This is a genomic window from Paraburkholderia sediminicola, assembly GCF_046026675.1.
Taxonomy (GTDB): domain Bacteria; phylum Pseudomonadota; class Gammaproteobacteria; order Burkholderiales; family Burkholderiaceae; genus Paraburkholderia; species Paraburkholderia sediminicola_F.
In genome coordinates this window covers 455,534-513,056 of the sequence record NZ_JAQQEY010000002.1, presented here as the reverse complement: position 1 = coordinate 513,056, position 57,523 = coordinate 455,534, and the positions used below count along the sequence as shown (strand labels likewise).

Annotated in this window: 52 protein-coding genes and 1 pseudogene (1 of these 53 only partly in view); 17 read left to right on the top strand and 36 right to left on the bottom strand. The window is 60.8% G+C overall.

The features are described 5' to 3' along the window. The first annotated feature begins 333 nt into the window (after positions 1–333). The gene (locus PQQ86_RS22190) at positions 334–498 is read left to right on the top strand and encodes a hypothetical protein (RefSeq protein WP_408271658.1); all 165 of its coding nucleotides are present in this window, start codon (positions 334–336) and stop codon (positions 496–498) included. Between the two features lie 31 nt (positions 499–529). On the opposite strand, the gene PQQ86_RS22185 is transcribed toward PQQ86_RS22190, so the two are convergent. The 5 genes from PQQ86_RS22185 to PQQ86_RS22165 all read right to left on the bottom strand — a co-directional run bounded on the left by PQQ86_RS22185 (position 530) and on the right by PQQ86_RS22165 (position 5,870). Then, positions 530–1,957 carry a purine-cytosine permease family protein gene (locus PQQ86_RS22185; protein WP_408271655.1) on the bottom strand — a complete coding sequence of 476 codons (1,428 nt, stop codon included), beginning with the start codon at positions 1,955–1,957 and terminating at the stop codon, positions 530–532. A 201-nt stretch (positions 1,958–2,158) separates the two neighbouring features. Beyond that, positions 2,159–3,340, bottom strand: coding sequence for an acetylornithine deacetylase (gene argE / locus PQQ86_RS22180; RefSeq protein ID WP_408271654.1), 1,182 nt, complete (start codon positions 3,338–3,340; stop codon positions 2,159–2,161). Beyond that, positions 3,333–4,010 carry a DUF1028 domain-containing protein gene (locus PQQ86_RS22175; RefSeq protein WP_408271652.1) on the bottom strand — a complete coding sequence of 226 codons (678 nt, stop codon included), beginning with the start codon at positions 4,008–4,010 and terminating at the stop codon, positions 3,333–3,335. Before PQQ86_RS22175 ends, argE begins: the two co-directional genes overlap by 8 nt. Before the next feature lie 10 nt (positions 4,011–4,020). Next, a complete protein-coding gene (locus PQQ86_RS22170) occupies positions 4,021–4,458 on the bottom strand; it encodes a RidA family protein (RefSeq protein WP_408271649.1) in 438 nt (145 codons plus the stop codon). A gap of 53 nt (positions 4,459–4,511) precedes the next feature. Then, positions 4,512–5,870, bottom strand: a complete 1,359-nt coding sequence (locus tag PQQ86_RS22165) for a flavin-containing monooxygenase (RefSeq protein ID WP_408271646.1) — start codon at positions 5,868–5,870, stop codon at positions 4,512–4,514. 271 nt (positions 5,871–6,141) lie between these two features. Here PQQ86_RS22165 and PQQ86_RS22160 point away from each other — a divergent pair, with 271 nt between their 5' ends. The 6 genes from PQQ86_RS22160 to PQQ86_RS22135 all read left to right on the top strand — a co-directional run bounded on the left by PQQ86_RS22160 (position 6,142) and on the right by PQQ86_RS22135 (position 12,832). Beyond that, a complete protein-coding gene (locus PQQ86_RS22160; protein ID WP_408271644.1) occupies positions 6,142–7,068 on the top strand; it encodes a LysR family transcriptional regulator in 927 nt (308 codons plus the stop codon). Positions 7,069–7,249: 181 nt separating this feature from the next. Next, positions 7,250–8,413 carry an SRPBCC family protein gene (locus tag PQQ86_RS22155; RefSeq protein WP_408271641.1) on the top strand — a complete coding sequence of 388 codons (1,164 nt, stop codon included), beginning with the start codon at positions 7,250–7,252 and terminating at the stop codon, positions 8,411–8,413. A 32-nt stretch (positions 8,414–8,445) separates the two neighbouring features. Next, positions 8,446–9,627, top strand: a complete 1,182-nt coding sequence (locus PQQ86_RS22150; protein WP_408271638.1) for an ABC transporter ATP-binding protein — start codon at positions 8,446–8,448, stop codon at positions 9,625–9,627. A 1-nt stretch (position 9,628) separates the two neighbouring features. Continuing rightward, complete coding sequence (locus tag PQQ86_RS22145) at positions 9,629–10,675, top strand: ABC transporter substrate-binding protein (RefSeq protein ID WP_408271635.1); 1,047 nt, start codon at positions 9,629–9,631, stop codon at positions 10,673–10,675. A 37-nt stretch (positions 10,676–10,712) separates the two neighbouring features. Further along, positions 10,713–11,966, top strand: a complete 1,254-nt coding sequence (locus tag PQQ86_RS22140; RefSeq protein WP_408279299.1) for an ABC transporter permease — start codon at positions 10,713–10,715, stop codon at positions 11,964–11,966. 38 nt (positions 11,967–12,004) lie between these two features. Beyond that, positions 12,005–12,832: an ABC transporter permease gene (locus PQQ86_RS22135; protein WP_408271632.1), complete on the top strand. Its 828-nt coding sequence runs from the start codon at positions 12,005–12,007 to the stop codon at positions 12,830–12,832. Between the two features lie 26 nt (positions 12,833–12,858). Here PQQ86_RS22135 and PQQ86_RS22130 read toward each other — a convergent pair whose 3' ends face one another. Continuing rightward, positions 12,859–13,599: a transporter substrate-binding domain-containing protein gene (locus PQQ86_RS22130; protein WP_408271629.1), complete on the bottom strand. Its 741-nt coding sequence runs from the start codon at positions 13,597–13,599 to the stop codon at positions 12,859–12,861. Positions 13,600–13,670: 71 nt separating this feature from the next. Here PQQ86_RS22130 and PQQ86_RS22125 point away from each other — a divergent pair, with 71 nt between their 5' ends. Further along, the gene (locus PQQ86_RS22125) at positions 13,671–14,090 is read left to right on the top strand and encodes a hypothetical protein (protein WP_408271625.1); all 420 of its coding nucleotides are present in this window, start codon (positions 13,671–13,673) and stop codon (positions 14,088–14,090) included. A gap of 56 nt (positions 14,091–14,146) precedes the next feature. Here PQQ86_RS22125 and PQQ86_RS22120 read toward each other — a convergent pair whose 3' ends face one another. From PQQ86_RS22120 to PQQ86_RS22080, 9 genes and pseudogenes are all read right to left on the bottom strand, one after another. Next, positions 14,147–14,530, bottom strand: a complete 384-nt coding sequence (locus PQQ86_RS22120) for a nuclear transport factor 2 family protein (protein ID WP_408271622.1) — start codon at positions 14,528–14,530, stop codon at positions 14,147–14,149. 29 nt (positions 14,531–14,559) lie between these two features. Beyond that, positions 14,560–15,134 (bottom strand): annotated as a pseudogene (locus tag PQQ86_RS22115) (aldo/keto reductase); the annotation flags it as partial. 127 nt (positions 15,135–15,261) lie between these two features. Continuing rightward, positions 15,262–16,266 carry a helix-turn-helix domain-containing protein gene (locus PQQ86_RS22110; protein ID WP_408271619.1) on the bottom strand — a complete coding sequence of 335 codons (1,005 nt, stop codon included), beginning with the start codon at positions 16,264–16,266 and terminating at the stop codon, positions 15,262–15,264. A 94-nt stretch (positions 16,267–16,360) separates the two neighbouring features. Next, a complete protein-coding gene (locus PQQ86_RS22105) occupies positions 16,361–17,131 on the bottom strand; it encodes an aldolase (RefSeq protein WP_408271616.1) in 771 nt (256 codons plus the stop codon). A 28-nt stretch (positions 17,132–17,159) separates the two neighbouring features. Beyond that, positions 17,160–18,479 (bottom strand): MFS transporter, encoded by a 1,320-nt coding sequence (locus PQQ86_RS22100; RefSeq protein ID WP_408271613.1) that lies wholly within the window; start codon positions 18,477–18,479, stop codon positions 17,160–17,162. 174 nt (positions 18,480–18,653) lie between these two features. After that, positions 18,654–19,685: an alpha/beta fold hydrolase gene (locus PQQ86_RS22095; RefSeq protein ID WP_408271610.1), complete on the bottom strand. Its 1,032-nt coding sequence runs from the start codon at positions 19,683–19,685 to the stop codon at positions 18,654–18,656. 245 nt (positions 19,686–19,930) lie between these two features. Further along, positions 19,931–21,247 carry a sensor histidine kinase gene (locus tag PQQ86_RS22090; protein ID WP_408271608.1) on the bottom strand — a complete coding sequence of 439 codons (1,317 nt, stop codon included), beginning with the start codon at positions 21,245–21,247 and terminating at the stop codon, positions 19,931–19,933. Continuing rightward, a complete protein-coding gene (locus PQQ86_RS22085) occupies positions 21,244–21,984 on the bottom strand; it encodes a response regulator (protein WP_408271605.1) in 741 nt (246 codons plus the stop codon). The genes PQQ86_RS22090 and PQQ86_RS22085 overlap by 4 nt, the downstream gene beginning before the upstream one ends. 126 nt (positions 21,985–22,110) lie before the next feature. Then, on the bottom strand, positions 22,111–22,482 hold the full coding sequence (locus PQQ86_RS22080) for a GFA family protein (protein WP_408271603.1): 372 nt from the start codon (positions 22,480–22,482) through the stop codon (positions 22,111–22,113). Between the two features lie 237 nt (positions 22,483–22,719). Here PQQ86_RS22080 and PQQ86_RS22075 point away from each other — a divergent pair, with 237 nt between their 5' ends. After that, a complete protein-coding gene (locus PQQ86_RS22075) occupies positions 22,720–23,301 on the top strand; it encodes a thioredoxin family protein (protein ID WP_408271600.1) in 582 nt (193 codons plus the stop codon). Positions 23,302–23,510: 209 nt separating this feature from the next. Further along, positions 23,511–23,747, top strand: coding sequence for a DUF4148 domain-containing protein (locus PQQ86_RS22070; protein WP_408271597.1), 237 nt, complete (start codon positions 23,511–23,513; stop codon positions 23,745–23,747). Between the two features lie 124 nt (positions 23,748–23,871). Here PQQ86_RS22070 and PQQ86_RS22065 read toward each other — a convergent pair whose 3' ends face one another. Next, on the bottom strand, positions 23,872–24,954 hold the full coding sequence (locus tag PQQ86_RS22065; RefSeq protein ID WP_408271594.1) for an aldo/keto reductase: 1,083 nt from the start codon (positions 24,952–24,954) through the stop codon (positions 23,872–23,874). Positions 24,955–25,120: 166 nt separating this feature from the next. Between PQQ86_RS22065 and PQQ86_RS22060 the strand changes: the two genes are divergently transcribed. The 4 genes from PQQ86_RS22060 (at position 25,121) to cuyB (ending at position 29,974) form a co-directional block, all read left to right on the top strand. Beyond that, positions 25,121–26,035 (top strand): AraC family transcriptional regulator, encoded by a 915-nt coding sequence (locus tag PQQ86_RS22060; RefSeq protein WP_408271591.1) that lies wholly within the window; start codon positions 25,121–25,123, stop codon positions 26,033–26,035. Between the two features lie 78 nt (positions 26,036–26,113). Then, on the top strand, positions 26,114–27,028 hold the full coding sequence (locus PQQ86_RS22055) for a LysR substrate-binding domain-containing protein (RefSeq protein WP_408271588.1): 915 nt from the start codon (positions 26,114–26,116) through the stop codon (positions 27,026–27,028). A gap of 181 nt (positions 27,029–27,209) precedes the next feature. Next, entirely contained in the window at positions 27,210–28,499 is a 1,290-nt protein-coding gene (locus PQQ86_RS22050; protein ID WP_408271586.1) for a dicarboxylate/amino acid:cation symporter, read from the top strand. Next, positions 28,496–29,974, top strand: a complete 1,479-nt coding sequence (gene cuyB / locus PQQ86_RS22045; RefSeq protein WP_408271584.1) for a cysteate racemase — start codon at positions 28,496–28,498, stop codon at positions 29,972–29,974. Before PQQ86_RS22050 ends, cuyB begins: the two co-directional genes overlap by 4 nt. A gap of 102 nt (positions 29,975–30,076) precedes the next feature. Here the strand turns inward: cuyB and betA are convergent, their stop codons facing one another. The 3 genes from betA to PQQ86_RS22030 form a co-directional block, all read right to left on the bottom strand. Beyond that, a complete protein-coding gene (gene betA / locus PQQ86_RS22040; RefSeq protein ID WP_408271581.1) occupies positions 30,077–31,768 on the bottom strand; it encodes a choline dehydrogenase in 1,692 nt (563 codons plus the stop codon). 44 nt (positions 31,769–31,812) lie between these two features. After that, positions 31,813–33,339: a purine-cytosine permease family protein gene (locus PQQ86_RS22035; protein ID WP_408271578.1), complete on the bottom strand. Its 1,527-nt coding sequence runs from the start codon at positions 33,337–33,339 to the stop codon at positions 31,813–31,815. A gap of 104 nt (positions 33,340–33,443) precedes the next feature. After that, entirely contained in the window at positions 33,444–34,952 is a 1,509-nt protein-coding gene (locus tag PQQ86_RS22030; protein ID WP_408271575.1) for an aldehyde dehydrogenase family protein, read from the bottom strand. Positions 34,953–35,232: 280 nt separating this feature from the next. Here PQQ86_RS22030 and PQQ86_RS22025 point away from each other — a divergent pair, with 280 nt between their 5' ends. Then, the gene (locus tag PQQ86_RS22025) at positions 35,233–36,159 is read left to right on the top strand and encodes a LysR family transcriptional regulator (protein WP_408271573.1); all 927 of its coding nucleotides are present in this window, start codon (positions 35,233–35,235) and stop codon (positions 36,157–36,159) included. A gap of 54 nt (positions 36,160–36,213) precedes the next feature. On the opposite strand, the gene PQQ86_RS22020 is transcribed toward PQQ86_RS22025, so the two are convergent. Further along, on the bottom strand, positions 36,214–37,356 hold the full coding sequence (locus PQQ86_RS22020; protein ID WP_408271570.1) for a branched-chain amino acid ABC transporter substrate-binding protein: 1,143 nt from the start codon (positions 37,354–37,356) through the stop codon (positions 36,214–36,216). A gap of 225 nt (positions 37,357–37,581) precedes the next feature. On the opposite strand from PQQ86_RS22020, the gene PQQ86_RS22015 reads away from it, so the two are divergent. Further along, positions 37,582–38,505, top strand: a complete 924-nt coding sequence (locus PQQ86_RS22015) for a LysR family transcriptional regulator (protein ID WP_408271566.1) — start codon at positions 37,582–37,584, stop codon at positions 38,503–38,505. Between the two features lie 78 nt (positions 38,506–38,583). Here the strand turns inward: PQQ86_RS22015 and speB are convergent, their stop codons facing one another. Beyond that, a complete protein-coding gene (gene speB, locus PQQ86_RS22010; protein ID WP_172310263.1) occupies positions 38,584–39,561 on the bottom strand; it encodes an agmatinase in 978 nt (325 codons plus the stop codon). 260 nt (positions 39,562–39,821) lie between these two features. Then, positions 39,822–43,139 carry an adenylate/guanylate cyclase domain-containing protein gene (locus tag PQQ86_RS22005; protein ID WP_408271563.1) on the bottom strand — a complete coding sequence of 1,106 codons (3,318 nt, stop codon included), beginning with the start codon at positions 43,137–43,139 and terminating at the stop codon, positions 39,822–39,824. Between the two features lie 234 nt (positions 43,140–43,373). Between PQQ86_RS22005 and PQQ86_RS22000 the strand changes: the two genes are divergently transcribed. Next, on the top strand, positions 43,374–45,605 hold the full coding sequence (locus PQQ86_RS22000; RefSeq protein WP_408271560.1) for a SulP family inorganic anion transporter: 2,232 nt from the start codon (positions 43,374–43,376) through the stop codon (positions 45,603–45,605). An 88-nt stretch (positions 45,606–45,693) separates the two neighbouring features. Here PQQ86_RS22000 and PQQ86_RS21995 read toward each other — a convergent pair whose 3' ends face one another. From PQQ86_RS21995 to accB, 14 genes are all read right to left on the bottom strand, one after another. Continuing rightward, positions 45,694–46,449, bottom strand: a complete 756-nt coding sequence (locus tag PQQ86_RS21995; RefSeq protein WP_408279297.1) for a glucose 1-dehydrogenase — start codon at positions 46,447–46,449, stop codon at positions 45,694–45,696. Between the two features lie 19 nt (positions 46,450–46,468). Next, a complete protein-coding gene (locus PQQ86_RS21990; protein ID WP_408271557.1) occupies positions 46,469–47,065 on the bottom strand; it encodes a gluconokinase in 597 nt (198 codons plus the stop codon). A 56-nt stretch (positions 47,066–47,121) separates the two neighbouring features. Then, positions 47,122–47,970 carry a transporter substrate-binding domain-containing protein gene (locus PQQ86_RS21985; protein ID WP_408271554.1) on the bottom strand — a complete coding sequence of 283 codons (849 nt, stop codon included), beginning with the start codon at positions 47,968–47,970 and terminating at the stop codon, positions 47,122–47,124. Between the two features lie 121 nt (positions 47,971–48,091). Further along, positions 48,092–48,820, bottom strand: coding sequence for an amino acid ABC transporter ATP-binding protein (locus PQQ86_RS21980; RefSeq protein WP_408271552.1), 729 nt, complete (start codon positions 48,818–48,820; stop codon positions 48,092–48,094). Between the two features lie 27 nt (positions 48,821–48,847). Further along, positions 48,848–49,597 carry an amino acid ABC transporter permease gene (locus PQQ86_RS21975; RefSeq protein ID WP_131240328.1) on the bottom strand — a complete coding sequence of 250 codons (750 nt, stop codon included), beginning with the start codon at positions 49,595–49,597 and terminating at the stop codon, positions 48,848–48,850. Between the two features lies 1 nt (position 49,598). Next, on the bottom strand, positions 49,599–50,300 hold the full coding sequence (locus tag PQQ86_RS21970; RefSeq protein WP_408271549.1) for an amino acid ABC transporter permease: 702 nt from the start codon (positions 50,298–50,300) through the stop codon (positions 49,599–49,601). 348 nt (positions 50,301–50,648) lie between these two features. After that, positions 50,649–51,659, bottom strand: coding sequence for a 2-hydroxyacid dehydrogenase (locus PQQ86_RS21965; protein WP_408271546.1), 1,011 nt, complete (start codon positions 51,657–51,659; stop codon positions 50,649–50,651). Between the two features lie 32 nt (positions 51,660–51,691). Continuing rightward, the gene (locus tag PQQ86_RS21960; protein WP_408271544.1) at positions 51,692–52,450 is read right to left on the bottom strand and encodes an SDR family oxidoreductase; all 759 of its coding nucleotides are present in this window, start codon (positions 52,448–52,450) and stop codon (positions 51,692–51,694) included. A 172-nt stretch (positions 52,451–52,622) separates the two neighbouring features. Continuing rightward, entirely contained in the window at positions 52,623–53,390 is a 768-nt protein-coding gene (locus PQQ86_RS21955) for a LamB/YcsF family protein (RefSeq protein WP_408271541.1), read from the bottom strand. Between the two features lie 67 nt (positions 53,391–53,457). Further along, positions 53,458–53,940 (bottom strand): acetyl-CoA carboxylase biotin carboxyl carrier protein, encoded by a 483-nt coding sequence (locus PQQ86_RS21950; protein ID WP_408271536.1) that lies wholly within the window; start codon positions 53,938–53,940, stop codon positions 53,458–53,460. A 3-nt stretch (positions 53,941–53,943) separates the two neighbouring features. Beyond that, positions 53,944–54,951: a 5-oxoprolinase subunit C family protein gene (locus PQQ86_RS21945; protein WP_408271534.1), complete on the bottom strand. Its 1,008-nt coding sequence runs from the start codon at positions 54,949–54,951 to the stop codon at positions 53,944–53,946. After that, positions 54,948–55,619 carry a 5-oxoprolinase subunit PxpB gene (gene pxpB / locus PQQ86_RS21940; RefSeq protein ID WP_408279295.1) on the bottom strand — a complete coding sequence of 224 codons (672 nt, stop codon included), beginning with the start codon at positions 55,617–55,619 and terminating at the stop codon, positions 54,948–54,950. The genes PQQ86_RS21945 and pxpB overlap by 4 nt, the downstream gene beginning before the upstream one ends. Positions 55,620–55,702: 83 nt before the next feature. Then, positions 55,703–57,055 carry an acetyl-CoA carboxylase biotin carboxylase subunit gene (gene accC / locus PQQ86_RS21935; RefSeq protein WP_408271531.1) on the bottom strand — a complete coding sequence of 451 codons (1,353 nt, stop codon included), beginning with the start codon at positions 57,053–57,055 and terminating at the stop codon, positions 55,703–55,705. Between the two features lie 6 nt (positions 57,056–57,061). Further along, a protein-coding gene (gene accB / locus PQQ86_RS21930; RefSeq protein ID WP_408271528.1) for an acetyl-CoA carboxylase biotin carboxyl carrier protein crosses the window boundary here: on the bottom strand, positions 57,062–57,523 show its 3' portion. The gene runs 36 nt beyond the window's last position; 462 of the gene's 498 nt are visible here — the last part of the coding sequence; its start codon lies beyond the right edge, outside the window; the stop codon is at positions 57,062–57,064.

The following is a 57,523-nucleotide window of genomic DNA, read 5'->3' as shown; positions in this document are numbered from 1 at the left end:
CTCGATGCATCGTCGCGTGACATAAACGCGTGCAACAAACTCGCCCTTTTGCAGGAGGAACGGACAATCCATCTGGACGCTCTGCAATGGTCAGGAGAACCATCGGCAAGACTTGGACGATAGGGCAAAAAACATCGACGCACGGGCAGGACGGCAAGAGGTTGCGAGCGGCAAAGTTCATCGCAGGACGGGACGTGACGGATCAGCGTCATCCGTACTTCGCAGCCAAACCTTCCACAGATTCCGGAAGCCTGGCACGCCACGAAACTTGCGCAGATCGGCTCACGCACAGTGACTTACCGGTTCGGGCAAACGAAACCGTGTGAGATGCCGATGAAACGCCTGATAAGTCGCGCGATGTACCACCCGCTCGTAGCGCTATCCATGTTCTATTTGATCGACCTGATGTTCAACGTCGACTACAGCGTCTCCGGCGCGCTGCTCGTTCTGGCAGCGAAATCTATGTCCCGTGTCGTGAGCCTGTTCAACAAGGGGTAGTGGCGTGCGTCGGTAGCCAGAACCCCAGCCGTCACGACTGTCTCGCCGGGCGACGTGTGACACTGGCGCCTGATTGTCTGCGCCGATAGTCGGTGTCCCGCGACGCGAGCCAGTAATACAGCGGCGAGGTCAGAAGCAGCCCGATAATCCACGAGAGATCCGCGCCGTCGAGATACTTCGGCACGGGACCCGTATACATCGGCGTGCTCATGAACGGAATCTGCACCAGGATGCCGATCCCATAGGCAATCAGCGCCTGTGGATTGAAGCGACCGTAGATTCCTCCATTCACCTGGAAGATCGACTGGATGTCGTATTTCCCCTTGTGGATCACATAGAAGTCGATCAGGTTGATCGCGGTCCACGGCACCAGCACGACCAGCAGCGCGAGCACGAGATCGACCAGATTGCCGACGAAATTCGTCGAAGCGCCGATCGCGCCGTAGCAGGATGCGAGGAGAATCGCAGCCGACAGCACGGCACGCGCCTTCGCCGTGGGAATCCAGCGATAGGCGAATGTCTGCAGCGAGGTGATGGCCGCGAGCACCGCGCCGTACAGATTCAACGCGTTGTGGCTGATCACGCTCAGCAGGAAGAGGACGAGCATCGGCAGCCCGAGCGGTCCGGTGGCCTGCTTGACGGCGTCCATCGCGTCGGCGCCGGGAGGCACCGCGAGCACGGCTACCGCGCCGAAGACGAACGCGAGCGTCGAGCCAATCGTGCAGCCGAGGTAGGTCGCCCAGAACGTCGACGCGACGCGCACGTTCTGCGGGAGATAGCGCGAATAGTCGGAAACGTACGGGGCGAAAGCAATTTGCCAGAGCGCCGACAGCGAAACGGTTGCGAGCCAGCCGGCGAAGTTGAATCCGCCGCGCGTCAGGAAATCGCCCGTGGAAATATGCGTGAGGATATAGCCGAAACCGATGAAAATGCCGATTCCGAGCACCCAGGTTCCGATGCGATTCAGAATATGAATGAGCCGGTAACCGATGACCCCGATCAGCCCTGATCCCATCGCACCAATCACGATGCCGACAGGAACCGGGATGCCATGTTCGATGCCATGCAGAGATTTGCCGGCAAGCACGATATTGGACGCGAAGAAGCCCACGTACATTACGCCTGCGATCACGGTGACGAGCAGCGCGCCCCATGAACCGAATTGCGCGCGGCTCTGAATCATTTGCGGAATGCCCATCTGCGGGCCCTGCGCTGAATGCAACGCCATCAGCACGCCGCCGACGGCTTGACCGACGATAATTGCCACGATGCCCCACAGCAAGTTCAAGTGGAAGATCTGCACGCCGAGAGCGCCTGTGACGATGGGCAATGGAGCGATGTTGCCGCCGAACCATAGCGTGAACAGGTCGCGCACCTTGCCATGGCGATCTTCTGGCGGCACATAACCGATGGTGTGTTTTTCGATCAACGCCGAGGCGTTGCTTTCGGAAGTATTCAAGTTCGTCTCCAGTGTCGACAGGAGTTAGCGCTTTAGCACGTTACTCTGATCCCATGCAAAGCTCTTACTCCTGTCCCATGCTCTGCGCCCATGCGTAATCAGGCGTGTTCGGTCTACCGAATCGCCATGCCTGGCATTCGAAAGTATTTGAGTTGCGTGGTCTTGCAGATCGTCTAACTTTGACGCGAGACAGTGGCCTCGCTATTTGACGCATACGTCTCGCGACGCGGCCGAAATGTAATCTCCCAGGCGAGCCAGCATCGCATCGCAATTGCGCAATTGCTCGACGGTGATGAATTCGTCCGGCTTATGCCCTTGGTCCATGCTGCCGGGTCCGCAGACCACCGTTGGAATACCCGCCTGGTCGAACAGCCCGCCCTCGGTGCCGAATGCGACCGTGCCGAACTCAATGGAACCGCTGAGCAGCGCCAAAAGACGCGCCGCTTCGCTGTCGGGCGAGGTGGCTAATCCCGGATAGGCGGAGAGCGGCTGAAGGCGGATGTCGGTGTCTGACTGCACGGCGCGCATTTTCGGCAGCAGCTCAGCTTCGGCGTAGGTCAGCAACTCGTCGGCAACCTGGTTTGCGTCAAAGCCAGGCAGCGCGCGCACTTCGAAGTCGAATTCGCATTCGGCCGGCACGATGTTGAGCGCACGGCCACCTTTGATCACGCCCGTCTGCACGGTCGAGAACGGCGGATCGAATCGCTCGTCGTGATGCTCGGGCTGCGCCAACTGCTCGCCGATCTCTTCCAGGCGGCCGATCATCCGCGCCGCGTATTGAATGGCGTTGACGCCATACGGCGCATAGGCCGAATGGCAAGGCGCGCCTTTCACCTGGCAGCGCATCGCCAGCTTGCCCTTATGGCCCAGCACCGGCTTAAGCTCGGTCGGCTCGCCGATCAGGCACAGGGCCGGCTTGTGCGCACGCCGCTCCAGTTGCGCCAGCATCGGCCGCACGCCGAGGCAGCCGACTTCCTCGTCGTACGAAAAAGCGAGGTGCACCGGCTGCTTCAACTCGCGTTCGAGAAACCCCGGCACCGCCGCCAGCGCCGAAGCGATGAAGCCCTTCATGTCCGCCGTGCCGCGGCCATACAGCCGCCCGTTGCGTTCGGTGAGACGGAATGGATCGACGGTCCACGCCTGGCCATCGACAGGCACCACGTCGGTATGGCCGGACAGCACGATGCCGCCGTGCTCACGCGGACCGATGGTCGCGAACAGATTCGCCTTGGTGCGCTCGGCGTTGTAGAACAGCTCGCTTTCGACACCGAGTTCCTCCAGGTAAGCCTGAATGAATTCGATCATGTCCAGATTGGAGTCCCGGCTGACCGTGGCGAAGCCGATCAGCCGTTCGAGCAGCGCACGGCTGGATCTGTCATTCATTGCCGGGCACTCCGTAGCTGGGCGCGGCGGTCGGATTCAAGGCCCGGGTCAAGTAGTCCTGCATCTGCGGCCGATACGCCTGCCAAAGTCCGTCGAGATGGCCAATGGGGTCGTCATCAATCCAATCGACCCGCAGATCGACGATCGGCCAGCTCACATCGCCCACAATCTTGAGCGCCGCCGAATGCACAGGCCCAGCTTCGCCGCCGGCAGCCATCGCGGCATGCATGGCCGCGAGCAGGCGATCAGCCAGCGTGCCGGATGCCTGCTCGAACGCCGGCAGCATTGCCTCGATCACTTCGATGCCGGCGAGCATGTTGCCTGCGGCTACGCACTGCTTGCCGGCGACAGCGTGATACGTGCCGAGCGCTTCCTTGCCGCTGAAGAACGCCGTGCGCCCCTGACCATCGATCACCGTCACCTGGCGGTACTCGCTCCACTCGCTCGCGCCGAGCACACGGTCCAATGCAGAGGCGGGGTCGAGTTGCCCGTTCTCCAGAAGATCGATAATCTGCGGGCCGAGCGCGGGCAGCGTGACGTTTTGCGTCGCCACCGCGCCCACGCCTGCGCGCAACCATGGGCATCGAGCGCCCACCGCGATGCTGGACGAACTGATTGCGATTCCAAGCTGTCCGGATTCCGGACAACGTCCGACAATTGAGAATGTCATGTCCCGCTCCTTAGGCCTTCGGCGGCGTCCATCCATCCGGAATGACCGCGATAACGTCGATTTCCATCAACCACTGCGGCTGACCCAACGCGACCACCACCAGCCCGGTCGAAATAGGAAACACGCCCTTCAACCACTTGCCGACTTCCTGATAGACCGGCTCGCGATAGCGGATGTCAGTCAGGAACGTTGTGGTCTTGACGATGTGAGACAGGTCGCTGCCGGCTTCTTCGAGCAACTGCTTGACGTTCTTCATCGCTTGCTCGGCCTGGGCGCGCGGGTCCCCGATGCCGATCATGCGGCCTTCGAAGTCCGTCCCCACCTGGCCGCGTACATAGACCGTGTTACCAGCGCGCACGGCCTGGCAAAGATCGTTGTCGAGCGTCTGGTTCGGATACGTATCCTTCGTGTTGAACATGCGGATACGGGTATGCGTAGGTTGGCTCATCAATGCACCTTAATGTAGGAAGAAATGGATCGCGGATTAAAGAGGCATACGCATCAATTCACGCCCATCTCGCTGACTTTGTGGATGCGTGAACCGGCGGAGGTGTTTTCAACGCCTTCAACGCTTTCCTCGCCGCGACTCTGTGTCTGGTTTTGCGAGTCGTCGTAGTAAGCCAGATATTTGCGCTGCGTGACGATGTGATCGGCAATGTGCTTCGCGTCGTGCCACACGCCCCAGATGAATGCGGAGCCTCGGCGCGACAGCCAGGGCAAACCGATGAAATAGATGCCAGGCTCCTTTGACACGCCGCGCTGATGTTTCGGCTTACCCTTTTCATCGAAGGCGTTGACGTCCAACCAGCTGAAATCGACTGCATATCCGGTCGCCCAGATGATCGACGTCACGCCGGCTTTCGCCAGATCGAGATCGCGCAACGGGTGCTTCACGCATTCCGGATCAGCAGAAATGACGCGGGCCTCAGGCTCTGCGGGAAGATCGAGACCGTTACGCTCGGCGTACGCGTCGGCCGCGTCCAGCAGCGACAGATAGTTTTCGTCGCCACGCGCGATGTTCTCCGCGAGATCGGCTTCGAAGGTCACCACGCCGTCATCGAACGATTTCGTGAGACCCACGAGCGTGATGCCCTGATTCGCGAGACGCCGGAAGTCCACCGTATGGCCGCCACGCGAACCGCTCACCGCAATGGTGACGTGCTCCCTGCCGGGCTTCATGACCTCTGCGTCCCATTCGCCGAGCACGCCGAGCCACCAGCAGAAGTCGCGACCGCGATAGGCGCGCGGCGGACGATCGTGCGCTCCGACCGACAGATAGACGCGCTTGCCCGCGCGCTGCAATTCGTCCGCGATTTGCACGCCCGACGATCCGGCCCCCACCACCAACACACCCCCGTCGGGCAATTGACCGGAATTGCGATAGTCGGCGGAATGAAGCTGCGTAAGACTCGAATCTTGCGGTGCGATTGGCGGAATGACGGGGCGCTGGAAGGGCCCCGTGGCGACCACCACGCGATTGGCCTCGATCGTGCCCTCCGATGTTTCGATGGTGAAGCCTTGGCGCCCCGCATTGCGCACAACCTTCTTCACTTCCACGCCGGTGCGGATCGGCGCTTCAAACTTCTCCGCATAAGCGACGAAATAGTCCGCGACCTGTTCCTTCGACGCGAATGCGTTGGGGTCAAAGTCGGCGAACTCGAGATTGGGGAAACGATCGTGCCATGCGGGGCCGTTGGCAACCAGCGAATCCCAGCGTCCCGTGCGCCAGCGCTCGGCGATACGAGCGCGTTCCAGCACGAGATGCGGCACGCCAAGCTTGCTCAAATGTTCGCTCATGGCGACGCCGGCCTGGCCGGCGCCGACTACGAGCGTGTCGATTGACGTTGTTTCCACTGTCATAGCTGTGTCCTTCTGAAAAGGCGGAATGTTTCGATTCGATCGCGGTGTCACGGTGTAGCGGCCTTCGAGCGCTCGCAATCGTGACGGACCTGGTGGTGTTTCCGACAGCGCGTCGCCGCCTGGTCCGTTCGTCTTTCGTGAAAATCTACGCGCCCGTTCAGAATCTGAAAAATATATTTAAAAAATGCATAGCATCGGATTTACCTATGCAAGCCTTTTTGAACGCTTCACAATGCCGCCCATTGAGGACCTTGAACACGGAGCGTTGTCGATGGAGAGTCAACCGTTGCGCTACTCGTTGCGCCAGTTGCGCTATTTCGTGGTCACGGCGGAAGCGCTGTCTTTTACCGCCGCCGCGAAGCGTCTGCACATCTCGCAGCCGTCGATCTCGACGGCGCTCGCGGACCTCGAGGTGTCGTTCGGTGTGCAACTCTTCATACGGCATCACGCGAGCGGCCTCTCGCTCACGCAAGCCGGTCGCGATCTGCTTGGGCAAGCGCGCAATCTGCTGAAGATTGCGGAAGAATTGCAGACGACCGCGAAGGAAATGGACGGCGGCATGACGGGCGTCATCACGCTCGGCTGCCTCGTCTCGCTTGCGCCGCCGCTCATGCCGCGGCTGATCAGCCGATTCGTCGACGAGCACGCGGGTATCTCGTTTCGCACTGTCGAGGCGCACCAGGATGGCCTCTTGCGCGGCCTGCATGACGGCTCGCTCGACATTGTGCTCACCTACAGCCTCGATTTGACAGAGGAAATCGCCTTCACTCCGCTGCTCTCGCTGCCGCCGTATGCGATCCTGCCGAGGACGCATCGTCTGGCACGTGCGCGCAAGGTATCGCTCGCGGACCTCTTGCCCGAGCCTTACGTGATGCTCGATCTGCCGCACAGCCGCGAGTATTTCGCCGCGCTCTTCGATGCGGTGGGCAGCCGCCCCGTGCCCGCATTCCGTTCGTCGCAGCCGGAAGTCGTGCGCGGCATGGTGGCCAACGGTCTCGGCTATAGCCTCCTGAACTTTCCGCTCAAATCGAATCGCACCGTGGATGGCGAAGAGTTCGTCATTAAGCGTTTCAAAGACAACGTCAACGCAACGATGCTAGGCATCGCGCAATCGCGCACAATGAAGCCGCGCCAGGTCGTGCATCGCTTCACGTCGTTCTGCGAAACCTATATACGGCGCCTGCATATCGACGCATGATCACGAAAGCGCGATCGTCCGCTTTAAGCCTGCGCGCGCTGCATAGGCAAAAGCTTTGCTTTGTATCTAAAAACAATATTTTGGCTTGCAATTTGGCTTGATAGATTGGTGTCCATGTTGAGCGCTACGCCGCAAAGCCTTGCGTTGCCGCGCTTTCACCGTGACGAATCAAGGGGACACCATGACCAACCCGGCAAGAACGATCGCAGTGCAAGCGCTGGTCGACGAACTGCAGACGGGTTGCGAACGGTCATTCAGCGATGCGCATGCGATGCCACCCGGTGTCTATACGTCGCCCGAATTCCTCACGTTGGAAGAGCGCGCCATCTTCGAGCGCGAATGGCAATGCGTCGGCCGCGCCAGTGCGCTCAAAGTGCCCGGCGATTACATGACGGCGCGACTTGGAGCGCAACCGATCGTCGTATTGCGCGACGAACAGATGCAGCTCAAGGCGATGTCGAACGTGTGCCTGCATCGCATGTCGGTGCTGCTCGAAGGACGCGGCAACGTGCGCCGCATCGTCTGCCCCTATCACGCCTGGAACTATTCGCTGGACGGCGCACTGCAAGGCGCGCCGCTCATGGATCGGCAAGAGGGCTTCTGCAAGGAAAGCTACAAGCTGCCCGCCGTGCGCTGCGAAGAATGGCAAGGCTGGATCTACGTGACACTCGACGAGAACGCGCCGCCCGTTCACGCGCAGCTCGCCAAACTGAGCGAGCTCATCGGTGCATACGGCATGTCGGACTACATCGAAACTTTCTATGAAGAACACGTGTGGGACACGAACTGGAAGATCCTCGCGGAAAACTTCATGGAGAGCTATCACCTGCCCATGCTGCATCGCGCGACGGTAGGACCGCATTCGCGGCTCGAGGAAATGGAATGCCCGCCGGGCTATCCAGCTTTTAACTATCACTGGATCACGAAGGAAGCGTCCTTGCCCATCGGCAACGCGCATCCGGACAATACGCGCCTCACGGGACATTGGCGCAAGACCACGGCGCTGCTCGCGATCTACCCGACGCATCTCGTCACGCTCACGCCGGGTTACTTCTGGTATCTCGTGCTGCAGCCGCAAGGCGTGGAGCGCGTGCATATCCGCTTCGGTGGCGGGCTTGCGCCGGAGTTCGTCGCGGATACCGAGGCCAACGCGCACATGACAACCTTGAAGAAACTGCTCGACGACGTGAACGCGGAAGACAAACGCGGCGTGGAAGCCGTCTTTCGCGGCGTGCACGCGCCGCTCGCGAAGCCCGGTCACTTGAGCCATCTCGAACGTCCCAACTTCGACTTCGCACGCTACGTCGCTGGCAAAATCGTCGCGACGCGGCCCGGCACGCATTGATTACGACGCATCATCGACAGGACGCGATCACGATGTCAAACCCTTCCTTCATTTCGTTCTCGGGCGTGAGCAAGTCGTATGACGGCGCGCAATACGTCGTCGATGACTTGAACCTCGACGTGCGCAAGGGAGAATTCCTGTCGCTGCTGGGTCCGTCCGGTTCGGGCAAGACGACGACGCTCATGATGCTTGCGGGATTCGAATCGCCCACGCGCGGCGAGATACGCCTCGACGGGCGGCGGCTCGACGACAAGCCTCCGCATCAGCGCGACATCGGCATGGTGTTTCAGAACTACGCGCTCTTTCCTCATCTGACGATTGCAGAGAATGTCGCGTTTCCGCTTTCCGTGCGGCGTGTGAGCCGCGCCGAGCAGAAGACGCGCGTGAAGCGCGCGCTCGAGATGATCGAACTGCCGCATCTGGCGAACCGGCGTCCCTCGCAGCTCTCCGGCGGACAGCAGCAGCGCGTGGCGCTCGCGCGCGCGCTCGTGTTCGAGCCGAGCGTCGTGCTGATGGACGAACCGCTCGGCGCGCTCGACAAACGCTTGCGCGAAACCATGCAATACGAAATCATGCGCCTGCATCGCGAGCTGTCCCTCACGATCGTCTACGTGACCCACGATCAGGCCGAAGCGCTGACAATGTCGGATCGCGTCGCCGTGTTCTCCGATGGCCGTATTCAGCAAGCCGCCACGCCCAGCGAACTCTACGAGAACGCGCAGAACGCCTTCGTCGCAAACTTCGTCGGCGAAAACAACGGGCTGACCGGGCGCGTCGTCACCGCGAGCGAGGAGTGGGCGACGCTCGCGCTCGCGGACGGCAGTGTCATTCGTGGCCGTTGCGAACCCGGTCTGCGTGTGGGCGACGAAGCGATGCTCGCGCTGCGCCCCGAACGCGCGCATATCCCGAGCGCCGAAGGCGTGCACCTCGACGAACACAGCAACGTGGTGCGCGCACGCGTCGAGGAACTGGTGTATTGCGGCGATCATCATCGCGTGCACCTCGCGCTCGGTTCACGTGATTCCTTCGTCGTGAAAGTACCCAATACGCAGCGCCATGCGCTGCCTTCGCCCGGCAGTGCGATCGAGATCGCATGGCGCCACGACGACTGCAAAATTCTCGCGATGAGCGTGCCACGCAGCGCGCCCGTGATCCCCGCATCCACACCGCTCTCACCTTCCATCATCACGACCGCACCAGCAGGAGCCAACTGACATGCGCACTCTCATCAAAGCACAAAGCGCCGCACTCGCCGTACTCGCATTCGCTACCGTGACCGTCCAGGCGGCGGAGACGCTCTCCGTCGTGACCTTCGGCGGTGCATATGAAGCGGCGGCCAAGAAAGCCTATTTCGAACCGTTCACGCAAGCCACCGGCATTGGCTTCTCGACCGAATCGTATGACGGCGGCCTCGCGAAACTCTCCGCGATGGAGCAGGCGAAGAACACCACGTGGGACCTGATCGACCTCGAAACGAACGATGCGATCACCGCCTGCGACGAAGGCCTGCTGCAGAAGTTCGACAAGAAGACGCTCGGCAAGACGAGCGACTTCATCCCCGGCACGATCAGCGATTGCGCGGTTGCGAGCATGGTCTGGTCCACGGTCTACGCGTACGACACGAGCAAGCTGAAGACCGCGCCGACCACCGTCAACGACTTTTTTGATCTGCAGAAATTCCCCGGTAAGCGCGGCTTGCGCAAGTCGCCGAAGGTCACGATGGAATGGGCGTTGATTGCGGACGGCGTCGCTCCGAAAGATGTCTACAAGGTGCTCGCTACGCCCGCCGGTGTGGATCGCGCGTTCAAGAAGCTCGACACGATCAAGCAAAACATCGTGTGGTGGGAGTCGGGTGCCCAGGCGCCGCAGTTGCTCGCCGACGGTGCGGTCGTGATGACGCAGGCCTACAACGGCCGCATTTCCGACGCCGCGAAGAAGGACAACAAGCCATTCAAGACCGTCTGGGACGCGCAGGTTTACGACTTCGACTGGTGGGCCGTTCCGACGGGCGCGAAGCATGCCGACGCCGCCGCGAAATTCATCGTCTCCGCTTCGCAGCCGAAGGCGTATGCGGATTTGTCGAAGTACATCGCGTATGCGCCGCCGCGCAAGGATGCAATCGCGCTGGTCGACAAGCAGCGCCTCGCCGATCTGCCGACCGCACCCGAGAACTTCAAGCGCGCCTTGCAGATCAACGCGAACTTCTGGGCCGACAACGCGGACCAGATCAATAAGCGCTTCCAGGTGTGGCTGACGCAGTAACACCACCGTCCGACGAGAGCCCAACGTGACTACCCACATGCCCGCTTCGGCCCGCACCACGGCCCCGGGCTCTCCGACGAGAGCCGACGGCCGCGCGTCGTTTCAAAAAGCACGCCGCCGTGCGTCGGTGCAGGCGCTTTTGCTCGCGCTGCCGCTGATCGTGTTTCTGCTTTCGACGTTCATTGCACCGATCGCGCTCCTGCTAGCGCGCAGCGTGGAGAACCACGAAGTGCCTGACAGCATGCCCGCGCTCACGCGCGCGCTCGATGCATGGGACGGGCGCGGCGTGCCGGACGAGCGCATGTTCGCCCTGCTCGCTGCGGGGCTCAGAGAAGCGCAGCAAAGCGGACAGCTCGGCACTGTCGCGCGGCGGCTGAACTTCGATCAGGCCGAATTCCGCAGCCTGCTGATGCACACCGCGCGCCAGTTGCCCGCTGATGCGCCGCCCGCGTGGAAACCGGCGCTCATCGAACTCGACGAACGCTGGAATTCGCCGGAAATCTGGCGCTTGCTGAAACGCGCCGCCACGTCGCCGACGCCGGACTATCTGCTCGCGGCCGTCGATGCGCAAGTGACACCACAAGGTTCAGTCGCGTTCGTGCCTGACAACGCTTCGATCTATCGGCAAGCGTTCGTGCGCACGATTTCTATCAGTGCCACGGTCACGCTGCTGTGCCTCGTGTTCGGCTATCCGGTCGCCTGGCTGCTCGCGAACCTGCCCGCGAAAAGCAGCAACCGCCTGATGCTCTTTGTGATCGTACCGTTCTGGACCTCGGTGCTCGTGCGCACAACCGCGTGGTACGTTTTGCTGCAACCGGGTGGCGTCATCAACAGCCTGCTGATGGGGCTCGGTCTCACCACCCATCCACTGCCGCTCGTCTTCAACCGCGCGGGCGTGCTCATCGGCATGACACATGTGCTCCTGCCTTACATGATTCTCGCGATCTACTCGGTGATGAAGAGTGTCTCGCCCGTGTACGTACGGGCCGCCCAATCGCTTGGGGCGCACCCGTTCACAGCGTTTGTGCGGATCTACGTGCCGCAGACGCTGCCGGGCGTGGGGGCGGGCTGCTTCCTCGTGTTCGTACTCGCGCTCGGCTACTACATCACGCCCGCGCTGCTCGGCGGCGCAGGCGATGAGATGATCAGTCAGCTCATCGCGATCCAGACCAACACGCAACTCAACTGGGGCCTCGCCGGTGCGCTCTCAGCCTATCTCGTGATCTTCACGGCGATCTTCTATTTCCTGTTCAACCGCATTGTCGGCATCGACCGCTTGCGCTTCGGTTGAGACTCGATTGACACACGCGGATACGACGAGGGAGCGATATGCCAGATAAACGCAACACGGTGCTGACGGAACGCGTCGCCGCGCGCTGGGTACGGCTGCATACAGCGCTTGTACTGTTCTTCCTGATTGCGCCGATTCTCGCGATCATCCCGCTCTCGTTCAATTCGGGCTCGTATTTCTCTTACCCGTTGCAGGGTTTTTCGCTGCGCTGGTATGAGCAGGCGCTCACGAGCGCAGCCTGGCAACGATCGCTCCTGAACAGCATCGGTATCGGCGCAGCGTCGACGCTGATCGCCACGTGTCTCGGCACGCTCGCCGCGCTGGGTATTTCGCGTGCGCAGTTTCCGCTGCGCTCGCTCATCATGCCGATCATCATCTCGCCGATGATCGTGCCGATTGTCGTCGCCGCCGCGGGCTTCTATCTGATCTTCGCGCCGCTCGGCCTTGTGAACTCGTATCCCGGCGTGGTGCTGGCGCATGCGGCGCTCGGCACGCCATTCGTCGTGATCACCGTGACGGCGTCACTGCTTTCGTTTGATCAGAGTCTGTTGCGCGCCGCTTCCGGGCTCGGCGCGACGCCTTGGGTCACATTCAGGCGCGTGACCTTGCCGCTCATCACGCCAGCGGTCGCGACCGGCAGCGTCTTCGCTTTCGCGACCTCGTTCGACGAAGTCATCGTCATTCTGTTCATCGGCGGCCCGGATCAAACAACCGTGCCTCGGCAGATGTGGAGCGGTATTCGCGACTCGATCGACCCGTCGATCCTCGCCGTGGCAACGATGCTGATTGTGTTCGCTGTGCTGCTCTTCGCGAGCATTAACTGGCTGCGCGGCCGCACGGCCGCCGCCAGCAAAGCGCTTGTCTGACGCATCGAGGCCACTCGGAGCCGAACTTACGTAAGCTTCGCTTCGCGGACTAGCACGGGATCAATTTCCTTGTATGTAATGCCGAATTTCGACATGCCAATCCGGTGGTCGGGTGAACCCAGATACAAACGAAGTTGTTCGTTCACCGCCTTAAGCAGTCGACCATTGTTCTTGTTAAACGAGAATGCTCCAGTCGGAAGAGCTTGCTTGTCATCCGTTCCAGTGTCGTGCTCAATGGCCTCAAGCACCGAACCACCGATGCGCCCAGCTAGTACGCGATTCCCCACTGCGGTACTGGCGTAGGCATCGATCTTTCCCGAGCGAAGCGCATCTATTGCGTCGGACTGCTCCTCGAAGATGACGATCTGGTCTTCGCTCACGCCTGACGCTCTGGCCGACTCGTGTTGCACCTGTCCGGCAATGATGCCTAGCCGGGCATCATTGCGTTCGGCAAGCGAGGCATAGCTATTGAGCCCCTTCGGATTTCCTGCCCGAACCAGAAAACCATCGCCGATCGCCCACACGGGCACACTGAACGCAACCTTGCTGGCCCGCTCAGGTGTCACGAAGAGTGGAACGTTCATATCCCAGCGGCCCGCCTCGACTCCGGGCAGCAGTTCGCTGAACGTAGTCAGGTGATGCTCGATATGGGTGGCGCCGATCGCCCGAAGGACGGCTTCCGCCAACTCAATGTCCGCTCCCGTTGCCTGATTTGATTCTGTCCAACCAAATGGGGGTTCTTCGATGTACGCGATCGTTGCTTTCATTGCTGTGTCTCACTCGAAAGGAATGGCCAGAATGCGGCTTGCGGCTTTCCGTCTAAAACAACCGGCTAGTCGTGGCAAGTGCAAAGTTCGAACTCGTGGGCACCAGCCGAGGCACGATTTCGGTTGGCAATGTGCTGCAACGGGAACCACGGTTGGCCGACGCGTATGTACTGACCTCGCCCGTCACGATCGGCATGCGTGGCGAGGTCGGGCTTTCAGGCATGCACTGGGACGTCGGCGCTACGCCGGTCCTGGTGGTGTCGAACGAAAATGACGGATGTCGGGTTTCACCGTTTGGCGCAGCACGCACGCTCGCCAAGGACAATCGGTCGCAGTTCCTCGCGGTATCAAGCAGCGAGCGCGGTGGGATTGGCGCCAGTGAATGCGGAGCGAAGTCGCCACATGGCTTTCTTGGCATCGAGGCACAGGTGCTATCCGCTGTCTCACGATGGCTAGACGATCCGGGTTCAGTTGGAGCCCTGCCGCACTAACTAGTCGTCTCGGTGCGGCCGTACGTGTCTGGCAAAACCCGACCCGCAACGCGACGTTACGCGCCCTGCTGAACCCACTGACTCCGCCAACCCGGTGCTTCAAAGGGATCCGAAAAATACTGGGTCTCATGCACAACCTTGCCATTGCGGAACTCCATAATGCTTACCGTGTAAGCCGCTCGCCCGTTATAGGTGATGGAGTATTCCGTGACCCAGAGATTACCCTCGCCTTGAATGCGCCTGACGTCGAAACCCGATGGCTTATCCGGATGATGACCCCGCAGAGCTTGCAAATTAACTCGTCCAAGGATTCGTTCACCTGATTGGGGATAGTCACAGATGGCGTCATCATCGTAAATATCGTGTTCCGCGTCGAGATCGCCGGCCGCCGACGCGTGCCAGTGCGCATTCAATGCTTCACGTATCTTTTCTTCCTGCATTGCGTGCCTCCGGATACTGTCACATCGATCTATTCAGTCTTTCGCGGAATAAACCCCGGGCTGCCTGTCTTGACGACTTCGTTGAACCTCTGCCTCGTCTCAATCCGGTTGATCGCTTCGAACGCGTCTGCCGAAAGCGCAGCGATATCGAAATTCTCGCGCGCGCGGGCCGCCGTTTTGGGGGTGGTGAGCAAAGCCCCGCCACGCTGGATTGCCCAGGCGAGCAGTACCTGGCAGGTGTCTTTCCAATTTGCGCGGCAATCTGGGAAACAACTGGATCCTCAAGCGGCCCCGGCCTGATTCCGTGACCCAATGGCGCAAAGGCCAAAAACACGATCCCTTTCTCTTTGCAGAATTCCAGAAGTTCCGTTTCTGGAAGATACGGATGTGCTTCGACCTGCACTGCCGCCGGCTTGATTCGCGCCGATTCATAGAGAGGCCGCAATTCGTTCAAGCCGATGTCAGACAGCCCGATGGCCCGGCATCTTCCATGGTCGACGAGATCCTCCATCGCCCCCCACGTGTCTAACAAAGTCACGTCTTTGTCGTAAATGACATTGCCGTTTTCATCGCGCGGGTCCTGCTCATCTCCGGCTTGAAATGCACACCCTGCGAAGAAGAACCGACGCCGGCGCTTGCCATTATGGCACCATGTCCATGAAGAGGTTCGACGACAGCGCGGGGGCAATCTCCTTGCGCGTGATGCCGAATTTCGACATCCCTGATCCAGACTACAACACCGCCCCTCTGTTTTCCTTACCAGCACCGCCGCTTTGCTTCCTGTACGCACCCGGCGTAGTACCGAACAGCATTCGAAAGCTCCGGCTGAAATGCGCTGGATCATTAAAGCCATTCCTGTACGCAATGCGCTCGATCGACAAATCCGCGCAAAGTGGATTCGTCATATCGTCACGGCTGCGGGCAAGGCGATGCTCCAGCACGAACCTCCCGTAATGCGTTCCGTTGGTTTCGAACATCTTGTGAACGTAGCGTTTCGACACGCTTAGCGCCCTCGCGCACGCTTCGACGTCCAGTTCGGGATCGTGAAGATTGGACGCAATGAACGCGCGCAGTTGCGACCATCGCAGAGGATTTGCGCCTCCCGCAACGGGCTCGACGGTTGCGTCCCCTGCCGATTCCAGATACGCCGCCGCGAGCAGCGACACAAGCGATTGCTCCGCTGCTGCCGCCGTGTTTGCGCTCTGCTGCCTGAGCGACGGCAACACCGATTCGATAAATCGATGCACCGTGAGAACAATCCCCGATTCGCCGCTGGCGCAGGCAGGTGCAAACGGAGAGAAGCGCGACATCGCGTGGCCGAAAAAACGCGTGATTGGCAAACGAAGCATGACAAACTTCGCCGGTTCGTCGATACGTGCCGTTGACGGCACGCGTGCACGCCGGAACGTGATGTCACCGGCGGTGAAAGGCAGCGTGCGCTCTTGTTGCGTGACCGTGCCGCAGCCATCGAGGACGATCAGAACGATAACGTCGTCGCCAGCGAGATTCTGCAGGTGCGCCCAGTCGTGACGCACTTCCGACAACCCCAGTTGCACAGTCGCCAGTACACCGCCACCCATCAGCCTGCCCGCGCGGATTTCACCCTCGGACGTGTCGCCGGCAAGCAGAATGTCGCCCGGCGTGACAATGTCGTCGAGGGAGAGCTTCCAGTCGTCGAGACAACGCGCGGGCATTTCACAGAGCGTCGGAGCGTACGGCAAGTCGATAGCGCGCATGACAAACTCCCGGAAACTGCGTTGGAGGCGACGTCCGCCCATGTCATGCGATTATCGCGCAACCCGCGGTCCGGCAAAAAGCGGCAGGAACGGACTAGAAAAGAACCTCCGGTTCGCGCCGGATCACGCGTCGGCCGAACAGCGCGAAACTCGCCTTAACGATACTAGGCAGGAGCAGAAAGTCGTGCGATTCCTTCGCCAACGCAGGATCGATAGGCACGATCTGCCCCATCGACCTGGCCAGAATCTGGCTGCGCGCAGCGCGCTCAATCAGCACGGACAGATAGGCCGACTCCTCTATCGAGGAGGTGGCCGCAAGGAATCCGTGATTCGCTAGCAGGATTGTCCGCTTGTTGCCGAGCGCACCGGAGATGATCTCGCCCTCATTGTCGGCGATCGGGAGTCCCGGCCATTCTTTCAGAAAAGCGCAGTCGTTAAAGAGCGGTGTGGCGTCCATGTGCGCGACTTCGAGCGGCACGCCCACCATGGACAATACGTTCACATACGGTGGATGCGTATGAACAATGCAGTTGACGTCCGGCCGGCGCCGGTAAGTCCACAGATGAAAACGGATCGCGGGGTTCGCCATACCATTGCCTTCGATCACACGCATTTGATCGTCGATGCGAATCACGCTGCTGCGCGTGATTTCATCGAAGCCAACCGCCATCGCCGTCGTCAGGAATGTACCGTCGCCGGCGCGCAGCGTAATCTGCCCCGCGAGGGTCTCCGAATGTCCTTCGTGCGCGAGCACCCGGCACGCCAGCGCGAGCTTCTGCCGGTCGTCCCATGCGCCCTGCTCGAGTTTGTGATCCATCTCGGCGGCGATGCCGCGACTCAGGTTCGATTTGTCGTGGTCGCTCATGCGAGCCTCCTTGTGGTCGAATAAGTGCTCAGGATTGGCCGACTTGCGATTGCGCGGCCGGCTCAGGAACCGCGTTCGATACGCCGCCGCTACGCGGCGCAAGCAGCACGAAGCTAGCGGCGATCAAGGAACTCGCCGCAACGTAGCATGCAACCCACAACGGATCGCCGTTGCGCGCAGCGAGCAGCGCGGAACAGATCACCGGGCTCATGCCGCCGCCAATGACTGCACCGATTGCGCCAATGGATACGCCGGAAAAGCGCACCTTGACGTCGAACATGTCAGCAAAGAAGCCGCCTTGCGGTCCATACATCAACGGATGGATCAGACCGATTGCAATGACGATGGCAAGCCTGACCAGCGCTGGATCGCGCGTATTCAGCAGGTTGAAATACGGCCAGACGTAAAACGCACAAGCGACGAGGCCTGCCAGATAGATCGGCTTGCGGCCAATGCGATCCGACAGCGCCGCGAACAGCGGCACCATGAAGACGGCCAGCGCTGCACCCGCCATGATCGCGACGAGCACCGCCTGACGCGGCAGTCCAAGATGGACGGTCACATAGGCCACGGAAAACAGCAGCACGAAGATCGACCACGTGATTTCGCCGAGTCGCGCCATGAAGACAATCGCGATTTCCCGGCGATGGTTGCGAAGCAGGTCGGCAAGCGGGAAACTCGCGACGGTCTGGGTCGCCCTCATCTGTTCGAATTCACGCGTTTCCGGCAACCGTGCGCGTCCAATCAGTCCGATCACGACCAGCACCGCGCTGAACAGGAACGGAATGCGCCAGCCCCAGGCCAGGAAGTCAGCTTCGGGTAGCCTCGACATGAGAAGTAAGGCACCCGTCGATAACAAGGCGCCCCCGTAGCTACCCGAATTGCTCCAGCTTCCGTAGAGGCCGCGGCGTCCGGCCGGCGCGCTTTCCACGCCGAGCACGGTGGCGCCGCTCTGCTCACCGCCGATGGCAAAGCCTTGGAATATCCGAAGCAGCGTCAACAAGATGGGCGCCCAGATACCGATTTCGGCGTAGGTCGGCAGGCAACCGACGAGCGTCGACGCAATGCCCATCACCAGCAGCGTGGAAAGCAGCAGCGTCTTGCGGCCGAAGCGATCGCCGAAATGCCCGCAGATCAGCGCCCCCGCACCGCGGGCAAAATAGCCGGCCGCGTAGGTGCCGAGCGAAGCGATCGTGCCGGCGAGCGGATCCAGAGTCGGGAAGAAAATCTTGCTGAATACGAGCGCCGATGCCGTCCCGTACAGCAGGAAATCGTATTGCTCGATCGCCGTGCCGAGAAACGCTGAGATGAAAACGTACGGCCTATGTTTGCGTGGGCTTGGGGACATGTGCGCCTCATGGCATTTGTTTTCGTGCCCCCAGCTTAATTTTTGGCCGAATCAGCGGATTGTCCCTGCCGGAATCCAGAACTTGATCCAGAGTGAACCAGGTGCGCCACCTACACCGCTTTAGCCTGCCCGGGGGCCACAGCCAACTTAAGCCCCCGGACTCCTCCGCTCCGCTTAAAGCCGGGCGACATCGACGATCGCATCGGCAAATGCCTTCGGCGCTTCCTGTGGCAAGTTATGTCCGATGCCCCCGTCGATGTTCCGGTGCTGATACTTGCCGGTGAATTTCTTCGCATAGGCTGTCGGCTCGGGATGCGGTGCGCCGTTGGCGTCGCCCTCCATCGTGATGGTCGGAACCGAAATGGTCGGCCCCTTCGCCAGCCGCGCTTCGAGCTCGTCGTATTGCGGCTCGCCCTTGACCAGGCCCAGACGCCAGCGATAGTTGTGAATCACCACCGCGACGTGATCGGGATTTTTGAAGGACTCAGCCGAGCGGTCGTACGTCGCATCGTCGAAATTCCATTTCGGCGACGCGAGACGCCAGATCAGCTTGTTGAAGTCGTGGCGGTTCGCTTCGTAACCTGCATGGCCACGCTCCGTGGCGAAATAGAACTGATACCACCAGGCCAGTTCCGCCTTCGGTGGCAGCGGCGTCCGGTTGGCTTCCTGACTGCCGATCAGATAACCGCTGACCGACACCATCGCCTGGCATCGCTGCGGCCATAGCGCGGCGATAATATTCGCCGTACGCGCGCCCCAATCGAAGGCGCCGAAGATGGCTTTGTCGATCTTCAATGCGTCCATCAACGCGATGATGTCGACGGCAACCACGGCCTGCTGACCGTTGCGCGGCGTATCCGCGGACAGGAACCGTGTTGAACCATAGCCCCGCAGATACGGCACGATGACCCGATAGCCTGCGGCTGCCAGCAACGGTGTGACTTCGGCGAAGCTGTAGATATCGTAGGGCCAGCCGTGCAGCAGGATCACCACCGGTCCATTCTGCGGGCCCGCTTCCGCATAGCCCACGTTGAGCGTTCCGGCATTGACCTGGCGAATGTTCTCGAACGAAGCGACACGCGTTGCAGTGTTCGTACCCGTCGACTGCGCCTTGGCGAGCCCGCTCAAACCCAACTCCATCAAGCTGATACCAGCAACTGTCGTCCCAAGTAGACGACGACGTCGAGTATTGATCTGATCCGGCATCGCGGATTCTCCTCAAAGGTTAGCTACAGAAACGCAAGGCGTGTCCGGCCTGCGAAGCCAGACGATCTGGCCTGGAATCATTAAGGCCCGTGGACGTATCTGGCGTGTGTCTGCGAAAAGCGCCAGTGAAACGTTATGTATTTACCGACCGTGCAGATACATTGGGATACAGAGACAGGGGGCAGAAGCTAAAGCTCATCGACGAAAAAGTACGGCATACAACGCGATCGGCGAGCGATCGGAATCTAGCCAACGCCTTTCAACACGAGTGTGGCTTCAAGGCCGCCATCGGGCCGGTTATGCAACGACAACGTCGCGTCCATCGCCAAAGCGAGTTGCCGCGCAATCGCGAGGCCCAACCCGGTCCCGCCGGTTCCGCGGTTGCGCGATCCTTCCAGCCGATAGAACGGTTCGAATACCGCTTCCAGTGACTCAGCCGGAATACCTGGCCCACGATCGAGCACGGCGACCCTCACTTGCCCGTCCTGCGAGGCGACCCTGATCTCGGCCGACCCACCAAACTTCAGTGCGTTATCGACGAGATTGCCCACGATCCGGCGCAATGCCTGAGGACGTGTCACCAGTGCAGTGTCGATTCGACCGTGTAGCGAAACGTCCTGGCCAGCATCGACATAGTCGAACACGAGGCTGTCGAACAGCGCATCCGGATCGATACGCAGGGGCGCCTCGCTGGCACCGTGCATGGTGCGCGCGTACGTGACGCCTTCCTTGACCATCGTTTCCATTTCCTGCAGGTCCTGCTGCAGCTTGGCACCCTGTGGGCTCTCGTCCATCACGTCAACACGCAAACGCATACGGGTAATCGGCGTTTGCAGGTCGTGCGAAATCGCCGCGAGGATCTGCAAGCGCTCAGTCATGTACAGCCTGATGCGGTCCTGCATGGCGTTGAACGCCCGCGCTGCGCGCGCCACTTCATCCGGGCCGTCTTCGGGCAGGCGCTCCACCTTCAGGTCGGGGCCCAGCGTATCGGCCGCTCGCGCCAACTGGCTCAACGGGCGCGTTGCCAGCCGTACCGCCAGCCAGCAACACGCGGCCAGCACCACCAGTTGCAGCACCAGCAACCATGACAACCACGGCGACAGCGGCGCGCCCGGCATGGGACGATAGTCGATCGTCAGCGGCGTGCCGTCACTCAACTGCAGATGCACCTGCAGGCGGTCCGGATCGCCGGGGACGGCGTTGGCGGTGAGCGGATAGCGCTTGCCGATGCCGTCTGCGATAGATTGAGCCACCCTCGCTGAGAGCTTCGCATCCGGAGGTGCGCCGGCGACGCCGGGCCCGAGATTGAAGGTATAGGTGCGACGCGCCAGCCTCGGCAGCCATTCGGCGCGTTCGTTAGCGGGCAAATGATCAAGCAGGGCGACGGAGCTGGTGACCTCGCGTTCGATGTAACCCATCATCACGTTCGTCATGGTCTGGTCCCGTTCCGTCATGGTGAGCCAGACCGACAGCGTTTGCACCAGCGCAAGGCTGACAAAGAGAATCAGGGCAAGCCGCGCGAACAGCGTGCGCGGCCAACGCAGCAATGTATTCAGCTTCATGGACCACCTTCGATCATGGTCACCGCCGCTGAAAATACATAACCTTCGCTGCGTAGCGTCTTGATGTACCGAGGCTCACGCGCGGTGTCCTGCAGGCGCTGCCGCAAACGGCTAACAAGCAGATCGATCGAGCGGTCGAACGCATCGGCCTGGCGGCCCTGGGTCAGATTGAGCAATTGATCCCGTGTCAGAACGCGCTGCGGATGATCGAGGAACACGCGCAGCAAGCGGTACTCCGCACCGCTTAAGGCCACCATGGTGCCTTCAGCGTCGAGCAGATGACGCGCCGTGGTGTCGAGCCGCCAGTCGCCAAAGGCGATCATCGGCGCGGTTTCCGTCACCTGCATGCCGGGCGGCAGCATCCGCGCGCGGCGCAGCACGGAGCGGATGCGCGCCAGCAGTTCGCGCACCGCAAACGGCTTGGACAGGTAATCGTCCGCGCCCATTTCCAGGCCGACGATGCGGTCCGTCTCCTCGCTGCGGGCGGTCAGCATCAAGACTGGCACCGCGCGAAACTTGCCGGCGCGCAATTCCCGGCACAGCACGAGACCGTCCTCGCCGGGCATCATCAGATCGAGCACGATCAGATCAGGCGCGCCCTGCTCAAGGACCGTGCGCATCTGCCGGCCGTTGGCGGCGAGCGAAACCCGCATGCCGTTCTTCTCGAGATAGGTGGCGAGCAATTCGCGGATGCCACGATCGTCGTCGACGATCAGGACGTGGTCGGTGGTTTCCATCAACGGATCAATCCTTTCGACGATTGACGCGCACCCGGTTCACGTTGATCAGCGAACAGTGCACGGGATGTGCCAGTTCCGCCGCCAATCCGCCCGCAAGGAAGGCGAGAATTGTCATGAGCTTTCTCATGCGTCCTCCACGACGGACAGGCTGGCGCCATTGGCTACGCTCGCCTCTAGCGTATACGGGTCGACACCCTCCAGGCAACCGATGTTGACTCGCCACAGCTGCGGATCTTTACGCGTCTGGTGGAACGGATAAATGCCGCAGTGCCTGCAGAAGTAGTGCTTCGCCGTGCGTGTATTGAACTGATAGAGCGTCAGCGCTTCCTCGCCCTGCAGGATCTTTAGTTCATTCGCATCGAACAGCGGCGTCATCAGCGCGCCCTTGCGCCGGCACAGGCTGCAATTGCAACGCGCAGCGGGCACGACATCGGTACGGACTTCAAATTTCACGGTCCCGCAGTGACAGGATCCTTGCAGCAGTTCGGTACTCATGTGGCTTCTCCACGGTAGGAATGGCTGCTTTATAACCCAGTACGCGCGACGCTTTGTATCCCAATGTATCTGGGCGTTCCTCTGACACAAAACATTGCACCCGCGCAACCTCGGCGACACAAGCCAGATACGAACGGGCGTTCAAATGCACCCATGCCAACCACTGGAATGCCCGATGCGGCGTACGGGCCCATGCCCGGATCGCCGCTCTGCTCTCCTCCTTGAAAGGACGCTGACATGCTCTCCCGACTCAAAACCACCACGACCGTCGCCCTGTTCGCCGCAACCGTGGCAGCCGGCGCCGCCGCAATCGCAACGCTCGTTGCAAGTCCCACGGCCAGCGCTGCCGCCGGTCCTGTTGCAAACCAGCTCGACAACAACGCTGCCGCGCCGGAATTCGCTGGCATCGATAAATGGCTCAATAGCGACCCCCTGACCATGCAGCGGTTGCGGGGCAAGGTCGTGCTGGTCGATTTCTGGACCTACACCTGCATCAACTGCATCCACGTACTGCCCTACGTCAAGACCTGGAATCAGAAATACAAGGACCAGGGACTGGCGGTGGTCGGCGTCCACACGCCCGAGTATCCGTTCGAGCGCAGCACGGACAACGTCAAGACGGCGATCAAGCGCTTCGGCATTACGTTCCCGGTCGCGCAGGACAACAACTACGCAACATGGCGCGCCTACGACAACCAGTATTGGCCCGCGTTTTATCTGGTCGACAAGAAAGGGCACGTGGCCTACACGCACTTCGGCGAAGGTGACTACGAACAGACCGAAGCGAAGATCAAGGCCTTGCTCGCGGAAAACCCGTGATTCGTATCGCAATGTATCTGGGCATCCAGGTGATACAGAACATTGCAATTACCCCGGTTTCCCGACACAAGTCAGATACGTCGGCACGTTCTAATGCATCAACGCCGGATGCAAGACACAAGCAACTTCGCAGATGACTGACCGAATTGCTGCCTTGCTCCTGACATCGCGGCGCCTTCCTTTTAATTGATTGGTTCACGGAGAACGACATGAAAACTTCAATGATCGCTTTGGCATTCGCTGCATTCGCTACGGCTGGCTTCGCTCACGCCTCTGAAGCTCCGGCAACAACCGGTGCTCAATCGGCCGTCGTGCAAGTGCAGCAATGGAACCCGAGCCAAACTGGCGCAATGCAGAAGACGCGCGCAGAGGTCCGCCACGAACTGGTACAAGCCCAGCGAAATGGTCAGCTCGCTCAGCTCAGCAGTTTGTATCGCGGCAGCTGATTATCTGAGCGCCGCAGGATTGAATTCTGCTTCCAATACGGTAAGCAATCCTCCTGGTTTAGTATCCTTCGCGCGTTTCAATACTTCGACGCCGAGCGTTGCTCGGCGTCGAATATCATTTGCATCAGTACCGAACGCTGCTTGCAGTGACCAGGGGCAACGCTTGCGTCGCTTGACCGTCGACCGTAGCACCGGCGAAGATAAAACTCGGCGAAAGATGAGCGTTGATATCTGCGGGGAAGTTGAGCGCGGGCTTCGACACTTCGTCGAGCATCGCGATCTGCGCGGCGCTGAGTTCGAGGTCCAGCGCAGTCAAGTTGGTTCGAAGTGGATCGATACGTCGCGCGCCGACGATCGTCGACGTCACGCCGCGCCGTTGATGAACCCACGCGAGCGCGACCGCAGCGGGGCTCACCTGAAGTTCAGCGGCGACCGCCACAAGCACGTCGATCACCGGAAACTCCTTGTCGCCCGGCACACCGACAAGCGCCGAACGTTCGGACTTCACGGCTTGAATATTTTCGCGCGTGTATTTGCCCGACAACCAGCCGTTCTTCAGCGGACTCCACGGCATGACACCTATGCCGAGTTCTTCGGCCATCGGTATCAGTTCGCCTTCGGCCGTCCGCTCCAGCAGCGAATACTCGACTTGCATCGCAATGATCCGGTTCCAGCCGCGAAACTGCGCCATGGTCTGCGCTTGCGCGACCTTCCAGGCCGGTGTGTCGGAGATTCCGATGTAACGAATCTTGCCGGAGGCAACCAGGTCGTCGAGCGCGCGCATCGTCTCGTCGATCGGCGTGGTCCGGTCCCAGTTGTGAATCCAGTAGAGATCGATGTAATCCGTCTGCAGGCGGCGCAACGACGCTTCGCATTGTTCGACCATTGCCTTGCGTCCGGCGCCTCCGCCGTTCGGATCGCCAACGTGCAGGTTGCCGACAAACTTCGTCGCAATGACGCTGCGATGACGGCGGTCCTTGCGCGCCGCAAAGAAGTCTCCGATGATTTTTTCCGAGTGGCCCAGCGTATAGATGTTGGCCGTATCGATGAAATTCCCACCGCGCTCCAGGTACTCCGAAAGTATGGCTTCGGATTCGGCGGGGCTCGTGCCCCAACCCCAGTCTTCACCGAAGGTCATCGTCCCAAGACAAAAGGGACTCACGCGCAGACCAGAAGATCCGAGCGTGACGTATGAATCGAGCGACATAAAGTTTCTCCTGGAAAATGAGCCGACTGGCTAGTTCCAATGAAACCATCGCGCGAGTGCGGCACGGTAGACTGAACCGCGCAAGCTCTTGCACAATCCTCTCAGATTGAGCGGGTTCGGGCAGATCTGCTTGCGCTTTCATGGCCGGCCAGGATACGTTTGAGTTATGGATACGCTCGCTGAACTTCGCACGCTGATTGGCCGCCATGCTGTCGACGACGTGACGGCAACGAGCCTGCCTGGGGTCATCGTGTCGGTGTCGACTGCACAAACGCAGTCGGTTCATCGCATCTACGAGCCGGTATTCGCTCTGGTCGCCCAGGGCGCAAAGCGCGCGACCCTCGGCGAGCAGATCCTCGAATATCACGCCGGACAATGTCTGGTCGTGACCGTCGATCTCCCAATGTCCGGACACGTGATCGAAGCGAGCGAGAAAAAGCCGTTTCTGGCAGTGGGCCTGAAATTGAAACCCGCGACTATCGCTTCATTGTTGCTCGACACCGCTTCGGACGCACCTGTGATGATGAACCCGTTCGGCGCGGCTGTCGGCGAAGCGACGCCCGAACTGCTTGACCCATTTGTGCGACTGCTGCGGTTGCTTGAGCATCCGGAAGACGTGCCCGTTCTCGCGCCGATGATCGAGCGCGAAATCTTGTGGCGGATACTCACAGGAAGCCAGGGTGCGCTACTGCGGCAGGTCGGCCTTGCCGATAGCCGCCTGTCGCACGTCGGGCGCGCAATTCGCTGGATCCGCATGCACTATGCGGAGATACTTCACACTGAAGGGCTCGCGGAGCTGGCGGCGATGAGCGTGTCCTCATTCCATCGGCACTTTCGCGCCGTCACCGCCATGAGCCCGCTGCAGTATCAGAAGCAGATCAGGCTTCAGGAAGCCCGCGCACAACTGCTGACCACGTCGAAGGACATTGCCAGCGTCGGGCTGAGCGTTGGCTATGACAGCGCCTCGCAATTCAGCCGTGAGTACAGCCGGCTGTTCGGAAGGCCGCCGGGGCGAGATGCGGAGCGGCTGCGATCGTCGGCCATGCAGGGAGGTAGTGCAACTGTGCGAGTCACAACCTGATCGACTCACTACAGCGTAGCCGTAGAATTACACACTCGTTTCCAGGCACGCTCACTCGCCGCACACATCGGACCCGACATGGAAATCAAGTGGATTGAGGACTTCATCGCGCTCTCCCAGTATCAGAGCTTCTCGCGGGCGGCGGAATTTCGGAATGTCACCCAGTCGGGCTTCAGCAGGCGTATTCAGTCGCTTGAGCAGTGGGTGGGCGCGGACCTCATCGACCGAAGCAGCTTTCCTCCCACGCTGACGCCTGCCGGACAACTGTTTCGTGAGGCCGCGGTAGATATTCTTGGGAAGCTATTCGATACGCGAGCGATCATTCGCATCGACCAACGCATGGCGGGTAAAGGCTTGCAGATTGCAGCGGGCCATACGATCGCGCTAAGTTTCCTGCCGGCCTGGTTGAAGGCGCTCACTGCCCGTTTCGGGGAGGTACGTGCCCGGGTGATACCCACCAATGTCCACGACTCCATCCTGATGCTCGTGAACGGCAACTGCGAACTGATGTTTGCCTATCATCACCCGGAGCTGCCTCTCCATCTCGACCCGATCAGGTACGAGCATCTCACCGTAGGCGTCGATGTACTGATGCCTGTCTGCCGGCCAAACCCACGTGGCGCGCCCATCTTCCGGTTGCCGGGCACGGCGACGCGTCCATTGCCGTTGATCACGTACACGGAAACCAGCTATTTCGGCCGCTGCCTCGCACTCCTCCTGAGCCGCGTCGACGCAATCCCGGCTTTGCGGCCTCACTACGAATCCGACATGGCCGAGGTCCTTAAGAAACTGGTCCTGGAAGGCGAAGGCGTTGCCTGGCTGCCAAAAAGCTCGATCGTCGCCGAGCTCGATGCGGGCGAACTCGTGCCGGCCGGACGGGATGCGTGGCATCTCGAAGTTGAACTTCGCGTCTACCGGGATGCCTCGAATCGCAGTGAGTTTCTGGACACGCTCTGGCGCCACCTTCGCGCCGAATCGCAGGCTGTCGATTAAGGGTAATCCCGCGTTATGCGAGTCTCGCATATTCCCATGCAGGACCCGCATTGAGTCTTTTTTGATCATCTCTATCATCCGTCCATACACAGAAACGTCGCTCCTCTAGCGGCGTTTTTGCCTCCTGCCAGCGTACGGTGGTCGCGTCAGACCTCAGTGCGCCTTCCTCGGACTGATGGAAATGAAAAACCGCCTAACGTTTTATATTGTGATCGGCATGGTGCTCGGCGTGATTGTCGGCTACGTGTGCCATCGGACCGTAGCCGATGCTGCGGAAGCCAAGACAATCGCCGGTTACTTCTCGATCATTACCGACATCTTCTTGCGCCTCGTGAAGATGATTATCGCGCCGCTCGTCTTCGCCACGCTGGTGTCCGGGCTCGCCGGAATGGAAGGGACGAGCGACGTGCGCAGAATCGGCTTCAGGTCGGTGGGATGGTTCGTGTGCGCGTCGCTTTTCTCGCTCACGCTTGGCCTTGTCCTTGCGAATGCACTGCAGCCTGGCGCCGGCTTGCATATGACGCAGACCAGTTCCGATGTTGCCACCGGTCTCAACACCGCGGGTCTGAACTTCAAGGACTTCGTCACGCATGCGTTCCCTTCCAGCATCATCGATGCGATGGCTCGGAATGACATTCTTCAAATCCTCGTCTTTTCCGTGCTGTTTGGTGTGGTCCTGAGTGCCATCAAGACGGACCCACGCGTCACACCGTTGATCGCAGGCATTGATGCACTCGTCCCCGCGATGCTGAAGCTGACCGACTATGTGATGCGGCTCGCCCCCATTGGTGTCTTCGGCGCCCTTGCCTCCGCGATTACGGTACACGGCCTGGACGTGTTGACCACCTATGGCAAGCTCGTCGGAAGCTTCTACCTTGGTCTCGTCCTGCTGTGGGCTGTGCTTATCCTCGTTGGTCACGTCTTTCTGCGCAAATCGATCTGGAGGTTGCTTAAAGCGGTCCGTGAGCCCGCGATGCTGGCCTTCTCTACCGCGAGCAGTGAAGCCGCTTATCCGCGCCTCACTGAGAAGCTTGAACAGTTCGGTATCGACAAGAAGGTCGTCGGCTTCACGTTGCCGCTCGGCTACGCGTTCAATCTCGACGGATCGATGATGTACCAGGCGTTTGCTGCGATCTTTATCGCGCAAGCCTTCGGCATCGACATGCCGCTCAGCACTCAGATCATGATGTTGCTAGTGCTTATGTTGAGCAGCAAGGGGATGGCCGGCGTCGCAAGAGGTTCCGTGGTGGTGGTTGCGGCCGTTGCCCCGATGTTTCATTTGCCTCCGTCCGGCGTGGTGTTGATCCTCGCCATCGATCAGATTCTCGATATGGGGCGAACCGCCACGAACGTCATCGGCAACAGTATCGCGACGGCCGTTATCGCGAAGTGGGAAGCCAGGCGGGTTGCCAGGCAGCACGACGCAGAGAACAACGTTGTCCTGGGCCAACTGCAAGGCGAAGCAAAATGATCAGCGCAAACGTGCTGAGCGGGAAAAAGTTCGGTGTGGTGGGCGGTCTGGGGCCACTGGCGAGCGCGGATGTCTTTTTCAAGCTCGTCAAATCGACGCCCGCTTCGAGCGATGCCGAACACGTCGATGTCATTTTTGAGCAGCATCCCTTCCGAAGCGCGGCCATAGGAAGTGAGGCGACGACTCAACGGAAACTGTACATTTTCGACATGATTAGCGGCTTCGAGAAGAGAGGGATGACAACCGTCGTACTCCCCTGCTTTCTCAGCCACACGTTTATCGACGAACTGAAGGCTAACTCGCCTTTGCAGATTGTCGATATGGTGGAAGGCGTCCGCAGCCATGTTCGAAGAAAATTTCCGGCAGCACGGCGAATCGGCGTGCTGACCTCGGACTACACCCGTCGAAAGGGGTTATTCGAAAAGTATTTCGCGGAGCCGGAATTTGAAGTCCTTCATCCCCGCACACGCGACGGCGTCGATCTCATCACCGAAGCCGTCTACGGCGCGAACGGCATCAAGAGCGGAAATCTGTCGGGCCGGCCTGTCGCGCTTCTGCGCGAGGCGTGCGAGGACCTCATCGCACAAGGTGCACAAATCATCGTGCCGGGTCTGACGGAGATTGCGCTCGTGGCGGAGGAAATGGGCTCATTTCGAGTGCCGCTGATCGATTCGAATCTTGCGTATGCGCAGTATGTGATTGCGGGCGAATACGGTTTGCCTGAATCCATTTTCAAAGTGGGCGTGGTCGGTGGAGTTGGGCCCGCGGCGACGGTGGACTTCATGCAGAAGATCGTACGCAATACGCCGGCGAATCGGGATCAGGACCATATCAGGCTTCTGATTGAACAGAATCCGCAGATTCCCGATCGCACAGAAAACCTGATCGGTGACGGCCCCGACCCGACGATTTCGCTTTACGCGACCTGTAAAAAGCTCGAGTCGGGCGACGCGGACCTCATCGCGATTCCGTGTAACACCGCTCACGCATTTGTTGAACGTATCCAGCCGTACCTCGGCATACCGATCGTCAATATGTTGACGGTTACGGTCCGCCATCTGCGCGAAACGTTTCCGCTGCTGCGCTCCGTTGGCGTGCTGGCAACCTCCGGCACGATCGCAAGCGGTGTCTACGAAAAGGCCCTCGAATCGCAGGGTCTGCGGCAAATCGTTCCGGCCGCGGAATTGCAGGCCCGCGTGATGGATGCGATCTACGGCAAGGTAGGGGTAAAAGCAGGATTCACTACCGGGCGATGCCTCGACGACATCGCCGCTGCCATTGATGGGCTCATAGCGGAAGGCGTTGAGGTCATCGTCCTGGGATGTACCGAGCTGCCGCTTTTATTGCCACAGACGAGTTTCGTGGGGAAGACCGGCGCACGCGTCAGTCTCGTCGATCCAACCGATGTCCTTGCACAGCAATGCGTGGCCCTCGCGACAGCGGCCGCGGAACGCCCCGTTTCTTTGCGCTGTTAAATCCTTGTAGGAGACTGGATATGAACATCAACACTACCCCTCAACGGATCGCCTCTCTGCGCAGGACGAGCACAACGCTCACTGCTGCGCTTCTCGTCTGCGCTATCCGACATGCAAATCTCGGGTCGGCGCACGCGTGCGTTGCCGCGTCTCCCATCCTTCTGCCAGGCCCACGTCGGCATCGGACGCGGGCAACATAGACGCCGCGCGAACCAGATCCGAAGCGCGTTCCGCCAGCATGATCGTCGGCGCGTTCAGATTGCCATTGGGTTCGGTCGGGAAAACAGATGAATCGATGACTCGCAAGCCTTCGATGCCGCGAACCCGTAACTCGGAATCGACCACAGCCATGTCATCCTCTCCCATGCGACATGAGCCGCACGGATGCATCGTACTTTCAAGGTTCGCCCTGACGAAGGCATCGATCTGCTCATCCGTTTGCACGTCCGGACCGGGAGCGAGTTCAACATCACGAAAGCGGTCCATCGCCGGCTGCCCGATGATCTCCCGGGTCAAGCGCACGCAGCGTCGAAATCCTTCCCGGTCCTCTTCCCGATCCAGATAGTTGAAGCAGATCTCCGGATGCGTATAGGGATCGGCTGACACCGCTCGCACGTGGCCCCGGCTCTTCGGCTTGTTCGGACCGGTCAGCACCATGAATCCGTGTCCTTTGAACGGTTTGTCGCCGTCATAGCGCATGGCGGCCGGCAAGAAATGGAATTGAATGTCCGGCCAGCGCAACCCGGCTTCGGAACGGATGAATCCGCCCGCCTCGAAATGGTTGCTGGCGCCCAGGCCATCCTTGAAAAGGAGCCAGCGCAACCCAATCATGAATTTGCTGAACGGGTCCATTTTCGTGTTGAGCGTGACGGGCTCCTTGCACGCGTACTGGATATAGATTTCCGCGTGATCCTGAAGGTTCTCGCCGACCCCGGGCAGGTCGTGCCGGACCTCGATCCCCGCCTTGCGCAGCACGTCGGCCGGCCCGATGCCGGAACGTTGCAGCAGGTGCGGCGAGCCGATCGGACCCGATGCGATCAACACTTCGGAACGGCAACGCGCGACATGCGTACGTCCGCCTTGATCGTATGCGACCCCAACCGCGCGCTTGCCCTCGAGAATTACGTGACGTGTCATCGCATTCGTCACTACGGTCAGATTCGGCCGCTTCATTGCAGGGCGCAAGTAGGCGTTCGCGGTCGACCACCGCACACCATCCTTGACGGTCATATGCATTGCACCGAAGCCTTCCTGCATATGGCCGTTGCAATCCTCCGTCTTGATGTATCCGGCCTCTGCCCCCGCCTCGATCCATGCACCGTACAGCGGATTCTCCATGTTGTTGCCGTTGTTGGTGCACAGCGGCCCCGCCGCGCCCCGGTACTCGTCACCGCCGAACTTGTAGGTCTCGGCGCGGCGGAAATAGGGCAAACAGTTGCGGTAACCCCAACCTCGCGCGCCCAGTTCCTCCCATTCGTCGAAATCGCAAGCGTGGCCGCGAATATAGACGAGGCCATTGATCGACGACGATCCTCCTAGCACCTTGCCGCGCGGACAATGCAACTGACGACCATTCAAATGGGCTTCGGGCACGGTCTGATAACGCCAGTTGTACTTGGCCGTATTCATCGGCATCGAAAACGCGCTCGGCATCTGAATGATGACGCTGCGATCGCTGCCGCCGTATTCCAGCACCAGAACGCGGACCGCCGGGTCCTCGGTAAGCCGGTTTGCCAACACACATCCGGCCGATCCGGCGCCCACAATGATGTAATCGAATTGTTCGGTAACCATGATATTTGCCTCTTTTCCAGATCTTGACGGGTTTCGTCCGTGTTTCAGTAGCGACCCTTGTCGCCGGTGGTGTATTGCGGTGATGTCTTCTCGATATGAGCAATGACCGATTCCTCGTACTTCAGATCGAGCGAGCGCGACAAGGCGTAGTAGGCGATGCCCGAGACGAACAGACCGACCAGCCACGCCAGATCGACGCTGCCCATCGCACGGGCAAACGGGCCCACATACACTTCGTTGGTGCCGTCGAGGACGCAGAAGAACGGAATCATCGCAACAAAGCCGATCGCGTACGCAATCAGACCGCGCGCACCCCATGTCCCGTACAGGTTGTTGTGAGGCATGAAGAAGTGCGGAATGGCATAGCGACCCTTGCGGACGAAGAAGTAGTCCGTCAGATTGACAGCGGTCCAGGGCACGAGAAAATACAGCATGACGACGAGGTAAATATTCAGGACGGAGAGCCCCTTACCCGAGGTATAGATGCTAAGCGCAACACCCAGCTGAAGGATCACCACAAAGAGAATCGCCAGAATGCGAGCCTTGGGCGTCGGCTGGACTTTATGGAACGAATCGAGTGCTGTGATAGCCGTCAATTTGGCGCTATAGATGTTCATTGCGATCACCGGCAGAAACGCCAGAATCGTGACGCCGACCACAACACTTCCCATCCCCGGCGCCAGGTCGTTACCCACCTGACTCAATGCGACCAGCACATCGGTTGCATGCAGATGGTCCGCGAGCCAGCCGCCAATCGCGATCATCCACGCACCCGACAGCGATGCGCCGAGGAACACCGCCGCGATCAGCTTGCCGCTCGGCGTGTTTTTCGGCAGGTAGCGCGAGTAGTCGGATACATACGGTGCGTAAGCGATGTTGTAGCTGGCAGCGGCCGCGAATTGCGCAATGAACGCAATCCAGTTGAAGCCCAGCGGTGGCGTCGGTGTCGCGCCCGGTGCGACGGCGGCGAGGGGCACGTCGGGCACCCAGTGCATCAGGACGGCCACCGTGACCAGACCGTAGAGGGGAAGCGACAGATACAACGCCCATTTGAAACTACGGTGCATCCAGTCGTGGCCGAGAATCGCCAGAACCGAAGCCGGCACGGTCACGGCCAACGCCACCTTGACGGGGTCCCAGTTAAACAATGCTTTGAGACCTTGCATCATCAGCACGAGATTGACGATGTTGAATCCCGCAAACACGAAGAGCGTCGCCAACAGAACGACGATGACCCCGCGATAACCGAATTGCGCCCTCGACTGGATCATCTGCGGCAAGCCGAGATGCGGTCCCTGCGAGCCGTGAAAGGCCATGAACAAGGTGCCGAACATGATGCCGAGCGTGCCGGCTATCGTGGTCCACAGCGCGCTCAGGCCAATGCTGGGACCAACAAAGCCGATGGTCATGGTGAAGAATGTGAAATTACCCAGAAACCAGAATGGCCCTTGCCTGGACAACCTGTCCGTTCTTTCGCTATCCGGAATAAAATCGATCGAATGACCTTCGATCGCACCATGCTCGACGCCAACTACCGTGCTTTTAACTACTTCGTCTGTTGCTTGCATCATGTACCCCTGACAGCAATGAGAGGTTGATGGAATAGATTTGATCCGGCATGCATGCTGGCCGCGGCGCCACGCTCGTCTGAAGACGCCTCCGGCGCATTGACGGCTCAGTGCAGCGTGATCCAGACCGCCTTGCTCTCCATCAGATGATCGAGTTGCTCGGGGCCGAGGTCTTTGCCAAAGCCGGATTCCTTGAATCCACCAAATGGCATCGACGGATCGATCGTGCTATGAGCATTGACGTAGACGGTACCCGCGCGCAGTTGCGGGATCAGTTTGTGAACGCGGTTCAGGTCATTGGAGTAGATCGCGGCAGCAAGACCGTACGGCGAATCATTCGCCTGCGACAACGCATCGCCCAGATCGTCAAAGGGGGTGGTCACCAACACGGGTCCGAAGATTTCTTCACGGACGATCTTCATGTCGCTGCGGCAATGCGTAAAGACGGTCGGTTCGACGAAGTAACCCGGCCGGTCCAGTACATGGCCGCCATGCACAATTTCCGCACCTTCGCGCCGCCCGGCTTCGATATAGGACGAGACGCGATCCTTCTGCAGCGCGGAAACGAGCGGGCTGATGAAGCAATCCCGATCGAGGCCCGGTGCGATCTTCAACTTACGCGTGTGCTCGACTAGCGCGCCAATGAATCTGTCGTGAATGCCGCGCTGGATGTAGACCCGCGTGCCCGCATCGCAGACCTGTCCAGAATTGAAGAAGACGCCGTTTGCTACAGCCTGGGCCGCCGCTTCGATGTCGGCGTCCTCGAGCACGAGTACCGGCGACTTGCCGCCCAGTTCGAGTGTCATACGTTTAATGCCGCCCACGGCCGCTTGCCCGACAGTTCGGCCCACCTCGGTGGAACCGGTGAACGTGATCTTGTCGATGCCCGGATGCGCGGCCATAGCGGCGCCAATTTCGCGCCCTCGCCCCGTTATGACGTTCACGACACCATCCGGAATTCCAGCCTCCTGCACCAACTCCGCGAAGCGAAGAGTGGACAGCGACGTGAGTTCGGCGGGTTTGATTACGGTCGTACAACCGGCAGCGAGCGCCGCCGCAACCTTCCACGCCATGGTTTGCAACGGGAAGTTCCACGGCACGATGACGCCGACCACGCCGATGGGCTCCTTGCGCGTGTAGGCAACGTATTCACCAGGCAGGGAGGGTTCTACCGTACGGCCGTGGAGCTTCGACGCCCAACCGGCGAAATAGCGGAAAGTATCGATCGTGCCTTGTACGTCGACATCGCGCGCATTGGCGACAGACTTGCCTACGTCGATCGATTCGATCTCAGCCAACTCCGTTGCGTTCGCTTCGATCAGATCGGCGAGGCGATGCAGCAGCCGTTCGCGCTCAAGGGGTTTGAGCTTTCTCCACGGTCCACCGTCGAATTGCTTGCGGGCAGCGTCGACCGCACGATCCAGATCGGCGGTCGTGCCCAAGGGAATGTGTGTGATCACGCCCGCGGTGGAGGGTTCGAGCACCACGCAGGATTCGCGGTCGCCTTGCGCCACCCAGGCACCGCCAATCAACATTTTCTGCGGCCTGGTGAGAAAGCGTTGTGTCTCTTCCCGGATGCCGAACGTCTCCAGGTAATGCTGTACGACCTTGTCCATCATTGTCTCCTGTCTTACGGATTGACTTCTATTCGGCCTCTCATGGGCCGGTTTCGTGCAGCGAGGTCCGCCTGTTCCTGCCACGTTTGTTCGTGGACCCTGCGTTGTAGCCGACAGGTTCAGCCGTTCAAAAGCGACCGGGGTCCATCGATATAAACGCGGCTTGTGGCAGCGCGGTGTTTTGAGAGACTATGGACGACAAGGCCGGGGGTAAAAATCACGTGAATCAGATGTTCATATCGGGAATGTCGAAGCAAACGCCGCAATGGGAGCAACGACCGTGATCCAGTTGCAGGACGTGGACCTCAAGCTACTGAGGGTTTTCATGACGGTGGTACGGTGCGGCGGATTTTCCGCTGCCCAGGCGACCCTGAACGTTAGCCAGTCGACAATCAGCGAGCAAATGACGACGCTCGAAACGCGCCTGGGGCTCAAGCTTTGCGAGCGTGGGCGGAGCGGATTTCGCCTGACCGAACACGGCGTAGCCACTTTCGAGGCGGCGCAGCGGCTGCAGGTGGCGGTAGAGAGCTTTTGTGTGGATACGGATGCGCTAAAAAAACACATCTCAGGAAAGCTGTACCTCGGCATCATCGACAACACGGTGACCGACTCGGCCTCGCCGCTGCCGCAAGCGCTGCAAGCGTTCGTGTCGAGAGGGCACGACGTACATCTGGATGTCTACGTCGGCACGCCCGCCGAACTGGAAGAACGTGTGCTGGACGGCCGGTTGCATATCGCAGTCGGGCATTTTCCGCTTCACGTGCCGGGGCTGACCTACACTGACCTGTATTGCGAACCGGACGGCCTATTTTGCGGCAAGGGTCACGCGCTCGCCGGCCGGTCGCCTGGCGACGCCGCGCTCGACGAGGCCATCGCGTCCAGCCGTGTCGTAGCGCGGGGATATCTGCAGCAGCACGACCTGCGAATGCTCAACGTCAGCAAGGCCGCAGCAACCGTCGACAATATCGAAGCGCAGGCCATCCTTATATTATCGGGCGCTTACATCGGATTTCTGCCGATTCATTACGCTGCCCGTTGGGTCGCGCGCGACGAGATGCATCAGATCTGTCCGGAGCAACTCGGATCGCATTGGCCATTTTGCGCGATCACACGACGGGCCGCCGCGCCGCCTACCATCCTGCAGGTCTTCATGATCGACCTGATGGAAAGCTACCGTATGGTTCAGCGGACGGCACCCATGGCGTAGGGGTGCCGCAGTGTCATGCAGCGCGACCCTTCGCCATGGTTGGGCGACATGAGCCTAGGGCTGCGTGGACGCCAGCGGCGTGGGTTCGCCATTTCGATAGGTATAAATCGTAATTGGCGAGTCTGTCAGGTCGCGGTTTTTGTCAAACCGGTAGTGCCCTGAAACACCATGAGAATCGATGCCGGCGAGCGCGGCACGATACTGGGCCGGTTCGATCGAATTGGCTTTCTGCATTGCCTGCGCCACGATATTCACGCCATCGTACAAGGCCGCGCTGTAGGTCAACGGGTCAGTATGAAAACGTTGCTTGTAGTCCGCCTTAAACTGACGGCCCTGGGGTGTCTGATCGAGCACCGGGCCGCCTTGCGGGCAATACACGCGCGTATCGACCGCGTCGCCGCCGAGTTTCGCCAGTTCGGCATTGCACATGGCGTCACCGCCGAGCAGGTAGCCGTTCATCGCAAGGCGCTTCATCTGTTTGCGCAGCGCACCGGCCTGCGCGTAATAACCGCCGTAGAAAATCCCTTCCGCATTCGCGCCCTTGACGTGGGTGAGGATCGAGACGAAGTCGGTCGCCTTGTCGGTTGTATATTCCCGATCGACAATCTCGATGCCGTTGGCTTTAGCCGCATTGACGAATTCGTCGGCGAGGCCCTGGCCATATGCGGTCCGATCGTCAATCACCGCGATGCGCTTGACCTTCAGCTGCTTGGCCGCAAACTCACCCATCCGGCTGCCCAGTTGCGTATCGCTCGCGGAGATGCGAAACACGAACGGATAGCCGTGTTGCGTGATCGACGGATTCGACGCGATGGTCGCCATCACGATTCCCGATACGTTCACCAGATTTGAAATCGGAATTGCGACCCCCGAATTGAACGGCCCGAAAATGACCTTCACGTTGGCATCGACCAGGCTTTGCGCAACCGTCATGCCGGTACGCGGATCGGCGGCGTCATCCTGCGAAACCAGTTCGAAACGGGTTTTCTGACCGCCGATCACAAGCCCCTGGGCATTCAGACGCTCGATCGCCATCCTCACGCCGTTTTCGTCGTCCTTGCCGATGGCGGCCTGCGGGCCGGTCAAGGGTCCGGTCAAACCGATTTTGACCACCTGCTCTGCCGCCGTCGCGCCCATCGACATCATGCTCAAAGCGACTGCTGCCAACCAGCTTGCACCTGCGTACGGCTTTTTCATCGTGCTCTCCTCACATCATGGCGTGCCAGATCGCCTTGCCGCCGGAAGTGGCCGCGTTGCGCTTCGGCACAAAAAACATCGCTTTGGGGCCGCACTGTCCGTATGGCTTCGCCGAACGTTGGGCAGTGGGGTTGACAGCAATTCTGTGTAGCCAAATTCCTCAATAAAATGCACCATTGATGAAACACATTTCGGTAATTCCCGAAGTAATCGAGGGGCGGCACGATGCAAGTTCAGGACACGGATCTCAAGCTGTTGCGGATCTTCGAAACCATCGTGCGATGCGGCGGTTTCGCCGCGGCGCAACCGATTCTCAACATTGGTGCATCGAGCATCAGCGAATACATGTCGCAATTGGAGACCCGCCTCGGGCTGCGCTTGTGTGAACGCGGACGCGCGGGTTTTCGCCTCACGGAAGAAGGCGCGGAGTTGCACGCCGCCGCGCAACGTCTGCTCGGTGCCGTCGACACGTTTCATATGGAAGCGGGCGCGTTGCGCAATCAGCTCTCCGGCGTCTTGCGCTTCGGCATGATTGAAGCGACCTTGACTGATAAATACTCGCCGCTACCGGCAGCGATTCGCGAGTTCGGCCAGATGGCGCCCGAAGTCCGCCTGCACGTGCAGATCGACACACCGGGGAGCATGGAGCAGCACGTGCTGGACGGCCGCCTGCATCTCGCCGTGGGGCCGTTTCCCGCGCGTATTCCCGGCCTCGACTACGTGCCGCTCTATCGCGAGGAGCAGGGGCTCTATTGCGCGTCGACCCATCCGTTGTATGAGCGGGCAGGCGGACGCGTGCCCGTTGCGGTACTCAGCAAACAGCGGCTCGCTGCCCGCGCGTATCTCGGCAACCAGGAGCTCAAGCTGCTGCGCATGCCGCAGGCCGCGGCCTCGGTCGACAACGTCGAAGGCCGCGCCATGCTGATTCTGTCGGGCAACTACATCGGCTTTCTACCGCCCCACTACGCGCAGCCTTGGGTAGACAGTGGTCTGTTGACCCGCATCGATCCCGAGCACTATGTGACCCATCTGGACTTTCAGATCATCACGCGCAAGGGCGGCGAATCGGCGCGGGTGGTGCAGGCCTTTTGCAACCACTTGCGGGCTGCGGCCAAACAAGTGAGCCGCGCTACACGAAGCAGCAAATAGCGCCCGCCGCGTTACGCGATTGCGGTCCACGATGAGCCTGACCGGCAATCGCGCTCGCGTGGCGCAAAGGAATCCCGTTTAGCGGGTGAGGTTTCGCTTGACCTTACGTTGATGCATCACGCGGCCGATCGTGTTCAGCAGCAATTGCGCCGCCAGAATCGAAGTCGAACCGGAATGGTCGTAGTCCGGTGCGACTTCCACGAGATCGATGCCGATCACGTCACCCTGCTCGGCGAGGCCGGCGAACAATTCGAGTCCTTCGTAATAGAGCAGGCCGCCGTGGCTGGGCGTGCCCGTACCCGGCGCGATCGACGGATCGAAACCGTCGATATCGATCGTCAGGTAGTAACGCACGCCTTTAGGGATGCGGTCCAGAACGCCCTGGATGCCGAGACGCCGCAGGTCGCGCACCGAGATGATGTCCGAGCCCATCTCGCGCGCCTGTGCGTATCCTTCGCGTGCGGTGGACGACACGTTGCGGATGCCAATCTGCGTCATGCCGGACACCACGCTCTTCTCCGCGGCACGGCGCAACGGGTTGCCATGGCCGTAACGCACGCCGTGACGCTCGTCGACGAAATCGAGGTGGGCGTCGATATGGACGATATGAAACGGCTCCTGACCTTCGAACGCATTGATGCAGGGAATGTTGATCGAGTGATCGCCACCCATCACCACCGGCAATGCACCCGCCGCCAGGATCTTTCGCACGCCGTACTCGATATTTGCGTGACTCTTCTCTGTGTTGGTGTGCACCATGTCCGCGTCGCCGATATCGACGATCCGAACTTCGTTGCTCGGCAAATAGACGACATCGTCTTCGAAATCGTATGCGCCGCCGTGGCCGAACGAAAACAGGGTCGACGCATCGCGAATCGAACGCGGGCCGAACCTGGCGCCTGCCCGCCATTGCGTACCGCAGTCGAAGGGAGCGCCCATCACCGCGACATCCGCGTCGATCTTGTCCCAGTCAAGACACAACGGAGACTTCGCGAACGTGCAGATTCCAACAAACGGCAAATTGAGCCGACCTGTTTCGTAGCTGTTTTCAGACATGCTTATCTCCGTCCTGTTATGGATTCAGCCAGGTGCGGCGCACGCGCTGCTGCCGTCTTCGCGGCAACAACGCCCGTTGTGACGGGCCAGCGGTTTATCTGGAACGGAGTCTAGGCAAACAAATTCAACGGAAAAATGCCAAACATGAGAAATGCACTTCGGGAAATTCCGAAGCAATGCTACAGCGCGGCAGGCACTCCGCCACATCGTTACGCACGGGTGGCCCGGTTCGGTCATCGAGATGTTGAAGATTATCGATCTCAGCGCGCGAACCAGGCGTCCACCGCAGGCAGATAACTGTTGAACCCGGCTTCCGCGAGAGCTGCACGCACACGCTCGAGTTCGCGCTGTATTCCTTCACCGGAATAGTCTTGCTGCGCGCGAGCGAGGGCACGGCCGCGCGCCACAAACAGGTCCGCCCACGGCAGCGACTCGGCGCGCGTATAGTCTTCGAGGGCAGTGACATAGCGCAGCGCGCCAGCCGCGTCGCCGACGGACATCATCGCTTCGATGGCGTCGCGATAGAACCACAGATGATTGTGACCAACCGCGCCGCGGCTCAACATGTCGACACCTTCGGCGAGCAGACGCGCGCGTTCGCCGTCATCCTCGACGGCACGGCTCAGTGCGCCCACCGCCTTGGGTGCGCTGAACTGCGTGCCCACCTCGCGGCAAAGCGCCAGCGCTTCACGTAACAACGCCGTGGCCTCACGCCGATGGCCGCTCGCAAGCAGCACGCGTGCCCGCATTTCCATATTCTGTGCCTCGAAGCGGCGAGCGCCCAGTTGACGGATGATCACCGTCTCGCGCTCGAGATGGGCGAGCGTAGCCCGCATGTCGCCCAATTCGTAGCTGGCAAAGGCGCCCAGCGTTTCGCATAGCATCTGTGCACGTGGCTGGCCGACCAGCGCAGCGGCGCGTGCAGCGGCGCTGACGTCTTCGTGTGCCGGGCGTGCCTCGTTGAGATAGATTCTGCTGAAGCCCGCCATCGAACGATTCGCGACCTCGATGCGGCCGAAGCCGTGTTCGCGGCTTAGCGCAACGCACCGGCTAAAGTGCTCGAAAGCAGTACGCATGCGTCCTTGCGCGTAGGCCGCATCCGCAAGGCCGCCAAGCGCACGCGCCTCCGCTTCCGGCGAACCGATGCGCCGTGCGTAGGCGAGCCCGCGCTCATGTTCGGTGCGACAATCGTCGATCCTGCCAAGGGGAAAGAGGATGTTGCCGCGCAGGTGATGCAGGCGCGCGAGTTCAGGCACCTGATCCAGGCGTTGCGCCACTTGCTGGGCCGCGTCGAGCAGCGAGAGGGCTTCGGAAAGGCCTTCGCTCACCCGCAGACCTTCGGCGAGCCCAAGCTGGGACTGACAGAGACTCGCTTCGTCTGGAGCGGTAGCCACCGCCGCACGGTAGGTCGCGATCGAAGCAGCGATGTCGCCGAGATCTCGTTGGAGTTCTCCCCTGAAACAGATCAACGCATGCCGATCCCTATCCGTTTGCGCGATTTGCAGACCTCGCTCGACGAACCGCAATGCCGCGTCGGCAAAGTAGGCTGCGCGTTGTGCGATCGCGGCGTCGAGGTAGGCCTGCGGTGCCCGCTCGTCCTCGGCGCGATCGAGATGTTGGGCGCGCAGTACGGGATCCGTCGCCGCAAACCAGTCGGCGGCGAGGCGATGCAACTCGCGCCGGCGTGCCCGCAGCAGTGTCGAGTAGGCGCTCTCCTGGATGAGCGCGTGGGCAAACAGAAAATCTTCGCCCTCCGGCAAGACGAGCGCGTTGGCGACAAGCCCGTGACATACGTACTCCGGTGCATCGATCAGCCGCCGCAGCAAGGGGAGACCAAAGCGCTGTCCGATGACCGCGGCAGCCTGGAAGGCCTCGCGGTCGCGCGAAGTCAACCGGTCCATGCGCGCCAGCACGAGGCTCTGGATCGTCGCGGGGACTGCCTCCTCACTCCCTTCTTTGGCGTTATGCAGGAGCTGTTCGAGGAACAGCGGATTGCCGCCGGCTCGCTCGATGCAGGCACGCGCGATACGTTCGGTCGCATCGATAAAGCTACCGGCAAGGTTCAGCGCCTCGTCGCTGCGCAATGGGCCAAGGTCGATCGTGGCGAAGGGCGTGCCGCGGCAACCTGCCCGCCATGCCGCGTCGAGCGGATCGCCGTCCACGCGCGAAGTCATCACAAGCAGGCCCGGGCCGTTCGCGATCGCTACGGCGAAGGCGGCCAGGTAACCGAGCACCTGGGGGTCCGCCCAATGAAGGTCTTCCACGACAATCATGGTGGGCCCGTGCCGGCAGACATCCTGCGCGATCGCTGCGGCAACCGTGCGCTTGCCTCGCGTCCGGGCGGCGTTGTCCATCGCGTTGTAAAGCGTGCGCCATTCGCCGGTTTGCGCAAGGTCGAGGATGTCATGGAGAAACATCAACTGATCGGGGCCGACGGCACCGGACGTGGCAAACCGTTCGGCAGCCGCGCGCCGGATGTCGGAGCCGGCCGCGGGCGGCAAGCCCAGCAGGCTGCCTACAATAGTGCGAATGGGGTCCTGGCCTTTGCCCACGCCGAAATCCAGCACGAGGCCGCGGTGGCTGGCAAAGCCCAGCGTTTCGACGAAACGGCGCATTTCGTCGACGAGCCGCGTCTTGCCGATGCCCGCCTCACCGCGAACATAGACGACGTGGCCGGCTTGCTGCTCGAGGCACGTGCGGGCGACGCCCTTGAACTGCTCGAGTTCAGCCTTGCGGCCGACAAACACGCTGCGGTTCGCCATGACGGGTTCAAAAGCGAGACCGCGCAGACGCCAGACGCGCACTGGCGAGTCGATCCCCTTGAAGCGCATTGCGCCGACGGCGTCGCTCATCACGTCGTTGCCCAGCGCGCGATGCACGCTATCGGAGAGCAGCGTTTCCCCGGGGCCGGCGGCGGCAACCAGCCGGGCGGCGAGGTTCACGGAATCGCCGAGCACGGTGTAGTCCTGCACATCTGCGCGCTCGAGCGGCCCCGCGACCACCTCGCCGCTGGCGATACCCACATGCGCCCTCAGCGGAGGCGACGCATGCTCGCTCAGTCCGTTAAGTGCCTCATGAATCTCGAGCGCAGCACGCGCCGCGCGCAGTGGATCGGTATCGTGTGCGCGCGGCGCACCGAAGATTGCCATCACGGCATCGCCGATGTGCTTGTCGATCGTGCCGCCGTAACCGAGGACGATCCCATCGACCAGCGCGGTGTAACGACCTGTCAACTCGCGTAACTCTTCAGGATCGAGCGTCTGCGACAGCGCGGTAAAACCACACAGATCGGCGAAGAGAATCGTGACTTGCCGGCGCTCGCTTGCAGGCGCATTCGCAACGGGCGACGCTGCGCATAGTGCAGCGCCGCGCTGATCGGCAATCGCCGCCAGCAGGCGCTTGCGGTGGCCGAGCGAGAGGATGCCGAGCTCTTTCAGGTCCGCGTCGTCGAGCTGTGCCAGCATCGCGAGATCGATGTCGTTCCCGGCAAATGCGGGTGCGTATTGCTCAAGCCCCAATGCATGCAGCCACTGATCGATATCCATCGCCGCCGCCCAATCCGGTGCATGAACGAACACGCATGCTGCGTCGCAGCTCGTCGCAGCTCGTCGCCGCGCGGGTCGCCGACCGTATGCCCGAACCGCGCCGCGTCGCGCGAACAATCATACGAATCGGCGCACCGTCTGGCGCCGCGCTGCGACTGGCGCAACGTACTCCGTGTTCAAGTCCTTCCCGCCTAAAATACAGTGTACGTCCGGCGTGAAGGAAACGGCTACCGGGCGAGATTTCATCCGCCCCCACCGGGAAGCACCGTGAAGCCAGCTACGACAGGTTCCTCCCCCGTTGCCCGCTCCGGGCCACGCATCACGGGCCTGGTCGGGGATCTGTCGGCCGGCATGGTGTCGACACTGGTCATGCTCTGCTACGCAATGAGCCTGGGCACCCTGATCTTTAGCGCGGATCTCGCCCGTTACGCCGAGCTTGGCGTACCCACGGCTTTCATCAGTTGCGTAGTGACGGCGCTGGTGATCGCCTTGACGAGTTCGATGCGCATGAATATCGCCGGACCCGACGGCAACGCGACGGCGTTTCTTGCCGGTGTGGCGGCCGGCGTCGCGAGCAGCGTGCGCGCCAACGGCGGTACGCCTCAGACAATTCTGCTGACAGTGCTGATCGCCATCGCGCTGTGTTCCGTGGTGACAGGCGTCATTCTGTATGCGGTCGGTTCGTCGAAGCGCAGCCGTTCCCTGCAATTCCTGCCATACCCGGTTGTAGGCGGCTTCCTGGCCGGTACGGGCTACCTCCTGCTGGCTGGCGCGTTTCGGGTAGTGACCGGCGCGCCCTTGAACTGGCACACATTGGCGCTGGTGACGCACCTGAACTGGCTGGTGTGGGTACCCGCTGTGCTGGTGTGCGCGTTAGCCACGCTCCTGTCGCGCACTTGGAAACATGCCGCGGCGCTGCCGATCACGCTTGCTTTCGGCGTCGCGCTGTTTTATCTGTTTCTGCTTGCAGAAGGCCTGTCGATCGGCGACGCCCGCGACATGGGATTGTTGCTTCCGCGCGTGGCGCTGCACCCGATCCGGATTCCAGAGCTGCATCTGCCGGCATCGATGGCGCACGGGAGCGTCGACTGGTCGGCCATCGTTGCGCACTTGCCGGAGACACTCATGGTCACGTCGATTTCGGCAATCACGATCCTGATGAATTCGACGGCGATTGGCGCGGCTACGGGCGAAGACATCGATCTGAACCGCGAAATGAAGGCGGCCGGCATCGCCAACATCGCGAGCGGGATGTTAGGCGGAATGGTCGGCTATCAGTCGTACAACCGATCGATGCTCAACGCACGCGCGGGTGCGACAAGCCGAATGGCGGGCGTTTTCGCCTCCCTCGCGTGTCTGTTCGTGCTGGCCGTCTCGCCGGACCTGGTGGCGCTATTTCCGGTGCCGGTGCTGGTCGGGCTGCAGCTCTTCATGGGACTGCGCCTGTTGATCCAGTGGCTAGTGGGCGCATATCGCCAGCTCAACTGGTATGAGTATCTGCTTGTACCGCTGATTCTGGGCGCTATTGCGTTCTACGGCGTCGTCCCGGGCGTGGTGGCCGGCGTCATCGCCGCATGTGTAATGTTCGCGCTGCTGTACGGCCGTGTCAGTTGCGTTCGTATGGAGTTCGATGGCAGTACGCGCACATCGAACGTCGAGCGCAGTATCGAGGCAACCGGACGGCTTCACGAACTAGGTACACAGGTGTGTGGAACGTGTTTGCAGGGGTTCCTCTTCTTCGGCACCGCCAATTCGATCATGCAGCGCGTGCGCGAACGGCTAGCCCAGCGCGGGCCGGTACCCGCTCGCTTTGTCGTGCTCGACTTCGCTTCGACCAACGGGCTGGACGCGTCCGTATCGGTCAGCTTCGTCAAGCTCAGGCAGCTGTGTGCAACGCTTGACGCGGACCTGGTGTTGACGGGGCTGCCGGCGCGCTCGCGTGACCTGCTCCTGAAGACCGGCACGCTGAATCTCCGGATCCACGAGTTCGCTACGCTGGACGCTGGGCTGGAGTGGGTCGAAGACACACTTCTCGCGTCAGATTCACGCGCGCTGCCGCGCGGCGAAGAGGATTTCCAGGCGATGCTCGCGCCGCATTTCACGTCGTGCACGCTCGAAAGGCTATTAGCCCTTCTGGAAGTGCGTGAGCTTGACGCGGGGCAGCCGGTGTTCCGTCACGGCGAACCGGGGGACGCTATGTACTTTGTCGAACGCGGCCGTGTCACCGTCTTACTGCGGCTTGCGGATGGCAGGTCCTTCAGGTTGCGCTCGTTCGGGCCAGGTACCATCGTCGGCGAAATGGCGGTGTACACGCAGCAGGTGCGCAGCGCGGATGTGCTTGCAGAGGGTCCCGCGCGTGTCCGGCGTTTGACGCTCGAGTCGTTGCGTGCGCTTGAGCAGAACGATCCCGAGACCGCGCAGCAAATTCATCGATTTGTCGTCAAGGTCATGGCGTCGCGGCTAGCTGTTGCGGACGAAGCACTGCGCGCTGCTCATTGACAGGCTTGTTCAATTGCCACGCGCTGCGCTTGAGTCGATCCAACGTCCTTCCAAAGCCGTGTTCGACTATGCCACGACAAACCAAACCCTACAACGTGGCCGTCACGCCGCCATCCACGTAAAGAATGTGGCCGTTCACGAAGTTCGAAGCGTCGCTCGCCAGAAACACAGCGGCGCCGACGAGATCTTCCACATCGCCCCAGCGTCGCGATGGCGTGCGTCCAATCAGCCAGTTGCTGAACGTTTCATCCTTGACGAGCGCCTCGGTCAGCTCCGTCTTGAAGTAGCCCGGCCCAAGTCCATTGACCTGGATGCCATGCTGCCCCCAATCAATCGCCATGCCTTTCGTCAGCATCTTCACCGCGCCTTTGCTCGCGGTGTAAGCCGCGATGTTGGGACGGCCCAGTTCGCTTTGTACCGAACAGATGTTGACGATCTTCCCGCGCTTGCGAGCAATCATGTGTCGCGCTACCGCCTGACCGACCAGGAATACGCTGTCGACATTGGTCTTCATCAGTTCTTCCCATTGAGCATGGGAAAACTGTTCGAGCGGCGCACGGCGTTGCATGCCGGCGTTGTTGACGAGAATGTCGATCGCACCGATTTCGCGTTCGATATCGGCGATCGCCGCGTCGACCTCAGTGGCGGACGTCACATCAAAGCTCGCAGCATGAGCGGTCGCGCCCTCATCACGCAACCGGCTGACAGCCTCTGCCAGCCTGGCCGCATTGCGGCCATTCAGAATCACTTCAGCGCCGGCACCTGCCAATCCTTTGGCCAGCGCATAGCCTATACCCGTACTCGATCCGGTAATCAGAGCACGACGCCCCGACAGATCGAACATCTTTAGATTGTTGTTCAACTCAACTCCTCTTCAACGCTAATTCGTCCGACTTCCATCCAGCACTATGCGGCTCGCCTAGCCATCGCATGACCTCTCTCAGACTGCACGCGCTGTCCTGCAAAGCAGAAAGGTGGAGCACACCATCTTCACCAACAGGCGATTCGAGCGTTGCGAATTGATCGGCCACCAATGTCGCTGGAAACTCATGATGCAGCCGTGTAGAAACCCGTGCAACCGCCTCGGACAACGTGATGTCGAGAAACACGAATCTCAGCCCGGCGACACGCGCGCGCATGCGCTCCCGATAGCGACGTCTCAACGCGGAACAGGACAGCACGGCCGTCCCATGCCTATCGTCCACCTGCTCGGCGAGGCGGTCCAGCCACGGCTCGCGGTCACTGTCGCACAACGCGATTCCGCGACACATCTTGTCGCGGCTTTCCGCCGAGTGATGCTCGTCCCCTTCGATGAAAACGCCCTCCACCACCACGGCCAACTCGCGTGCAAGTGTCGACTTACCCGAGCCCGACACGCCCATCACCACTATTTTATGCGTCACGTTGCAAAATCCAGCTACGTTGTCACGGCACGCGATCCAAAGAATCGCGCCGGCCATTCAACCGGCAGCGATGCGCGGATGAAAGCGCACCGCTGCATCACACGCTTACCGCCTCAGGACACCGGCGTGAACTTGAGCTGGTCGATCGGCGTGACCTTGTCGGTCCGGGTCAGGCCATAAGGCGTCTTCGGTCCGAGCCACTTGTCGAAGATACCGCTCATCTCGCCGCTCTTCTCCATCGAAGCCAAGGCCTTGTTAACCGCGCTCAGCATGGCCGGTTCGTTCTGCCGCAAGCCCACCGCGATCGGCTCGATCAGCATCGGCTCCGACGCAATCGCCACCGCGCCGTCCGTGCCATCCACCTGCTTCGCAATCTTCGTGGCAGTCATCTGATTGGTCACGAAGCCTTTGACCTTGTTCTGCTCGAGTGCCAGAAACGCCGAGCTGGTATCGTGAAACGTCACCGCCTGGCCATCCTTGATCGAAATTGGAATCGACTGAGCGGACGTGGAGCCGTCGGCAGCGCTGATTTTCTGGCCCGCGAAATCGGTCAGTTTCTTGCTCGCGTCGGCCTTCTTCACGACAAGGACTTCCTTGGTGGAATAGTACGAGTCGCTAAAGGCGATCTGCGTAGCGCGGGTTTTGGTGTAGGCCAGGTTGGCAACCACAATGTCGACACGCCCCAGCTTCAATTGCGGAATCCGTGCCTCGACAGCCAACGGCTCGAGCTTCGCTTTCACGCCCAACTGTTTTGCCACCGCGTTGCACAGGTCCACGTCCATGCCTTCGAGCTGGCGCGTCTGCGCGTTGGGATACGAGAACGGCTCGACGTTCGAATACACACCACAGCTCAACTCGCCGCGGCCCTTGATATCGGCCAGTTGATCAGCATGTGCCGGGGCAATCGATGCAACCGCGCCGCCAACGACCAACATCCCCGCGAAAATCTTCTTTACCTGCATCGTGATGCTCCTGAAGTTTATATGTAAAGCAATCGACCGCTGATCAACGGTGGTCAAACCGAATCTGAATCTGAATCTGTATCTGTATCTGTGCCGCGAAAACCATACCGCCTTGCTTGCCTCAATGCGAGCGAAGATCGGACAGGAATCGCTGCGCCCGCTCGTGTTTCGGCCGCAAAAAGAATTCTTCCGGCTCCGCCGTTTCGAGAATCTTCCCTGCGTCCATAAACCAGACGCGATCGGCAACCTCGCGTGCAAACCCCATCTCATGCGTGACGCACATCATCGTCATGCCTTCCTGCGCGAGGCTCTTCATCACGTTCAACACTTCACCGACCATTTCCGGATCGAGCGCACTGGTGGGCTCGTCGAACAACATTGCCGGCGGATCCATCGCCAGCGCTCTCGCAATCGCGACACGCTGCTGCTGACCACCGGACAATTGCGGCGGAAATGCACTGGACTTGTTCGACAGACCGACGCGCGCGAGCAAATCCGCCGCTTTACGTTCCGCTTCCGCGCGCTTGAGTCCGTGCACGCGCATCGGCGAAAGCGTGATGTTGTCCAGCACCGACAGATGCGGAAACAGGTTGAATTGCTGAAACACGAAGCCGACACGGCTGCGGTAAGCATTCAGACCCAGCTTCTTGTCGTGAATGTTTTGACCGTCGAAGAAAATCTGCCCGCGGTTGATCTCCTCAAGCCGGTTGACGGTGCGAATCAACGTCGACTTACCCGATCCTGATGGTCCGCAGACCACCACGACTTCGCCTTTGCGAACTTCGGCGTTCACGTCCACGAGAGCGTGATATTCGCCGTACCATTTGTTGACGCTGGAAAACTTGATCATGCGAAATACCTCGAAGTGATTGAGCGCCTAGTTCTCGGTGGGCAGCGGATCGGTCAGCGCAACGTTGGCCGCCTTCTGGGTCCTCGATGCGACGCCGGCCCGCTTGCGCGTCACGCGCCGCTCCAGATACTGCGCAAGCTGTGTGAGCGCATAACACAGCGCGAAATAACTCAAGGCGAGAATCAGGTACACAGGAAAGGGTTTCGTCAGCAGCCGGTTGTTGATCTGATCCGCCGCGAAGGAGATTTCCTGGACGTTGATGATGTAACCCAGCGAGGTTTCCTTGATCGTCGATACGAACTGCGTGACCATGCTCGGTACAACGTTGTAGAGCGCCTGCGGCAGGATTACTGCGCGCATGGTCTTCATGTAGCTCATGCCAAGCGCTCTCGATGCCTCGGTCTGCCCTTTCGGCAGCCCTTCGATGCCCGCACGGATGATTTCCCCGAGATAGGCCGAGTCATAGATAACGAGCGCACACAGCATCGTGACAAATCCGGTGACCGGATAGCCAGTCAGAACAGGCACGAGAAAGTACACCCAGAAAATCACCATCAGGAGCGGGATGCCCCGCACCATATAAACGAGACCTGTGGCCGGCGCCCGCAGAAACCGGAAAGGGCTGATGCGGGCCAGGGCGACCAGGATACCCAGGGGAAATGCAATGACGAGCGCTGAAAGCGACAGCAAGATCGTCAATACGATTCCGCCTAGCGGGCCATGCGGATACTGCCCGATAAGCAGCAATGTCCAGTTGTCGCGCAGGATATCGAGCATGTCACTTCACTCCCGGAATGCGGTAGTGCATCGCGATTTTTGCGCCGCACAGCATGATGACGAGGGAGAGGCCGAGATACACCGCCGTGGCGATGAAATACGACTCGAAAGACAGGAAGGTTTCGTTCTCGATCTGCCGGGTGACATAGGTCAGCTCCGCCGCGCCGATCGCCATCGCGAGACTCGTGTTCTTGAACAGCAGGACTGCGTGATTGACCATCGGCGGAATTGCATTGCGCAGCGCTTGCGGAAGCACGACGAAACGCATGACGTTCAGGAAGTTCAGACCCAGCACTCGCGAAGCTTCGTACTGACCGTAGGGAATCGCACGCAAGCCGCTGCGGATATCTTCGGAGAGGTAGGCCGCACTGCACAAGCCGATCGCCACGACCGCAAAAATGAACTGACCGTTGTAGTGGTTCAGCACAGTCTGCACCGATTCCGGCAGGATGTTCGAAATGCCGAAGTACCAGAACAGGATTTGGACCAGCATCGGCACATTGCGATGGTAGGCCACGAATGACGCGACAAACGCCGTCGCGAGGCGATTGTTGGTCAGGCGGATCAGCGTGAGGAGAATGCCCACCACCAGCGAGAGTATCCATGCCAGCGCCGCCATCGCGAGAGTGAGCTCGATCCCATGGAGAAACAGCGCTCCATAGTCGCCTCGCAGCACCGTCGCCAGGTCAAAGTGAAGTTTCATGTTGCACGTCCCAATGATTCGGATCGAAGCGATGATCCCGGTCTGACTCGACCTGCGGCAGCATCGTCATCCCCCGGAAGCCGTCATTGACTTCCGTGTTGAATTGATACTAGCTCGCGAAAAAAGGCCGTTGCAGAGGCCTTTCTTCTGGTGCAATAAGTTTCGGGAATGATGAATCGGAACGGCGTCCGGTAGTGGGACAGGCATGGTCGTGCATGGTGTTTGTCTCCAGTATGTGGCGCCTCTGCGGGAGCCTCATCATCAGTGGCGCGCTCCTCTATCGGAGCGCTCATGCTTGAGAAACAACGGCGGCATTACGCCGGCGCAGCATGCTGCGCCGGTCATCGTTCAGACCGTGGCTGTCGGGCGCGTCAGCACCTGCGGGTTCACCGGAGTCGGCGGCTTGCCGGCCGCTGCGCCGTGACCTAGAGCGGCAATCAAATTGTCTGCGCAAAGCGCGGCCATCGCGCGCCGCGTGCTGACAGACGCGCTGCCGATATGCGGCGTGAGCACCACATTCTTTTGCGCGAGAAGCGCCGCGCAGACAACCGGCTCGCCTTCGAATACATCCAGCCCGGCCGCCGCGATGCTGCCTTCGTTCAGTGCTACCGCCAAAGCGGCGTCGTCCACTACGCCGCCGCGTGCGATATTGGTCAGCGTGGCAGACGATTTCATCTGCTTGAGCTCCGCCGCGCCGATCGCGTGATGCGAGCTGGCCGAGTAAGGCACCACGACGATCAGGTGATCCGACTCGCGCAACAGCGTTTCCTTGTCGACATAGCGTGCCCGGCAGCCCTCTTCGACTTCCAGCGCCAATTGCGAACGATTGTGATAGATCACGCGCATGCCGAAGCCGAATGCACCACGCCGCGCGATGGCCTGGCCGATACGTCCCATGCCGAGAATGCCGAGCGTCGAACCATGCACGTCGTTACCGACGAACATGTCGTAGCGCCCGGTTTTGGTCCATTCGCCGGCACGCAGGAAGTGTTCCGACTCGGTGATGCGCCGCGCCGTCGCCATCATCAGCGCGAAGCCGAAGTCGGCGGTGGTATCCGTCAGGACGTCCGGCGTATTCGTCACCAGCACGCCGCGCGCAGTACAGGCTTCCACGTCGACGTTGTTGTAGCCCACGCCGATGTTGCATACCGCCTTCAACTGCGGACAAGCGTCGAGCAAGGTCGCGTCGATCCGGTCGCTGCCGGCCGTCATGGCCCCCACCTTGCCTTGCAGCCTGGCAATCAGCTCTGGTTGCGTCCAGATCGTGTCGTCAGGGTTGTCGGTCACGTCGAAGTGCGCGCGCAGGCGGTCGACGATATCCGGAAATGACGCACGGGTAACCAGTACCGATGCACGCATGGAAAACCTCCTTATTGAACTCTGGATTGCACTTACTCGTTGTGGTCGGCGGGATCGCGTTTGATCGTCGTCAGCCCGCCCGGCACCTGCAGCGTGGGGAGAATTTCCATATTGCTGATGTTGACCGCGAGCGGCGCGGCGATCGCAAAGGCGATGGCGTCGGCGATGTCGGACGGCAGCGGCAACTCGAAGCCGTCGATGAACTGCTTGCGCGCCGCCTCAATATCGCCATGCACGTGGCCAAAAATATCAGTGGCGACACGGCCCGGACAGATCTCGGTCACGCGCACGCGCCTGCCGGTCGCGTCCACTCGCAACTGGCGCGACAACGCATGGATGCCGGCCTTCGTCGCGGAGTAAATGGAGTTGCCGTTGAAGTTGTAGATCCCCGCGATCGAGCTAATGTTGACGATATGACCACGATCGCGGGCAACCATACCCGGCATGGTGAGCCGCACGATGTGCAGAACTGCTTGCAGGTTAACTTCCACCTGAAGGTCGATGTCTGCGGCGGCGGCGTCCAGAATCGAGCCTTTGGTCGATATGCCGGCGTTATTCACGACGATATCGAACTGCACGTCCTGCGTCAGTTTCGTGACGGCCGGCAGATCGCACACGTCGATCGCGTGCGGGATGCAACCGGTTCGCTCCGCCAGCTCATTCAGACGATCCGCGTTGCGAGCGAGCGCATGCACTTCGAGTCCTTCACGGCAGAAGCGCTCGACGATCGCAGCGCCCATTCCGGTCGAAGCGCCCGTCACCAGCGCGGTCTTATAGTCTGAAAACGGCATGAATCACCTCTATCTGTAGTTCTGAACTGTCGCCCTTTGAGGCGTGCGATAAGCCTGCTACCAATGTATACGCCGTGAAAACGTGGGGCAAAGACGGATTGGCTTTGTGGCGATAAGACTGGCTTATGGTTGATCGATGCAGGTCGGTCAATGCAGGTTGACCGGCGCGCGCCTAGCGTACGAGCTTCGACACCGGTACGACGCGCCCGCCCGCGGATTCGATCACGCCGCGCACCGTGCGCGCGAGTTCTACGGCACCCGGCGTATCGCCGTGCAGCAGGATCGATTGGACCGTGACCTTGAGCTTGTTGCCCGTAATAGTCGTGATCGTGCCGTCTTCGAGCAACTCCTTGACGCGGGCCAGGACGGCCGCGCGGTCTTTGATGACCGCGCCTTCCAGCTTGCGCGACACGAGTGCGCCCTGATCGTCGTAGGCGCGGTCGGCGAGAAACGTGTTGGCCGTGCGCATCCCGATGTGATCGGCGGCCCGTTCGATTTCCGTATTCGTCGAAACGCTGATGATCAGATCGCGATCGAATTCGGCGAGCGCCCGCACCAACGGCTCGGCCAGTTCATACGATGCCGCAGCCATGTTGCCCAACGCGCCGTGAAAGCTCATGTGCGTGACGCGATGTCCGGCCCGCTTCGCGATGCCCGCAAGCGCGCCCATCTGATACACCACGTAATTCGCCAGTTCAAGCGGGTCCGCCTGAATCTGCCGCCGGCCGAAACCCATCAGGTCGGGAAAGCCGACATGCGCGCCAACGTCGATCTGGCGCGCCAGTGCCATCCGCACCGTCTTGTCCATGATGACCGGATCGCCCGCGTGATAGCCGCATGCGACGTTGGCGGACGACACGATATCGAGCATCGCTTCGTCTTCGCCCATTTGATAGGGTCCAAAGCCTTCGCCCAGGTCCGCGTTCAGGTCGATTTCCACTATCCACTCTCCATTCTTAAAGCGGGCTGTGCCGGTCTATCCGCAGTGGACTGCACCGGCTCAGTGTCTATCTATCGATATGCGTCTGCACCGACGGCGAGAGTTCGAGCAAGGGCGTTCCGTAACCGACCGTTGTGCCATGCTCGGCGCACAACCGCATGACCATGCCACCCGCCGACGTGACCACGGGCACGCACAATTGCGCGATCTGCAGCAAGCCGACTATGTCGCCCGATTTGACGTGATCGCCCGCGCTGACTAATGGTGTGGAACGCGCCGGATGCGCCGACAGAAAGATGCCGGCCGATTTTGCGGTGATGCTGACGGCCTGCGTCTGCGCAGTTTCCGCTGCGCGCGCGAGCCCCCCAGGAACCACAGCCGAAACCGCCTGCGCCGGCGCATCCACACCGGCAGAGCAAGGCGCCTGCTCCATCGTCAACCGAACCGTCGCTCCGGGCTTGCTGATTTCGATGAACTCGATATCGACTTCTGCCAGCCACGACGTGATCTGCCGAAGCTCGCCGATATCCACTTCGATTTTTTGTGTCATGTGTCAGTGTCGGGAAGGGCAAAACAGTGCAACGAGATTGCGCACCCTGACGAGATAACTGTCCAATTCTTCCAGCGCGGTAACGGCTTCCGCGTACGTCGTCTGAACAAAGCGAATTTTCGTACCAATGCGCGCCTGCGCGAGCCGCCATAGATCCGCTTCGATCACGGTGCCGATCTTCGGATAGCCACCCGACGGCTGCGCATCCCGCAACTGAATGATTGGCTGTCCGCTATGCGGCACCTGGATTACGCCCGGCACGATTCCATGCGAGCGCTTTTCGATCGAATGCGTCGCGACCAGGGTCGGACCGGCGAGGCGATATCCGTAGCGATCGCTCTGCGGCGTCACTTTCCACCCATCGCGCCAGAACGCTTCGAGCGATTCCGGCTCGTAGCAGTCGTACTCCGCGGCGGGCAGCACGCGCACCACGGTTTCGCCTGCGTCGGCTGCGGGCAGGGATAACGGCGCCGGCAACGAGTACTCAGGGGGCACCGTACCGAAACCCGCGGCGAGCACAGCATCTTGCGGCACGATGCGCTCGGCGAGACCTACTGCCTTCACCACATCGCCCTTCTGCAACTGACGACCGTTGAAGCCACCAAACTGGCCGCGCAACTGCGTGCTGCGCGAACCAAGCACCACCGGTACGTCGACACCACCCGCGAGCGACAGGTAGCAGCGCGTGCCACTGGTCGGCACGCCGATCGTCAACACGTCGCCCTGTTTCGCATGCACGGTCCACCACGGCAGCACCGGCCGGTCGCCTAGGCGCGCCGAACAATCGGCACCTGTGATGGCGAACGAAAGATCTTCAAGGAAGCGGATGCGGAAGGGAAACATCGGAATCTCGATGCCGGCCGCGTCGTCCGGATTACCGAGCAGCAGATTGCCGACCGCGAGCGCCAACCGGTCCATCGCGCCAGCCGTGCCGACGCCATAGCGCAAATAGCCTTCACGCCCCTGGTCCTGGACCGTCGCAAGCGCGGACGAAGACAATATCTCGATCATGGAACAATCCTCTCGACGCGAAAACGGATCATGTCGCCAGGTGCGAGTGTGGCCGGGTTATCGCGCGTGGGGTCGAAGAACGACATCGACGTATGACCGATCGTGTTCCAGCCGCTCGGTCCCGTCGATGCGGAGACTCCGGTCTGCACCCCGCCGATCGACACCGCGCCGCCAGGCAAGCCCAGCACCGGCACCTTGCGCCGCGGCGTGGCGATACGCGGGTCCATGCCGCCCAGATAGCAGTAGCCTGGATGGCTGCCGAGCGCGTAGACCGTGTAGAGCGGCGCGCAGTGCAATTGCACGACCTCGTCGACAGACAAGCCAGTGTGATCCACGACGTCCTGCAGATGCGGCCCGAACTCGCCGCCGTATTCCACCGGCAAGTCCACCACCCGCCCTTCGATCTGCAACTCACCCGCCGCGGCCCACGCGTCGCGCAACGCGGCGCCGAGCGAGTCCGGATCTGCGGGCGGCGTGGAAAACGTCAGCATCAGATTGGTCACGCCTGGCACCGCCTCACGCACGCCGGGCCATGATTCAACCTTGCGGGCAAGCGTCCAGATGCGGCGCTGCGCATGCAGATCGAGCGCGCCCGGTGCTTCGAACAGCATGGCCGTCGTACCCAGCATGCTGATGCAAAGCGCCTGCTCCGATTGATCCTGTTTCATTGCAAGGACAGTCCTCTGTGAATCCGGACGCAGCCGTTCGACTACGTCCCCGTGCGCTATCGACGCGTGCTCAACAGTCAGCGTCATGTCTGTTTCCTCTTTGCGAGCCAACGCTCCAGATGATGAATATCGACGCCACCCTCACGGAACCCCTCGTCTTCGAGCATGGCCTGATGCAATGGCACGTTGGTGCGAATGCCTTCGATGCGCATCTCCGAGAGCGCGATGCGCATGCGCGCCAGCGCCTCTTCACGGGTTGCGCCGTGGGTGATCACCTTGGCGATCAGTGAGTCGTAATACGGCGGCACAACCGCGCCGCCACTCATATGCGAGTCCACCCGCACGCCGTTGCCACCCGGCAGTTCCCAAACGGAAATCTTCCCCGGACACGGGGCGAAGGTAAACGGGTCCTCGGCGTTGATCCGGCATTCCAGCGAATGACCAAGCGTGCGAATGTCCGGCTGCCGAAGGGTCAACGCGTGTCCCTGCGCGATCCGAATCTGTTCCCGCACGATGTCGATGCCCGACGTCACTTCCGTCACGGGATGCTCGACCTGCAGCCGCGTATTCATTTCGATGAAGTAGAACTGGCCGTTCTCGAACAGGAATTCGAAGGTGCCCGCGCCGCGGTAATTCGTCTGCCGGCAGGCCTCGACGCAGCGCTCGCCCACTTGCCGGATCAGTTCCGGGTCGATGCCGGGTGCCGGCGCCTCTTCCAGGACCTTCTGATGCCGCCGCTGCAGCGAACAGTCACGCGAACCAAGCCACAGGGCATTGCCGTGCGTATCGCGCAAGACCTGAATTTCGACGTGACGCGGATGCTCGAGAAACTTCTCGACATAGAGCTCGGGCTTGCCGAAGGCACGGCGGGCTTCCTCGCGCGTCACCGACACGGCTTCGAGCAACTGCTCGGGGCCTGGCACGACACGCATGCCTCGTCCGCCACCACCACCCGCCGCCTTGACGATCACCGGATAGCCGATCTCCTGCGCGACCCGCAGAATCTCCGTGGGGTCGTCCGGCAGGCCACCGTCCGGGCCCGGAACACAGGGCACGCCGGCCGCACGCATGGTCCGTTTGGCGGCGACCTTGTCGCCCATCGTTCGGATGGAGTCGGGCTCGGGGCCGATGAAGGCCATGCCGGCGGCCTCGACCTCTGCCGCAAAATCCGCGTTTTCCGACAGGAAGCCGTAACCGGGATGAATCGCCTGCGCGCCGCTCACGTGCGCCGCGAACAGGATCGCAGCCCGGTTCAGATAACTCTGTCCTGGTGCAGCGGGACCGATACACAGCGCCTCGTCGGCGAGCCGCACATACCGCGTATCGGCGTCGGCCTCGGAATGGACGGCGACGGTTTTCAGACCGAGTTCACGGCAGGCGCGCTGGATTCGAAGCGCGATCTCACCGCGGTTGGCAATCAGTACTTTGTTGAACATGGTCGATCAGCCGATCCGGAACAGCGGCTGCCCGGATTCCACTTCGCTGCCCGGAGCCACAAGAATCTCCAGAACGGCGCCGCTGAGTTCGGACTCGATCGCGTTGAACATCTTCATTGCCTCGATCGTGCAGAGCACCTGCCCTTCCTTGATCGTGTCGCCGGGATTCACGAAGGGCGCCTCGCCGGGTGCCGGTGTCAGATGAACGACGCCGAACATGGGCGCACGAACGAATTGCGGCTCACTGGCGGTTGCGGGGGCTGCCTGAGGGGTGTCGACGGATGGCGCAGGCTCGGCGCGCGGTGATTGAGCCCCTTGGCGCCCTTGGGTGCCCGAGGCGGACGTCGCGGTTACACGCTCATCGCCCGAAGGCGCCTCAGCCCGCTTGCCGCGCCGTTTCGCCTTCACAAGCTTGACCCGCTCCTCGCCCTCGATGACTTCGAGCTTGGCCAGCGGAGAGTCCGCCAA

What these genes read in the sequence shown, in the direction of transcription:
- PQQ86_RS22190 (WP_408271658.1), top strand. Translation starts at nt 334, where the DNA reads ATGAAACGCCTGATAAGTCGCGCGATGTACCACCCGCTCGTAGCGCTA.
- argE (WP_408271654.1), bottom strand. Translation starts at nt 3,340, where the DNA reads ATGAATGACAGATCCAGCCGTGCGCTGCTCGAACGGCTGATCGGCTTC.
- PQQ86_RS22175 (WP_408271652.1), bottom strand. Translation starts at nt 4,010, where the DNA reads ATGACATTCTCAATTGTCGGACGTTGTCCGGAATCCGGACAGCTTGGA.
- PQQ86_RS22170 (WP_408271649.1), bottom strand. Translation starts at nt 4,458, where the DNA reads ATGAGCCAACCTACGCATACCCGTATCCGCATGTTCAACACGAAGGAT.
- PQQ86_RS22165 (WP_408271646.1), bottom strand. Translation starts at nt 5,870, where the DNA reads ATGACAGTGGAAACAACGTCAATCGACACGCTCGTAGTCGGCGCCGGC.
- PQQ86_RS22160 (WP_408271644.1), top strand. Translation starts at nt 6,142, where the DNA reads ATGGAGAGTCAACCGTTGCGCTACTCGTTGCGCCAGTTGCGCTATTTC.
- PQQ86_RS22155 (WP_408271641.1), top strand. Translation starts at nt 7,250, where the DNA reads ATGACCAACCCGGCAAGAACGATCGCAGTGCAAGCGCTGGTCGACGAA.
- PQQ86_RS22150 (WP_408271638.1), top strand. Translation starts at nt 8,446, where the DNA reads ATGTCAAACCCTTCCTTCATTTCGTTCTCGGGCGTGAGCAAGTCGTAT.
- PQQ86_RS22145 (WP_408271635.1), top strand. Translation starts at nt 9,629, where the DNA reads ATGCGCACTCTCATCAAAGCACAAAGCGCCGCACTCGCCGTACTCGCA.
- PQQ86_RS22140 (WP_408279299.1), top strand. Translation starts at nt 10,713, where the DNA reads ATGCCCGCTTCGGCCCGCACCACGGCCCCGGGCTCTCCGACGAGAGCC.
- PQQ86_RS22135 (WP_408271632.1), top strand. Translation starts at nt 12,005, where the DNA reads ATGCCAGATAAACGCAACACGGTGCTGACGGAACGCGTCGCCGCGCGC.
- PQQ86_RS22130 (WP_408271629.1), bottom strand. Translation starts at nt 13,599, where the DNA reads ATGAAAGCAACGATCGCGTACATCGAAGAACCCCCATTTGGTTGGACA.
- PQQ86_RS22120 (WP_408271622.1), bottom strand. Translation starts at nt 14,530, where the DNA reads ATGCAGGAAGAAAAGATACGTGAAGCATTGAATGCGCACTGGCACGCG.
- PQQ86_RS22110 (WP_408271619.1), bottom strand. Translation starts at nt 16,266, where the DNA reads ATGCGCGCTATCGACTTGCCGTACGCTCCGACGCTCTGTGAAATGCCC.
- PQQ86_RS22105 (WP_408271616.1), bottom strand. Translation starts at nt 17,131, where the DNA reads ATGAGCGACCACGACAAATCGAACCTGAGTCGCGGCATCGCCGCCGAG.
- PQQ86_RS22100 (WP_408271613.1), bottom strand. Translation starts at nt 18,479, where the DNA reads ATGTCCCCAAGCCCACGCAAACATAGGCCGTACGTTTTCATCTCAGCG.
- PQQ86_RS22095 (WP_408271610.1), bottom strand. Translation starts at nt 19,685, where the DNA reads ATGCCGGATCAGATCAATACTCGACGTCGTCGTCTACTTGGGACGACA.
- PQQ86_RS22090 (WP_408271608.1), bottom strand. Translation starts at nt 21,247, where the DNA reads ATGAAGCTGAATACATTGCTGCGTTGGCCGCGCACGCTGTTCGCGCGG.
- PQQ86_RS22085 (WP_408271605.1), bottom strand. Translation starts at nt 21,984, where the DNA reads ATGGAAACCACCGACCACGTCCTGATCGTCGACGACGATCGTGGCATC.
- PQQ86_RS22080 (WP_408271603.1), bottom strand. Translation starts at nt 22,482, where the DNA reads ATGAGTACCGAACTGCTGCAAGGATCCTGTCACTGCGGGACCGTGAAA.
- PQQ86_RS22075 (WP_408271600.1), top strand. Translation starts at nt 22,720, where the DNA reads ATGCTCTCCCGACTCAAAACCACCACGACCGTCGCCCTGTTCGCCGCA.
- PQQ86_RS22070 (WP_408271597.1), top strand. Translation starts at nt 23,511, where the DNA reads ATGAAAACTTCAATGATCGCTTTGGCATTCGCTGCATTCGCTACGGCT.
- PQQ86_RS22065 (WP_408271594.1), bottom strand. Translation starts at nt 24,954, where the DNA reads ATGTCGCTCGATTCATACGTCACGCTCGGATCTTCTGGTCTGCGCGTG.
- PQQ86_RS22060 (WP_408271591.1), top strand. Translation starts at nt 25,121, where the DNA reads ATGGATACGCTCGCTGAACTTCGCACGCTGATTGGCCGCCATGCTGTC.
- PQQ86_RS22055 (WP_408271588.1), top strand. Translation starts at nt 26,114, where the DNA reads ATGGAAATCAAGTGGATTGAGGACTTCATCGCGCTCTCCCAGTATCAG.
- PQQ86_RS22050 (WP_408271586.1), top strand. Translation starts at nt 27,210, where the DNA reads ATGAAAAACCGCCTAACGTTTTATATTGTGATCGGCATGGTGCTCGGC.
- cuyB (WP_408271584.1), top strand. Translation starts at nt 28,496, where the DNA reads ATGATCAGCGCAAACGTGCTGAGCGGGAAAAAGTTCGGTGTGGTGGGC.
- betA (WP_408271581.1), bottom strand. Translation starts at nt 31,768, where the DNA reads ATGGTTACCGAACAATTCGATTACATCATTGTGGGCGCCGGATCGGCC.
- PQQ86_RS22035 (WP_408271578.1), bottom strand. Translation starts at nt 33,339, where the DNA reads ATGATGCAAGCAACAGACGAAGTAGTTAAAAGCACGGTAGTTGGCGTC.
- PQQ86_RS22030 (WP_408271575.1), bottom strand. Translation starts at nt 34,952, where the DNA reads ATGGACAAGGTCGTACAGCATTACCTGGAGACGTTCGGCATCCGGGAA.
- PQQ86_RS22020 (WP_408271570.1), bottom strand. Translation starts at nt 37,356, where the DNA reads ATGAAAAAGCCGTACGCAGGTGCAAGCTGGTTGGCAGCAGTCGCTTTG.
- PQQ86_RS22015 (WP_408271566.1), top strand. Translation starts at nt 37,582, where the DNA reads ATGCAAGTTCAGGACACGGATCTCAAGCTGTTGCGGATCTTCGAAACC.
- speB (WP_172310263.1), bottom strand. Translation starts at nt 39,561, where the DNA reads ATGTCTGAAAACAGCTACGAAACAGGTCGGCTCAATTTGCCGTTTGTT.
- PQQ86_RS21995 (WP_408279297.1), bottom strand. Translation starts at nt 46,449, where the DNA reads ATGTTCGATCTGTCGGGGCGTCGTGCTCTGATTACCGGATCGAGTACG.
- PQQ86_RS21990 (WP_408271557.1), bottom strand. Translation starts at nt 47,065, where the DNA reads ATGGCCGGCGCGATTCTTTGGATCGCGTGCCGTGACAACGTAGCTGGA.
- PQQ86_RS21985 (WP_408271554.1), bottom strand. Translation starts at nt 47,970, where the DNA reads ATGCAGGTAAAGAAGATTTTCGCGGGGATGTTGGTCGTTGGCGGCGCG.
- PQQ86_RS21980 (WP_408271552.1), bottom strand. Translation starts at nt 48,820, where the DNA reads ATGATCAAGTTTTCCAGCGTCAACAAATGGTACGGCGAATATCACGCT.
- PQQ86_RS21975 (WP_131240328.1), bottom strand. Translation starts at nt 49,597, where the DNA reads ATGCTCGATATCCTGCGCGACAACTGGACATTGCTGCTTATCGGGCAG.
- PQQ86_RS21970 (WP_408271549.1), bottom strand. Translation starts at nt 50,300, where the DNA reads ATGAAACTTCACTTTGACCTGGCGACGGTGCTGCGAGGCGACTATGGA.
- PQQ86_RS21965 (WP_408271546.1), bottom strand. Translation starts at nt 51,659, where the DNA reads ATGCGTGCATCGGTACTGGTTACCCGTGCGTCATTTCCGGATATCGTC.
- PQQ86_RS21960 (WP_408271544.1), bottom strand. Translation starts at nt 52,450, where the DNA reads ATGCCGTTTTCAGACTATAAGACCGCGCTGGTGACGGGCGCTTCGACC.
- PQQ86_RS21950 (WP_408271536.1), bottom strand. Translation starts at nt 53,940, where the DNA reads ATGACACAAAAAATCGAAGTGGATATCGGCGAGCTTCGGCAGATCACG.
- PQQ86_RS21945 (WP_408271534.1), bottom strand. Translation starts at nt 54,951, where the DNA reads ATGATCGAGATATTGTCTTCGTCCGCGCTTGCGACGGTCCAGGACCAG.
- pxpB (WP_408279295.1), bottom strand. Translation starts at nt 55,619, where the DNA reads ATGAAACAGGATCAATCGGAGCAGGCGCTTTGCATCAGCATGCTGGGT.
- accC (WP_408271531.1), bottom strand. Translation starts at nt 57,055, where the DNA reads ATGTTCAACAAAGTACTGATTGCCAACCGCGGTGAGATCGCGCTTCGA.